The sequence below is a fragment of the Comamonas sp. SY3 genome (assembly GCF_041730275.1).
GTDB classification, from domain to species: domain Bacteria; phylum Pseudomonadota; class Gammaproteobacteria; order Burkholderiales; family Burkholderiaceae_C; genus Comamonas; species Comamonas sediminis.
Genome location: NZ_JBGTYN010000004.1, coordinates 56,724 through 113,628 on the forward strand (window position 1 = coordinate 56,724; position 56,905 = coordinate 113,628).

Annotated in this window: 49 protein-coding genes (2 of these 49 only partly in view); 29 read left to right on the forward strand and 20 right to left on the reverse strand. The window is 65.6% G+C overall.

The genetic code is table 11. The features are described from left to right. Positions 1-393 carry the 5' portion of a GntR family transcriptional regulator gene (locus tag ACCQ08_RS06880; protein ID WP_230773904.1) on the reverse strand. Its footprint begins 282 nt before the window's first position, so the window shows 393 of its 675 coding nt (coding positions 1-393); its start codon is at positions 391-393; its stop codon lies off the left edge, out of view. A 315-nt stretch (positions 394-708) separates the two neighbouring features. Between ACCQ08_RS06880 and ACCQ08_RS06885 the strand changes: the two genes are divergently transcribed. From ACCQ08_RS06885 to ACCQ08_RS06915, 7 genes are all read left to right on the forward strand, one after another. After that, positions 709-1,443 (forward strand): DUF969 domain-containing protein, encoded by a 735-nt coding sequence (locus ACCQ08_RS06885; RefSeq protein WP_312414411.1) that lies wholly within the window; start codon positions 709-711, stop codon positions 1,441-1,443. Further along, a complete protein-coding gene (locus ACCQ08_RS06890; protein ID WP_239810092.1) occupies positions 1,440-2,396 on the forward strand; it encodes a DUF979 domain-containing protein in 957 nt (318 codons plus the stop codon). Before ACCQ08_RS06885 ends, ACCQ08_RS06890 begins: the two co-directional genes overlap by 4 nt. A gap of 25 nt (positions 2,397-2,421) precedes the next feature. Beyond that, entirely contained in the window at positions 2,422-3,090 is a 669-nt protein-coding gene (pcp, locus tag ACCQ08_RS06895) for a pyroglutamyl-peptidase I (protein WP_373449300.1), read from the forward strand. A gap of 22 nt (positions 3,091-3,112) precedes the next feature. Then, entirely contained in the window at positions 3,113-3,889 is a 777-nt protein-coding gene (locus ACCQ08_RS06900) for a LamB/YcsF family protein (RefSeq protein WP_230773897.1), read from the forward strand. Positions 3,890-3,903: 14 nt separating this feature from the next. Beyond that, positions 3,904-5,496 (forward strand): carboxyltransferase domain-containing protein, encoded by a 1,593-nt coding sequence (locus ACCQ08_RS06905; protein WP_373449441.1) that lies wholly within the window; start codon positions 3,904-3,906, stop codon positions 5,494-5,496. Between the two features lie 44 nt (positions 5,497-5,540). Beyond that, a complete protein-coding gene (locus ACCQ08_RS06910; RefSeq protein WP_373449301.1) occupies positions 5,541-7,265 on the forward strand; it encodes a biotin carboxylase N-terminal domain-containing protein in 1,725 nt (574 codons plus the stop codon). A 367-nt stretch (positions 7,266-7,632) separates the two neighbouring features. Then, positions 7,633-8,637 (forward strand): virulence RhuM family protein, encoded by a 1,005-nt coding sequence (locus ACCQ08_RS06915; RefSeq protein WP_373449302.1) that lies wholly within the window; start codon positions 7,633-7,635, stop codon positions 8,635-8,637. Between the two features lie 30 nt (positions 8,638-8,667). Here the strand turns inward: ACCQ08_RS06915 and ACCQ08_RS06920 are convergent, their stop codons facing one another. Both ACCQ08_RS06920 and ACCQ08_RS06925 read right to left on the reverse strand, forming a co-directional pair. Beyond that, positions 8,668-8,907, reverse strand: a complete 240-nt coding sequence (locus ACCQ08_RS06920) for a hypothetical protein (RefSeq protein WP_239810095.1) — start codon at positions 8,905-8,907, stop codon at positions 8,668-8,670. A gap of 118 nt (positions 8,908-9,025) precedes the next feature. Next, a complete protein-coding gene (locus tag ACCQ08_RS06925; protein WP_373449303.1) occupies positions 9,026-10,990 on the reverse strand; it encodes a sigma-54-dependent Fis family transcriptional regulator in 1,965 nt (654 codons plus the stop codon). A gap of 281 nt (positions 10,991-11,271) precedes the next feature. Here ACCQ08_RS06925 and ACCQ08_RS06930 point away from each other — a divergent pair, with 281 nt between their 5' ends. Together ACCQ08_RS06930 and ACCQ08_RS06935 are read left to right on the forward strand one after the other, a co-directional pair. Next, on the forward strand, positions 11,272-13,119 hold the full coding sequence (locus ACCQ08_RS06930; protein WP_373449304.1) for a flavin-containing monooxygenase: 1,848 nt from the start codon (positions 11,272-11,274) through the stop codon (positions 13,117-13,119). A gap of 110 nt (positions 13,120-13,229) precedes the next feature. After that, positions 13,230-14,210: a YihY/virulence factor BrkB family protein gene (locus tag ACCQ08_RS06935; RefSeq protein ID WP_312414394.1), complete on the forward strand. Its 981-nt coding sequence runs from the start codon at positions 13,230-13,232 to the stop codon at positions 14,208-14,210. A gap of 68 nt (positions 14,211-14,278) precedes the next feature. Here the strand turns inward: ACCQ08_RS06935 and ACCQ08_RS06940 are convergent, their stop codons facing one another. The 3 genes from ACCQ08_RS06940 to ACCQ08_RS06950 form a co-directional block, all read right to left on the reverse strand. After that, complete coding sequence (locus tag ACCQ08_RS06940; RefSeq protein WP_312453183.1) at positions 14,279-15,580, reverse strand: MFS transporter; 1,302 nt, start codon at positions 15,578-15,580, stop codon at positions 14,279-14,281. A gap of 228 nt (positions 15,581-15,808) precedes the next feature. Further along, a complete protein-coding gene (locus ACCQ08_RS06945) occupies positions 15,809-17,329 on the reverse strand; it encodes an acetyl-CoA hydrolase/transferase family protein (RefSeq protein WP_239810100.1) in 1,521 nt (506 codons plus the stop codon). A gap of 230 nt (positions 17,330-17,559) precedes the next feature. Continuing rightward, positions 17,560-18,852, reverse strand: coding sequence for a solute carrier family 23 protein (locus ACCQ08_RS06950; protein ID WP_239810101.1), 1,293 nt, complete (start codon positions 18,850-18,852; stop codon positions 17,560-17,562). 277 nt (positions 18,853-19,129) lie between these two features. Between ACCQ08_RS06950 and ACCQ08_RS06955 the strand changes: the two genes are divergently transcribed. The 6 genes from ACCQ08_RS06955 to minE all read left to right on the forward strand — a co-directional run bounded on the left by ACCQ08_RS06955 (position 19,130) and on the right by minE (position 24,354). Next, complete coding sequence (locus tag ACCQ08_RS06955; RefSeq protein ID WP_373449305.1) at positions 19,130-20,047, forward strand: zinc ribbon domain-containing protein; 918 nt, start codon at positions 19,130-19,132, stop codon at positions 20,045-20,047. 23 nt (positions 20,048-20,070) lie between these two features. After that, positions 20,071-20,706, forward strand: a complete 636-nt coding sequence (locus tag ACCQ08_RS06960) for a hypothetical protein (protein ID WP_239810103.1) — start codon at positions 20,071-20,073, stop codon at positions 20,704-20,706. Between the two features lie 87 nt (positions 20,707-20,793). Beyond that, positions 20,794-22,290 (forward strand): hypothetical protein, encoded by a 1,497-nt coding sequence (locus ACCQ08_RS06965; protein WP_373449306.1) that lies wholly within the window; start codon positions 20,794-20,796, stop codon positions 22,288-22,290. 189 nt (positions 22,291-22,479) lie between these two features. Beyond that, on the forward strand, positions 22,480-23,211 hold the full coding sequence (gene minC / locus ACCQ08_RS06970) for a septum site-determining protein MinC (RefSeq protein WP_373449307.1): 732 nt from the start codon (positions 22,480-22,482) through the stop codon (positions 23,209-23,211). Positions 23,212-23,278: 67 nt separating this feature from the next. Beyond that, positions 23,279-24,091 carry a septum site-determining protein MinD gene (minD, locus tag ACCQ08_RS06975; protein ID WP_239810105.1) on the forward strand — a complete coding sequence of 271 codons (813 nt, stop codon included), beginning with the start codon at positions 23,279-23,281 and terminating at the stop codon, positions 24,089-24,091. A gap of 5 nt (positions 24,092-24,096) precedes the next feature. Next, complete coding sequence (gene minE, locus ACCQ08_RS06980; RefSeq protein WP_021027472.1) at positions 24,097-24,354, forward strand: cell division topological specificity factor MinE; 258 nt, start codon at positions 24,097-24,099, stop codon at positions 24,352-24,354. 548 nt (positions 24,355-24,902) lie between these two features. Here the strand turns inward: minE and ACCQ08_RS06985 are convergent. From ACCQ08_RS06985 to ACCQ08_RS07000, 4 genes are read right to left on the reverse strand one after another with little or no spacing between them, the layout of a single operon-like run. Next, positions 24,903-25,361, reverse strand: a complete 459-nt coding sequence (locus tag ACCQ08_RS06985) for a PaaI family thioesterase (protein ID WP_021027471.1) — start codon at positions 25,359-25,361, stop codon at positions 24,903-24,905. Then, positions 25,358-26,518 (reverse strand): acyl-CoA dehydrogenase family protein, encoded by a 1,161-nt coding sequence (locus ACCQ08_RS06990; protein WP_239810107.1) that lies wholly within the window; start codon positions 26,516-26,518, stop codon positions 25,358-25,360. Before ACCQ08_RS06990 ends, ACCQ08_RS06985 begins: the two co-directional genes overlap by 4 nt. 25 nt (positions 26,519-26,543) lie before the next feature. Continuing rightward, a complete protein-coding gene (locus ACCQ08_RS06995; RefSeq protein WP_373449308.1) occupies positions 26,544-27,737 on the reverse strand; it encodes a thiolase in 1,194 nt (397 codons plus the stop codon). Positions 27,738-27,752: 15 nt separating this feature from the next. Beyond that, positions 27,753-28,118 (reverse strand): Zn-ribbon domain-containing OB-fold protein, encoded by a 366-nt coding sequence (locus ACCQ08_RS07000; RefSeq protein WP_133856704.1) that lies wholly within the window; start codon positions 28,116-28,118, stop codon positions 27,753-27,755. 255 nt (positions 28,119-28,373) lie between these two features. On the opposite strand from ACCQ08_RS07000, the gene ACCQ08_RS07005 reads away from it, so the two are divergent. From ACCQ08_RS07005 to rraA, 7 genes are all read left to right on the forward strand, one after another. Next, complete coding sequence (locus ACCQ08_RS07005) at positions 28,374-29,582, forward strand: ABC transporter substrate-binding protein (RefSeq protein ID WP_312414344.1); 1,209 nt, start codon at positions 28,374-28,376, stop codon at positions 29,580-29,582. An 82-nt stretch (positions 29,583-29,664) separates the two neighbouring features. Then, entirely contained in the window at positions 29,665-31,104 is a 1,440-nt protein-coding gene (locus tag ACCQ08_RS07010; RefSeq protein ID WP_373449309.1) for an NAD-dependent succinate-semialdehyde dehydrogenase, read from the forward strand. Positions 31,105-31,237: 133 nt separating this feature from the next. Next, entirely contained in the window at positions 31,238-32,059 is an 822-nt protein-coding gene (locus ACCQ08_RS07015) for a prolipoprotein diacylglyceryl transferase family protein (RefSeq protein ID WP_373449310.1), read from the forward strand. 101 nt (positions 32,060-32,160) lie between these two features. Further along, entirely contained in the window at positions 32,161-33,087 is a 927-nt protein-coding gene (locus ACCQ08_RS07020) for a LysR substrate-binding domain-containing protein (RefSeq protein WP_373449311.1), read from the forward strand. 79 nt (positions 33,088-33,166) lie between these two features. After that, entirely contained in the window at positions 33,167-35,167 is a 2,001-nt protein-coding gene (locus tag ACCQ08_RS07025) for an aconitase family protein (RefSeq protein WP_373449312.1), read from the forward strand. 25 nt (positions 35,168-35,192) lie between these two features. Then, positions 35,193-36,191, forward strand: coding sequence for a Bug family tripartite tricarboxylate transporter substrate binding protein (locus ACCQ08_RS07030; RefSeq protein WP_373449313.1), 999 nt, complete (start codon positions 35,193-35,195; stop codon positions 36,189-36,191). After that, positions 36,191-36,706, forward strand: a complete 516-nt coding sequence (gene rraA, locus ACCQ08_RS07035; RefSeq protein ID WP_373449314.1) for a ribonuclease E activity regulator RraA — start codon at positions 36,191-36,193, stop codon at positions 36,704-36,706. Before ACCQ08_RS07030 ends, rraA begins: the two co-directional genes overlap by 1 nt. On the opposite strand, the gene ACCQ08_RS07040 is transcribed toward rraA, so the two are convergent. The 6 genes from ACCQ08_RS07040 to ACCQ08_RS07065 all read right to left on the reverse strand — a co-directional run bounded on the left by ACCQ08_RS07040 (position 36,697) and on the right by ACCQ08_RS07065 (position 43,861). Continuing rightward, positions 36,697-38,214 carry a class I adenylate-forming enzyme family protein gene (locus ACCQ08_RS07040; RefSeq protein WP_373449315.1) on the reverse strand — a complete coding sequence of 506 codons (1,518 nt, stop codon included), beginning with the start codon at positions 38,212-38,214 and terminating at the stop codon, positions 36,697-36,699. The genes rraA and ACCQ08_RS07040 overlap by 10 nt on opposite strands. 11 nt (positions 38,215-38,225) lie before the next feature. Beyond that, positions 38,226-39,215 carry a tripartite tricarboxylate transporter substrate binding protein gene (locus tag ACCQ08_RS07045; RefSeq protein WP_312414324.1) on the reverse strand — a complete coding sequence of 330 codons (990 nt, stop codon included), beginning with the start codon at positions 39,213-39,215 and terminating at the stop codon, positions 38,226-38,228. A gap of 43 nt (positions 39,216-39,258) precedes the next feature. Further along, on the reverse strand, positions 39,259-40,455 hold the full coding sequence (locus tag ACCQ08_RS07050; protein ID WP_230773848.1) for an acetyl-CoA C-acetyltransferase: 1,197 nt from the start codon (positions 40,453-40,455) through the stop codon (positions 39,259-39,261). A 25-nt stretch (positions 40,456-40,480) separates the two neighbouring features. After that, entirely contained in the window at positions 40,481-41,749 is a 1,269-nt protein-coding gene (locus ACCQ08_RS07055; RefSeq protein ID WP_373449316.1) for an acetyl-CoA hydrolase/transferase family protein, read from the reverse strand. Continuing rightward, positions 41,746-42,639 (reverse strand): MaoC/PaaZ C-terminal domain-containing protein, encoded by an 894-nt coding sequence (locus ACCQ08_RS07060; protein ID WP_373449317.1) that lies wholly within the window; start codon positions 42,637-42,639, stop codon positions 41,746-41,748. Before ACCQ08_RS07060 ends, ACCQ08_RS07055 begins: the two co-directional genes overlap by 4 nt. Positions 42,640-42,955: 316 nt before the next feature. Beyond that, complete coding sequence (locus ACCQ08_RS07065) at positions 42,956-43,861, reverse strand: SDR family NAD(P)-dependent oxidoreductase (protein WP_373449442.1); 906 nt, start codon at positions 43,859-43,861, stop codon at positions 42,956-42,958. A gap of 221 nt (positions 43,862-44,082) precedes the next feature. On the opposite strand from ACCQ08_RS07065, the gene ACCQ08_RS07070 reads away from it, so the two are divergent. The 7 genes from ACCQ08_RS07070 to ACCQ08_RS07100 all read left to right on the forward strand — a co-directional run bounded on the left by ACCQ08_RS07070 (position 44,083) and on the right by ACCQ08_RS07100 (position 51,911). Further along, on the forward strand, positions 44,083-44,979 hold the full coding sequence (locus ACCQ08_RS07070; protein ID WP_239810115.1) for a MaoC family dehydratase N-terminal domain-containing protein: 897 nt from the start codon (positions 44,083-44,085) through the stop codon (positions 44,977-44,979). 88 nt (positions 44,980-45,067) lie between these two features. Continuing rightward, complete coding sequence (locus ACCQ08_RS07075; RefSeq protein ID WP_312414308.1) at positions 45,068-46,234, forward strand: acyl-CoA dehydrogenase family protein; 1,167 nt, start codon at positions 45,068-45,070, stop codon at positions 46,232-46,234. A 40-nt stretch (positions 46,235-46,274) separates the two neighbouring features. Further along, the gene (locus ACCQ08_RS07080; RefSeq protein ID WP_312414305.1) at positions 46,275-47,456 is read left to right on the forward strand and encodes a CaiB/BaiF CoA-transferase family protein; all 1,182 of its coding nucleotides are present in this window, start codon (positions 46,275-46,277) and stop codon (positions 47,454-47,456) included. 25 nt (positions 47,457-47,481) lie between these two features. Beyond that, on the forward strand, positions 47,482-48,861 hold the full coding sequence (locus ACCQ08_RS07085) for an MmgE/PrpD family protein (RefSeq protein WP_312462498.1): 1,380 nt from the start codon (positions 47,482-47,484) through the stop codon (positions 48,859-48,861). 108 nt (positions 48,862-48,969) lie between these two features. Continuing rightward, complete coding sequence (locus ACCQ08_RS07090) at positions 48,970-49,965, forward strand: tripartite tricarboxylate transporter substrate-binding protein (RefSeq protein ID WP_239810118.1); 996 nt, start codon at positions 48,970-48,972, stop codon at positions 49,963-49,965. Between the two features lie 70 nt (positions 49,966-50,035). Continuing rightward, on the forward strand, positions 50,036-50,917 hold the full coding sequence (locus ACCQ08_RS07095; RefSeq protein WP_373449318.1) for a CoA ester lyase: 882 nt from the start codon (positions 50,036-50,038) through the stop codon (positions 50,915-50,917). 118 nt (positions 50,918-51,035) lie between these two features. Next, entirely contained in the window at positions 51,036-51,911 is an 876-nt protein-coding gene (locus ACCQ08_RS07100; RefSeq protein ID WP_373449319.1) for a hypothetical protein, read from the forward strand. A gap of 67 nt (positions 51,912-51,978) precedes the next feature. On the opposite strand, the gene ACCQ08_RS07105 is transcribed toward ACCQ08_RS07100, so the two are convergent. The 4 genes from ACCQ08_RS07105 to ACCQ08_RS07120 form a co-directional block, all read right to left on the reverse strand. Beyond that, entirely contained in the window at positions 51,979-52,983 is a 1,005-nt protein-coding gene (locus ACCQ08_RS07105; RefSeq protein WP_312526205.1) for a tripartite tricarboxylate transporter substrate binding protein, read from the reverse strand. Between the two features lie 44 nt (positions 52,984-53,027). Next, positions 53,028-54,614: a class I adenylate-forming enzyme family protein gene (locus tag ACCQ08_RS07110; protein ID WP_373449320.1), complete on the reverse strand. Its 1,587-nt coding sequence runs from the start codon at positions 54,612-54,614 to the stop codon at positions 53,028-53,030. Between the two features lie 23 nt (positions 54,615-54,637). Then, a complete protein-coding gene (locus ACCQ08_RS07115; protein ID WP_373449321.1) occupies positions 54,638-55,591 on the reverse strand; it encodes a Bug family tripartite tricarboxylate transporter substrate binding protein in 954 nt (317 codons plus the stop codon). Positions 55,592-55,779: 188 nt separating this feature from the next. Next, positions 55,780-56,905: the 3' portion of a Glu/Leu/Phe/Val dehydrogenase gene (locus tag ACCQ08_RS07120; protein ID WP_239812810.1), read on the reverse strand. The gene runs 179 nt beyond the window's last position; the window shows 1,126 of its 1,305 coding nt (coding positions 180-1,305); the start codon falls outside the window, past its right edge; its stop codon occupies positions 55,780-55,782.

Consider the following 56,905-nt stretch of genomic DNA (forward strand, 5'->3'; position numbering starts at 1 on the left):
ATTGCCGGTGCCCACCTCCACCCAGCGGCCGGCCTCGCGCAGCTGCTTCTGCGCAGCGACGGCTTCGCGCATCTCCTTGCGCGCCGGGTGCTGCGGTATGGCCTGCTGCAGCGCCTGGCACTCAATCATGCGGCGCACGCGGTAGATATCCATGATGGAAGCCATCGACGGGATCGCGACAAACACGCCCCGGTTGGGCAGATGGCGCAGCAGCCCTTCCTTGGTCAGCAGCCGGAACACCTCGCGCAAGGTGTTGCGCGAGATCTCCAGGCTTTCGCTCAGTGCTACTTCGGACAGGCGTGATCCGGGCTGGAATTCCCCACGCACGATGCGCTCGCGAATCTGCTCGGCCACGCGGTCATTGAGCGAGAGGGTAGGCAGTGCAACATTCATGGCGATCGCAGGTAGTCAGAGATTGATACACATGATAGCGGTGGCCTGCCGCCCGGCCCAGCGCATTGCCCCGCGCCGGTGAAACGGCCATTGTGGCGATTTGCTTCGCCATAAAGACGGGTATTTCGCCTACATCGCTATTTGAAAGCAGATGTGTACGGGTTTTCCCGGTGAGAAAGCTGATTTTGTTTGGCTAAACTTTTGTATTGTTCAACAAACTGTCATTCACCATTGGTGAAACACATAGGTTGTTGAACAAAAACTATGCGGTGCCCAGTCCCTGGGGGCCGTGCCTATAACAAACCTTGTATTGTCATGGACAGCTCAATCGTCAACCTCTGGCCCCTCCTCGGGGTGGCTGTAATCATCGTGGGATTCGTCCTGCGTTTCAATCCCTTTGTGGTGGTGGTGGTGACGGCGATCGTCACCGCTGCACTGGCGGGCTTCCCGGTCCAAAAGGTACTGGCCGAACTGGGCACGGGCTTTGTCAAAACCCGCAATCTGCCGCTCATCCTGGTGCTGCCGCTGGCCGTGATCGGCCTGCTGGAGCGCCATGGTCTGCGTCAGCATGCGCAAAACTGGATTGGCCAGATCAAGTCGGCCACCACCGGCCGCCTGCTGATCGTCTACCTGGCCGCGCGCCAGCTGACCGCTGCCATCGGCCTGACGAGCCTGGGTGGCCACCCCCAGATGGTGCGTCCGCTGCTGGCCCCCATGGCTGAAGGCGCGACCGAAACCCGCTACGGCAAGCTGCCCGAAGCACTGCGCAACCGCTTGCGTGCCTTCAGCGCCGCGACCGACAACGTCGGCCTGTTCTTTGGCGAAGATATTTTTGTGGCCTTTGGCGCGATCGTGCTGATGACCACCTTCCTGCATGAGGCGGGTATTGACGTCGAGCCGATCCATGTGGCTGTGTGGGGTATCCCCACTGCCATCTGCGCGTTCCTGATCCATGCCTACCGCCTGCGCCGTCTGGACCAGTACATCGCCAAGGAAATGGCCAACGCGCCTGCCCCAGCATCGACCACCCGTGAAGGAGGTGCAGCATGATTTTCAGCATCACCCAAGTCTATTGGCTGGCCGGCCTGGTCATGGCGGCCGTGGCCGTCTTCAACCTGCTCGATGCCAGCAACCCCAAGCGCTGGACCACCGGCCTGTTCTGGGGCCTGTATGCGGTCATGTTCCTGCTGGGCGACAAGATGCCGCCTGAAGTGGTGGGTGCCGGCGTGGTCGTGCTGGCGCTGATCGTGCTCGTCAAGGGCGTGGGCGGTGGCAAGCCGCAAGTGCGCAGCGATGCCGAGAACAAGGAAAGCGCACTGCGCCTGAAGAACAAGCTGTTTGTGCCGGCGCTGGCGATCCCGGTGGTCACCGTGATCGGCAGCGTGCTGCTCAAGGACTTCAAGATCGGCGGCAACTTCCTGATCGACCCCAAGAACGCCACCCTGGTGAGCCTGGCACTGGGCTGCATCATTGGTGCGGCCATGGCCTGCAAGATGACCCGCGAATCGCCAGTGCAATCGCTGCGCGAATCGCGCCGCCTGGTCGATGCGATGGGCTGGGCCATGGTGCTGCCGCAGATGCTGGGCATGCTCGGTCTGGTGTTCTCCGATGCGGGTGTTGGCAAGGCCGTGGCCCATGTGACCACCACCTACATCAACATGGACCTGCGCTTTGTGGCGGTGGTGGTCTATGTGGTCGGTATGGCGCTGTTCACCGTCATCATGGGCAATGGCTTTGCGGCCTTCCCGGTGATGACCGGCGGCGTCGGCGTGCCCGTGCTGATCAATGTGTACCACGGTGATCCAGCGATCATGGCCGCGGTGGGCATGCTCTCGGGCTACTGCGGCACCTTGCTGACACCGATGGCGGCCAACTTCAACATCGTGCCGGCGGCGCTGCTGGAGCTGCCGGACCGCAATGCCGTTATCAAGGCGCAGGTGCCTACGGCGCTGGGCATCCTGGTCTGCAACGTGTTTTTGCTGTACTTTTTGATGAACCACTGACCGCCGCCACCCACAGGACCTCTGCATGACTGACACAACCGTACTGGTGCTGGGCTTTGAGCCCTTTGACAAAGCCCCCCTCAACCCCGCGTGGGAAGTGGCCCGCAGGCTCGATGGCAAGACCATTGACGGTGCGCGCGTGGCTGGCGTGCAGCTGCCCTGTGTGTTTGGCAAGGCGCTGGATGCGCTGGACGCAGCCCTGCAGCAGCACCAGCCCAGCCTGGTGATTGCGCTGGGCCTGGCCGGCGGCCGCACGGCCCTGTCGATCGAGCGCGTGGCCATCAATGTCGACGATGCCCGCATTGCCGACAACGCCGGCCAGCAGCCCATCGATGTGGCCGTCACCCCCGATGGCCCTGCGGCCTATTTTGCGCGCCTGCCCATCAAGCAGGCCGTGACTGCCATGCGCGCAGCCGGTGTGCCCGCCGAGGTGAGCAACACCGCCGGCACTTTTGTCTGCAACCATGTCTTCTACGGCCTGATGCACCGCCTGAACACGGTGCCTGCCTGGGCACAGACGCGCGGCGGCTTTGTGCATGTGCCCTACCTGCCCGAGATGGCAGCGGCGCTGCCGGGCGCCCCCAGCATGGCGGTGGAGACGCAGTGCAAGGGTATTGAAGCGCTGATTGCGGCCGTGCTGCGGCATGATCCCCAGCAGCAGGATCTGCAGCTGAGCGCAGGCCAACTCCACTGAAATTCATAAGAAAGGTAGCACCATGTCCCTCACCATGGATTTGAACAGCGACCTGGGCGAGAGCCTGGGTGCATGGACCATGGGCGACGATGCGTCCATGCTGTCCATCGTCAGCAGCGCCAACGTGGCCTGCGGTTTTCATGCAGGCGATCCGGCTGGCATTCTCGATACCTTGAAAAAAGCCAAGGCCAACAACGTCGTGGTCGGTGCCCATGTGGCCTACCGCGACCTGGTCGGTTTTGGCCGCCGCAACATGGATGTGGCCCATGCCGACCTGGTGAGCGATGTGATCTACCAGATTGGCGCACTGCAAGGCCTGGCCGCTGCGGCTGGCACCACGGTGCGCTATGTCAAACCCCATGGCGCGCTGTACAACACCATCGCCCAGGACCGCCGCCAGGCCGCTGCCGTGATCGAGGCCATGCAGGCCGTTGGCGGCCAGCTGGCACTGGTGGTGCTGGCCGGCTCGCCACTGATGCAATGGGCGCGTGAAGCGGGCCTTACGGTGATTGCCGAGGCCTTTGCCGACCGGGGCTACACCCCGCAAGGCACCTTGGTATCGCGCCGCGAGCCAGGCGCTGTGCTGCACGACCCGGAGATGGTCGCCCAGCGTATGCTGCAGCTGGTGCAGCAAGGCACGGTGCAGGCCAATGATGGCTCCGTGGTCGAGGTGCAGGCCGATTCCATCTGCGTGCATGGCGACAGCCCCGGCGCGGTGGCCATGGCCAAGGCGGTGCGCGAGCACCTGCAGGCCGCAGGTGTGCAGATCCGCTCCTTCATGGACAAGGCGGGCGCATGAGCGACGACCGCACGATGCGCTTTCTGCCCGTGAGCGACCAGAGCATGCTGGTGGAGCTGCAGGACCTGGAGCACACCTTGGACCTGCTGGCCGCACTGCAGGCCGAGCTGCCCGCTGGCGTGCAGGAGCTGGTGCCCGCTGCGCGCACCATCCTGGTCTCGTTCGACCGCTGGCAGACCAGTGCTGCCGACCTGCAGCGCCATATGGCTGCGTTGCACCTGGGCCGCCAGGCCCGCAGCGCTGGCCAGCGTGTCGAGATTGCCGTGCACTACGACGGCGAGGACCTGGCCGATGTGGCGCAGATCCTGGGCATTGATGTGCCCGAGCTGATTCGCCGCCACAGTGGTAGCGATTACAGCGTGGCCTTTTGCGGCTTTGCGCCCGGCTTTGCCTACCTGACCGGTGGCGACCCAAGCCTGAACGTGCCGCGCCGCAGCACGCCGCGCACCAAGGTGCCTGCGGGCTCGGTGGCGATTGCCGGCACCTTCAGTGCCGTCTATCCGAATGACACCCCCGGCGGCTGGCAGCTGCTGGGCCGCACCGAGGTGCCCATGTGGGACCTGCTGCGCAACCCGCCTGCCTTGCTGCAGCCGGGCATGCTGGTGCGTTTTGTCGATGCCAGCACCGCGGCTGGCCAGGCGCTGCTCCAGCAGCAATCTGCGGCGCAGGCCCAGGCCCCCGCAGCGGCCGAGCATACCGGCGCCGGCATGCGTGTGCGTGCCACCGGCTTGCAGACCCTGGTGCAGGACGCCGGCCGCGCCGGCCAGGCGGGCCAGGGCGTATCGGCCGCCGGTGCGCTGGACCAGGGCGCGATGCGCCGTGCCAACCGCCTGGTGGGCAACGATGCGCGCCAATCGGTGCTGGAGTCCGTCGCCGCAGGCCTGCAACTGCAAAGCCTGGGGGCCACCGTGGTAGCCGTTACTGGCGCCACCGGCCCCCTGACCGTGCGCAGCGCCAGCGGCGCTGCCTGGCAGGCCGAACGCAATGCGGCCATTGCCTTGAATGATGGCGATGTGATCCAGCTGGGCGAGCCCGACAGCGGCGTGCGCAGCTATGTGGCGGTACGCGGCGGCTGGCTGGTGGAGCCCGTGCTGGGCAGCACCAGCACCGACACCCTGGCCCGCATCGGCCCTGCCGCCTTGACCACCGGCCAAACGCTGGCCGTCGGCGATGCACGCGATGCCGCTGCGGTTCAAGACCCTGATCTGAACCCGCCTGCACTGCCCAAGGCCGGTGAGACGGTGGTGCTCGATGTCGTCATGGGCCCGCGTACCGATTGGTTCACCCCCGAGGCAGTGGCCCTGTTTGCCGCGCAGCGCTGGCAGGTCACCCCCCAGTCCAACCGCGTGGGCTTGCGCCTGGGCGGTGAAGAGGCACTGGTGCGCAGCCAAACCCAGGAGCTGCCCAGCGAGGGCACGGCCCTGGGCGCCATCCAGGTGCCCGCCAGTGGCCAGCCCGTGCTGTTCCTGGCTGACCACCCCTTGACCGGTGGTTACCCGGTCATCGCCTGCATTGCCTCCTACCACCTGGACCTGGCCGCGCAAGTGCCCGTCGGTGGCTGGCTGCAATTCCGCCCCCTGGCGCCCTTCGCGGACCTGGTGGGCTGAGTGTTGAACAGGGCGTGCGCGCCCGTTCTTGAATGGATATAGCTATGAAAAAAGTTCTGATTGCTAATAGAGGCGAGATCGCCGTCCGAATCATCCGTGCCTGCACGGACCACGGCCTCAAGAGCGTGGCGGTGTATGCCGATGCCGATATCGACGCGCTGCATGTGCGCATGGCCGATGAGGCCTATGCGCTTGAAGGCCAACGCCCGGCAGAGACCTATCTGGACATCGCCAAGCTGATTGCAGTGGCGCAAAAGAGCGGCGCAGATGCGGTGCACCCAGGCTACGGTTTCCTGTCCGAAAACGCCGCCTTTGCCCGCGCCGTGATCGGTGCCGGCCTGACCTGGGTGGGCCCACCGCCTTCGGCCATCGAGCAATTGGGCGACAAGGTGCAGGCGCGCAAGCTGGCGCTGAGCGTGGGTGCGCCGCTGGTGGCAGGCACGCCCGAGCCGGTCAAGGATGTCTCCGAGGTGCATGCCTTTGCGCGTGACCATGGCCTGCCGATTGCGGTCAAGGCCGCGTTCGGCGGTGGTGGCCGTGGCATCAAGGTGATCTGGAAGGCCGAGGACATCGACGAGCTGTATGGCGCGGCGGTGCGCGAGGCCGTGACCGCCTTTGGCCGCGGCGAGTGCTTTGTCGAGCAGTTCCTGGACAAGCCGCGCCACATCGAAGCCCAGGTGATGGCCGACCAGCACGGCAATGTGCGGGTGCTGGGCACGCGTGACTGCTCCTTGCAGCGCCGCAACCAGAAGCTGGTCGAAGAAGCACCAGCGCCTTTCCTGACCGACGCGCAGCGCGAACGCATCCACCAATCGGCCCGCGAGATCTGCCAGGCCGCTGGCTATGTGGGCGCTGGCACGGTGGAATACCTGCTGAGCCAGGGCGGCGCGATCTCGTTCCTGGAGGTCAACACCCGCTTGCAGGTGGAGCACCCTGTGACCGAGGAGACCACCGGTACCGACCTGGTGCGCCTGCAGTTCCGCGTGGCCGAAGGCGAAGTGCTGGCCGACACCACGGTGCCTGCCCCCCACGGCCATGCGTTTGAGTTCCGCATCAACGCCGAAGACGTGGGCCGTGGCTTCCTGCCCGCCCCCGGTCTGGTGACCCGCTTCGAGGCCCCATCGGGCCCCGGCGTGCGCGTCGACAGCGGTGTCGAATCGGGCTCGCAGGTGGCGGGCCAGTTCGATTCGATGCTGGCCAAGCTGATCGTCTGGGGCCCCAGCCGCGAGGTGGCCGTGCAACGCGCACGCCGCGCGCTCAAGGAGTTCAAGATCGAAGGCGTGCCGACCGTGCTGCCGTTCCATGAAGCGGTGATGGCGCATGCCGACTTCATCAACGGCCAGCACTTTGGTGTGCACACCCGCTGGATCGAAACCGAGCTGATGCCCCAGTGGGATGCCCAGCCCGAAACCCGTCCCCAGCCTGCCGCCACCGCTGGCCTGCAGCGCGTGGCCATCGAGCTCGACGGCCGCCGCGTGATGCTGGGCCTGCCCGCCTCCCTGCTGTCCGGCCTGTCGGCCCCTGGCGCTGCCCCAGCGCCTGCGGAAGCAGCCGTGGACGAGAAGGCCGTCACGGCCGCCTCCGCCGGCACCCTCACCACCTGGAAGGTCGCTGACGGCGCCACCGTGCAAGAGGGTGAGCTGATCGCCGTGATGGAAGCCATGAAGATGGAAATGCAGATCAACGCCCCCCGCGCTGGCCGCATCAGCCTGAAGGTGGAAGCGGGCAGCTACCAGGCCGCTGGCGCAGTGATTGCGCGCATCGACTAAGCCGTCTTTTGGACGGCGGCCAAGCGCCGCGCAGCCTTTGGGTTGCGCGGCTTTTTTGTTGCTAGGGCGCTGCGTATGTTTCAGCGCAGGATGCAAAGTTACCCGGACAGAACGTATCATTCCAGAACCGTGGCTAGTAGCCAACTTGCGGACTGGAGTGGCCTGTCACAATCTAGCGGATTCGCCCGCTTCGTTGATTTGCGTCCATGCCTTCATCTTTCTCCTTCCACGATATGCCTTGTGCAATCCTAAGTCTGGTCGTCGAAAAAAAGCACATCGAATACAGCTGTATGGGCAGGCTGACCTATGAAGACAGCCTTGACTGCATGCGTAGTTGGCGGCTATTTCCATCCCAGAAGGAGGCAGCATGAGCGACTTCATTCTCTACACTACAGAAGACGGTCGCAGCCAGATCAAGCTGCGGACCAAAGGCCAAACGGTCTGGCTCACACAGCGTGAAATGGCCCAGCTATTTGACGTGAGTACCGACAATATTGGGCTGCATCTCAAGAACATCTTTGCTGACGAGGAAATCGAGGCGTCTTCAGTTACCGAGGAATCCTCGGTAACTGCCTCCGACGGCAAAAACTACCTTACCAAGCTCTATAACCTCGAAGCCATTCTGGCGGTCGGCTACCGCGTGCGCTCGCCACGCGGGGTGCAGTTTCGCCGCTGGGCGTCCACCATTCTGAAGGAGTATCTGACCAAGGGCTTTGTGATGGATGACGAGCGGCTGAAGAACCCGGATGGTCGCCCAGATTACTTTGACGAAATGCTGGCCCGTATCCGCGACATTCGGGCCTCGGAAAAGCGCTTCTACCAAAAGGTGAGAGATCTCTTCGCGCTGTCCAGCGACTACGACAAAACGGACAAGGCAACGCAGGTGTTTTTTGCGACAGTGCAGAACCTGTTGATCTTTGCTGTGACCGACAAGACCGCTGCCGAGCTGATCATGGCTCGGGCAGATTCGGCGGATCCGCATTTCGGCCTGTTGACTTGGAAGGGCGACAAAGTCCGCAAAGCAGACATTGTTGTGGCCAAGAACTACCTGAGCGAAGATGAAGTTGACACCTTGAACCGGTTGGTGGTCATCTTCCTGGAAACCGCTGAACTTCGGGCCAAGAGCAAGCGTGAGACGCCGATGGCTTTCTGGAAGCAGAACGTCGATCAGATCATTACCTCCAATGGCTTTCCCTTGCTCAACCACGCTGGCACGATCACCCACGACCAGATGGAAGCGCGCACCGATGCGCTATACCAGCAGTTCGACCAAGACCGCAGAATGCGTGAAGCAATTCAGGCCGACCAGCAGGATGAGGCCGATCTCCAAGCTTTGATGAGCAAACTCAAACAACGCCAGAAAAAGGGCTGAGGCCCATCAGGCAGCCGCCTATGTACCGCGCTAGACCCCTTTGGAACCTGGAACAGAAATCTCCACCACATCCCCCCGGCTGCCCGCCGCCAGCTCATGGTAGATATCGTAGAGGTACTGCCCCAGATCGCTCGCGGGCAGATCGGCGGGCACCGCCAGTTGGACCGGAGCGCGTTTGCCATCCTGGCCGACGGCATAGCAGCGCCAGCCGCTGGGGCAGGGCTCCAGATCGAGGATGCGGCCAAAGACGTTAAAGCGGTGTCGGGGCATGGGCAAGCAACGCGATAGGGTGGTGGTGGCACCAGCCTAACCGAGGACGCGCAGGCGCTGGTCACTACGGGGGGTCTTGCTGCCCAGGCCCGGGTGCCACATCACGCGACAAGAACTCTTAGGGTCGCTCGCCGTCCTGCCTGGCAAACACCCGGCTGAGCTGTTGCCGCTGGATGCGGCGGTGGATGGTCGAGCGGTTCACGCTCAGCAGGCGGGCGGCTTCGGAGACATTGCCTTGGCACTGGGCGAGCACCTGTTCCAGCGTGGGGGCATGCAGGGCATGGCCGCCGCATGCGGCGCCTGCCAAGCTTGCTTCGCTGAGCGCGTCCTGCCCCTGCGCCACTGCCGGGCTGCACTGCAGCGCATCGGGCAGGTGCTCCAGGTCGATCTGCTGCTCGGCCAGCGCGGCGGCGTAGCGCAGCGCATTGTGCAGCTCGCGCAGATTGCCGGGCCAGCGGTGGGCGCGCAGGGCGGCCTGTGCGGGCGCGCTCAGGCGCAGGCTGCAGCCTATGGCGGCGAGCATGTGCTCGGCCAGGGCCAGCAGGTCGCTGCGCTCGCGCAAGGCGGGCAGCTGCAGCTCGGCGGCGTTCAGGCGGTAGAGCAGGTCGGCGCGGAACTGGCCACTGCGCACCAGCTCGGCCAGCGGCCGGTGCGATGCGGAGATGACCCGGATATCCACCTTTTGCGGCGCACGCGCGCCCAAGGGCGTGATCTCCGACTCGGACAGCACACGCAGCAGCTTGGCCTGCAGCGCCAGCGGCATGTCGCCGATTTCATCGAGGAAGAGGCTGCCCTGGTGCGCGGCCTCGACCAGGCCGGCGCGTCCTTTGTGCGCGCCCCCCGTCCAGGTGCCGGGCAGGTAGCCAAACAGCTCGCTCTCCAGCAGCGCCTCGGGGATGGCAGCGCAGTTGATGGCGACAAAGGCACCGCTGCGGCCGCTGGCGGCATGCAGCGCGCGGGCCAGAAATTCCTTGCCGCTGCCGGTCTCGCCCTGCAGCAGCACCGGCAGGTCTTGCGGCGCCAGCCGGGCGGCCTTGTGCAGCACCTGGCCCATCGCAGCGTCGCCGGTGTTGAGCGCCTGCAGCGGCGCGGGCAGGCTGGGGCGCGGGCTGGCCTGCGCGCTGCTGCGCGGCTGGGGTGGCAGCGCATGGGCAAACCAGATGCTGCCATCACGGGCGCGCAGAATGCGCTCTTGCGCCGGGCGGTTGCGCATCAGCTGCGGCAGGGCCTGCAGGTCGGTGTCAAAAAAGCGGCCCAGCGGCTGGCCGGTCAGCAGCGGTTGCTGGCGCCAGTTCAGCCCGGCGATGGAGGCCAGCATGCGGCTGGCGGCATGGGTCATGGCGCGGATGCGGCCGCGCGCATCGACGCTGAGCGCCGCATCGGCATCGACATCGAGAAAATCCGGCGACTGCGCCAGGCGCAGCACCCAGTCGCTGCCCGATTGGGCCATCAAATTGGCCAGCTCTACCCGGCGCACGGCGGCGGTGACCAGGTGCAGCGCCATCTGCTGGCTGGCGCGGGCGGCGGGCGAGCGCAGCAGCGACAGGTCCAGCACCGCAGCGAGCTGGCCTTGCAGATCGTAGATGGGCGCGGCGGTGCACGACAGGCGCGTATGGGTGAAGTCGAAATGGTCGCTCTGGTGCACCGTCAGCGCTTCGCCGGTGGCCAGGCACGTGCCCACGGCCGAGGTGCCGGCAACATCCTCGCGCCACTGCGCGCCCAGGTAGAGGCCGGCGCTGCGCAGGTCGCTGGCATCGCTGTCATGGCCGAGAAAATCCACCGCCACGCCATGGCGGTCGGCCAGCAGCAATACATAGTCCAGGCCCTTGAGCTGCTGGTATAGGCGCTCCAGCCCGCTGCGGGCAATGCGGATCAGCGGTTCGGACTCTTCGCGGTGGGCGCGCAGCTGGCCGGCGGGCACGATATGGGCTTCGCTGGTGCGGCTCGGGTCGAGCCGGTGCTGGTCAATGCAGCGGCGCCAGCTGCCCAGCACAGCCCGGTCGCGCGCCTCTCCGTGCAGCGGGTAGCCCATGCCAAAGGCTTCGAGCTCCTGGACATGGGCGGTATAGCTGTGGATGGGCATGGCGGGTCTCCTGCAATCACCGGGCTGATTCTGTGCCTGTACCCTGGCGCTGCCAATCAGGCTTACCCGCAACAGATGCTGCAGTGCAAAAGGGCGCTTGCAACAGGTGTTGCATCGGCTGCCGCAGTGCCTGCGCCAGCGCGCTGCAGGCAAACCCGCAGCGTGCCGCCCTGGCCCAAGGAGGTTGCAGTGCAGCATGGCCGCCTGGCATGGGGCTTGCAAAAACGCTGACGCTGCGGCCGCAGAGCCGCTGCGATATTGCCCAAAAAAGGAGACAAGCCATGACAACCGCTACCCCGGCCACCCCGGATGCCACCCCCACGGCTGCAGACGCACCTGCCGCCCGCGCCCAGGCCCTGCTGGACCAGCTCAACCAGGCGCTGGCCGCCCGCGATTTTGCGGCGGCCAGCCAGTTGTTTGCCCAAGACTGCTTCTGGCGCGACCTGGTGCTGCTGACCTGGAACCTCAAGACCTGCGAAGGCCCGGCACAGGTGGCCGACATGCTGGCCGCGCAGCTGGACGCCGCCGCGCCGTTGCTGCTGCAGCTGGACCCGAACGAAGAGGTGACGGAGGCCGATGGCGTGCTGAGCGCCTGGCTGGTGGTGGATGCGCGCCATGCACGGGGCCTGGGCCATCTGCGCATCCGCGATGGCCGCATCTGGACCTTGCTGACCACCATCCAGGAGCTCAAGGGCTTTGAAGAAGCGCAGGGGATGCGCCGCCCGATGGGCGCCGAGCATGGCATACGCCGGGGCCGCAAGACCTGGCTGGACCGCCAGCAGGAAGAGGCCGAGACCCTGGGCGAGAGCCGCCAGCCTTATGTGCTGGTGATTGGCGGCGGCCAGGGCGGTATTGCGCTGGGTGCGCGGTTGCGCCAGCTGGGCGTATCGCACATCGTCATCGACCGGCAACCGCGCCCGGGGGACCAATGGCGCAACCGCTACAAATCGCTGTGCCTGCACGATCCGGTCTGGTATGACCACCTGCCCTACATTCCGTTTCCCGAGCACTGGCCGGTGTTTGCGCCCAAGGACAAGATTGGCGATTGGCTGGAGATGTACACCCGGGTGATGGAGGTGAACTACTGGTCGTCCACCCAATGCCTGGGCGCGCGCTACGACGAGGCTGCCCAGGAGTGGGAAGTGACGGTGGAGCGCGAGGGCCGCACGATGGTATTGCGCCCTAAGCAGCTGGTGTTTGCCACCGGTATGTCGGGCAAGGCCAACATCCCCCGCATCGAAGGCCAGGAGCGCTTCCGGGGCGAGCAGCAGCACTCGTCGCAGCATTCGGGGCCCGAGGCCTATGCCGGCAAGAAGGTGGTGGTGATCGGGGCCAACAACTCGGCCCACGACATCTGCGCCGCACTCTGGGAGCATGGCGCCGATGTGACGATGGTGCAGCGCTCGTCCACGCACATCGTGCGCTCCGATTCGCTGATGGACATTGGCCTGGGCGATCTGTACTCCGAGCGCGCCGTGGCCAGCGGCATGACCACGAAGAAGGCAGACCTGGTCTTTGCGTCACTGCCCTACCGCATCATGGCCGACTTCCAGGTGCCGCTGTACGACCGCATCCGCGAGCGCGATGCGGAGTTCTACCGCAAGCTGGAAGCGGCGGGCTTCATGCTCGATTTCGGCGATGACGGATCGGGCCTGTTCATGAAGTACCTGCGCCGCGCCTCGGGCTACTACATCGATGTGGGGGCCTGCGACCTGGTGATCGACGGCAGCATCAAGTTGCAGGCGGGCAAGAACAAGGGCATCAGCCACCTCACTGAAAACGCCGTAGTGCTGAGCGATGGCACCGAGCTGCCGGCCGACCTGGTGGTCTATGCCACCGGCTATGGCTCGATGAACGGCTGGGTGGCCGACCTCATCAGCCAGGAGGTGGCCGACAGGGTGGGCAAGGTCTGGGGCCTGGGATCGGACACCACCAAGGACCCAGGCCCCTGGGAGGGCGAGCAGCGCAATATGTGGAAGCCCACCCAGCAGCCGCAGCTGTGGTTCCACGGGGGCAATCTGCACCAGTCGCGCCACTATTCGCTGTACCTGGCGCTGCAGCTCAAGGCGCGGCAAGAGGGGCTGCCTACCCCGGTCTACGGCCTGCAGCAGGTGCACCACCGGCATTGAGCGCAGCGCAGGGCCAGCGCGCCGCTGCGGAATGTCAACATTGCACAGGGCGGCCAGCTATGGCCGATGGCTGACACCGGCCTGCCGCCCTTCAATGCCAGAATCAGGCGATGGTGAACCAAGACTCCACGCTCGCCCAGCGGGTGCAGCACAAGCTCAACCCTTTCCGCCCTTTCTACGATGCCGCCCAGCAATGGCTGGCGGCCGACGGTCTGCGCATGAGTGCGGCCATGTCCTTCTACGGCATGCTGAGCCTGGCACCGTTGCTGCTGCTCCTGGTGGGCGTGCTGGGCTGGTGGCTGGACCGCTCCTACATCGAGAGCAACCTGATCCACCAGGTCGAGGACATCATGGGCGCGCAGGTGGCCGATGTGGTGCGTGGCGCGCTGTCGAGCGCGCAAACCAAATCACAGGGCCTGATTGCCTCGGCCATTGGTTTTGTGATGCTGCTGTCCGGGGCCACCGGGGTGTTCGTGGAACTGCAGACTTCGCTGGAGCGGCTGTGGAACCATGGCGAGGCGGTTGACAAGAGCGATACCCCGTGGTGGTATTCGCTGGTGCAGCGTGTGCGGGGCCTGGGCTATATCCTGGTGCTGGGCTTCTTGATGCTGATCTCGCTGGTCATCACGACGATGCTGAGCATGACCACGCGCTGGGCCGGCGCCGTGTTGCATGTGGAGGCCCCCGGCATGCTGCTGGGCGTCATCAATGAGACGGTGTCCTTCCTCATCACCGTGACCTTGTTCGTCGGCATGATGCGCATCGGCACCGGCACCAAGCCCCGGCTGCGCTTTCTGATTGCCGGCGCTGCGATCGGCGCCTTCCTCTTCACCATCGGCAAGCAGGTGCTGGCCTGGTATCTGTCCACTGCAGCCGTCGTATCGGCCTATGGCGCTGCCGGCTCGCTGGTGGTGCTGCTGATGTGGATCTATTTCTCGTCCGCGATCCTGCTGTTTGCAGCGAGCTGTGCACGCTCGCTCAACGGTGCCGATATTGCGCTGCATGGCAAGGGAGGCGGCGCAGCGGAGGCGGACAGCGCACGCCTGCGGCCTGCGGCGGGCGAGGCGGCGACGGTGGATTTTCAGATCTAGAAGACCATCGCACCAACAACAATGCGCCCGAGGGCGCATTGTTTTTTGGGGGAAGGCGGGCCCGCTCTTCAGTGGGCCGGAGCCTTCACATCAAAGCCTTCGGCGCGGGTGTCATGGCGCATGAAGAACACCAGCGCAAACGCGACAACGGCCAGCGATGCCAGGAACATCACGGCGTAGACATCGTTGCCCATCTTGTCCTTGAGCGTGCCAAAGATCGTGGGGCCGATGTAGCCACCCAGGTTGCCGATGGAGTTGATCCAGGCGATGCCCGCTGCCGCAGCGGTGCCGCTCAGGAAGGCGGTGGGCAAGGTCCAGAACGTGGGCAGCGCGCTGAAGATGCCAAACGCAGCCAGGGTCACCGCCGCCATCTTGGGCACCGGTGCGGCGGTGTTGGCAGCGATCAGCAGGCCGGCAACGATGCAGGCCAGCGGAATCAGCACAAACCATTTGCGCTCCTTCATGCGGTCGGAGCCGCGTGTCCAGAAGATCATCGCGATGGCGCCGACCAGATAGGGGAAGGCGTTGATGAAGCCGACCTGCACATTGGACAGGCCGCCAAAGCCCTTGATGATCTGCGGCAGGAAGAAGCCCAGGCCGTAGAGCGGCACGGTGATGCCCATGTAGACAAAGCCCAGCGCGATCACCTTGGGGTTGAGCAGGGTCTGCTTCCAGGAGATCTTGTGGATGGATTCGCGGTTCTGGCGTTCGGCCGCCAGGGTCTGGGCGAGCCAGGCGCGTTCTTCGTCGGTCAGCCACTTGGCGTCCTGTGGGCCATCGGGCAGGTAGAACAGCACGACGAAGGTCAGGAAGATCGCCGGCAGCGCCTCCAGGATGAACAGCCACTGCCAGCCATGCATGCCGCCCATGCCGTCCATGTCGAGGATGAAGCCGGAGATGGGCGCGCCGATCACCGTGGAGATCGGAATGGCGAACATGAACCAGCCGACGATGCGCGCGCGGTAGGCGGCCGGGAACCACAAGGTGATGTAGAAAATGACGCCGGGGAAGAAGCCCGCCTCGGCAATGCCCAGCAGAAAGCGCACCACGTTGAAGCTGGTGGCGCTGTCCACCCAGGCCTGGCCGGCCGACAGCACGCCCCAGCTGAACATGATGCGGGCGATCCACTTGCGGGCGCCGAACTTCTCCAGCGCCAGGTTGCTCGGCACTTCACAGAGAAAGTACGAGAGAAAGAAGATGCCGGCCGCACTGCCGAAGACGGCGGCGGAGAAGCCCAGGTCCTTGGACATGCTGGCCCCGGCAAAGCCGATGTTGACGCGGTCGAGGTAGGCGATGAAGTAGCAGACCATCAGCAGCGGCAAGAGCCGCCAGCTGATCTTGGAGATGGTGCGCTGTTCCAGGGTGTCCATGTTGGTCTCCGATGCTGTTATGGGTAGGACGTGCGGTAGAGGTGCTTCACTTTTGATAGCTGTATGTTCAGTTATTTCAAAAGCTGGTGCGGCTTTTCGATAGCGGCTGCCATCGGGTCGCCGCTATTGTGCGCTGCAGCGCCCGCTGCCGCAATTGCGTCGGAGACAGATGCAAAACGCCCCGCGCAGCGCAGGCTGGCGGGGCGTCCGGGTGATCGGGTGGGTGGATCAGGCGGTCTTCATCGAGCCGGTATCCAGGTAGCGCTGGTGCCAGGACAGCGCCTCGGTCAGGATGTGCGGCGTATGCAGGCCGGCCGACTGCTGCATCGCACGGTCCACATAGTCCTGCAGCATCGGGCGGAAGTCGGGGTGCGCGCAGCGCTCGATGATGACCTTGGCGCGCTGCTTGGGCGAGAGGCCGCGCAGATCGGCCAGGCCTTGTTCGGTGACGATGATCTGTGTGTCGTGCTCGGTGTGGTCCACATGCGAGCACATGGGCACGATGCAGGAGATGTGGCCGTTCTTGGCCACCGAGGGCGTGACGAAGAAGGACAGAAAGCCGTTGCGGGCAAAGTCGCCACTGCCGCCGATCCCGTTCATCATGCTCGAGCCCATCACATGGGTGGAGTTGATGTTGCCGTAGATGTCGGCCTCGATCATCGAGTTCATCGCGATCACGCCCAGGCGGCGTACCAGCTCGGGGTGGTTCGAGATCTCCTGCGGGCGCAGGATGATGCGGTCGCGGTAGAAGTCGATGTTCTCCTCGAAATCGCGGTAGGCGGCAGACGACAGCGAGATGGCGGTGGCCGAGGCGCGCGCCATCTTGCCGCTGCGCAGCAGGTCAAGCATGCCGTCCTGCAGCACTTCGGTGAAGCCCAGCAGGTTGTCGAAGGGGCCGGTCAGCAGGCCGGCCAATACCGCATTGGCCACATTGCCCACGCCCGACTGGATCGGCAGCATCTGCTGGGGCAGGCGGCCCATCTTCATCTCGTGCGAGAGAAAGTCGATGATCGAGGCGGCAATGGTGTTGGAGTTGGCATCCGGCGCGGCAAACACATTGTCGCGGTCGCCCTTGTGGGTCTCGACCACGGCTACCACCTTGTCCAGGTCCACCTTCAGGTAGCCCTCGCCGATGCGGTCGTCGGCATGCGTCATGCGGATGGGCACGCGGCGCGGCGGGATCGCCGTGCCGTAGTAGATGTCGTGCATGCCTTCCATCCTGGCGGGCGGCTTGGTGTTCACCTCGAGGATCACCTTGTCCGCAATCTCCAGCCAGGTCTTGTTGTTGCCCACGGCGGTCGACGGGATCAGCAGGCCATCGGCGGTGATGCCCAGCACTTCGACCACAGCCACATGCATGGGGCCCAGAAAGCCGAACCAGGCGTGCTGGGCCACATGCGAGAGGTGCATGTCGATGAAGTCGATGTCACCGGCATTGATCGCCTTGCGCGCGATCGGGTCGGTGTTGAACGGCAGCCGCTGGCCAATGGCCCCGGCCTCGGCCATCACACCATCGCATTCGGCGGCGGTGGACGCGCCTGTCCAGACATTGAGCTTGTAGGGGCGGCCGGCCGCATGCTCGGACTTGGCATGGGCGGCGATGGCCTGTGGCAGCGCCTTGGGATAGCCGGCGCCGGTGAAGCCGCTCATGCCCACATTGGCGCCAGCGGGGATCAGGGCAGCCGCGTCGGCAGCGGACATGATGCGGGAGTGCAGCGCGCTGCAGCGCACGCGGTCATTCAACGACATGGGGAAGACTCCGGGAGGGTGTTTTCGTTATTGTCTACAGATGCAGCCCAGCGGCAATGGCCGGGCGGCGAGGCGGGCAAATCTTAGCAGTCGTTGCACGCGAAACCATTTGGGATCCGGGAATACCCGATTGTGGATAAGTGCTACTGCAATGCCCATTTATTGTTGCGCTGCAACAATTTAGCGCAAGAAAAAAGCCCGGGACAACCGGGCTTGAGGAGATGTGCCGCTCAGCGCTTGTCGCTGCGGTTGAGCAGTTGGTAGAGGATGATGGCGCCGAAGGTCGCGGTCCCGATGCCGCCCAGCGCAAAGCTGCCGAATTTCAATGTGAAGTCACCGGTGCCGATGATCAAGGTGATGGCGGCGACGATCAGGTTCTTGTTCTGCGAGAAATCCACTTTGTTCTCCACCCAGATCTTGGCGCCGGCCACCGCAATCAGGCCAAACACCACAATGGACACACCGCCCATGACAGGCAGCGGAATCGCCTGGATCAGCGCGCCGAACTTGGGCGAAAAACCCAGCAGCAGCGCAATGAGGCCGGCCACCATGAAGACAGCGGTCGAGTAGATGCGCGTTGCGGCCATCACGCCGATGTTTTCTGCATAGGTGGTCACACCCGTGCCGCCCACGCCGCCGCTGACCATCGTGGCCACGCCGTCACCGATGAAGGCCCGGCCCATGTACTGGTCCAGGTTGCGGCCGGTCATCGCGGTCACCGCCTTGATGTGGCCCAGGTTTTCGGCGACGAGGATGATCACGATCGGCGCGATCAGCACCATCGCTTGCGGGCTGAACTGGGGGGCCGAGAAGTTGGGCATGCCGATCCAGGCGGCCGAGGCCAGGCCCGACAGATCCACCGGCTTGCCCAGACCCATGCCATTGGTGAGGATGGCGTAGATGATGGACGCTGCCATCAGGCCCACCAGGATCAGCAGGCGCTGCACCATGCCCCGGGTGAGCACGGCCACCATGCCGACGCAGACAAAGGTCATCGCCTGCATCCAGCTCTCGAAGTTGTTGCTGGCCATGTTCTTGACGGGAACGCTGGCGAGGTTCAGGCCGATCACCGCGACGATCGCGCCCGTCACCACCGGTGGCATGAAGCGCTCGATCCACCCGGTACCCACCACCTGCACGATGAAGCCGATCAAGGTGTAGAGCAGGCCGCAGGCAATGATGCCGCCCAGCGCCATGCCGATGTTGGCATTGGGCCCGGAGCCGGCATAGCCGGTGGCGGCAATCACCACGCCGATGAACGCAAAGCTCGATCCCAGATAACTGGGCACCCGGCCGCCGGTGATCAAAAAGAAGATCAAAGTGCCGACACCACTCATCAAAATGGCGACATTCGGGTCAAAACCCATCAGAATGGGCGCCAGAATGGTCGAGCCAAACATGGCGATGACATGCTGCACCCCCATGATCGAGGTTTGTGGCCAGGGCAGGCGCTCGTCAGGCGCGACGACATCGTCAGCGCCCGGGCGCACTTCACGCCAGCGGGGAAGGAAGGATTCAGACATGGTATGGGCAGGCCGCGTGCAGGGCTGCGCCGGTGGGCGCAATTGCAGGCGGGCGAGAGAAAAGGTGCTGCATCATAGTGAATTTGCCAATCCTTGTAGAGAGAGGGAAACTCTCTAACCAGGAACCCATGCAGTGCGGCCGGGACGGCGATGCTGCACGGTGTGGCGCCATGGCACTGGCCCAATGGGTCAATGCAATAGATAATCACAATGATATTCAGAACAAATACGGTAGGTTGCTTTCGGCAGCCTGTACGTCCAGGGAGAGAGGGTTTCGATGAACTGTGTGCAATGTGGCGAGGCATTGGCCGCCAACGCCAAATTCTGTCGGAAATGCGGCTGCAAGGTGCAGTCGGAGCCGCTGTCCGAGGCGCTGGCCAGCCCCCGCAGCCTGCCGGCAGCGCCGGTGGCCGCCTATGCAACCTGCCCCGACTGCGGCGCGCTGTGCAAAGGGCAGGCATTGTTTTGCAAGCAATGCGGCTGCCGCTTTGAGGAAAGCCCCGGGTTTCAGGACACCGCGCCCGACTGGGACGCCCCGCTGAGCCCGGCCGAAGAGAAGGCCATTCTGGTCTTTGGCAATGTGCAGGACAGCTCCGAGCCCGCGTCCACGCTGCCCGGTGAGCGCATCCAGACCAGCGCCGCGATGGTGATCGGTGGTGCGGCGGCCAGCTCGGCAGCGGCCGTGCCGGCGCCTGCCTTGCGCGAACCCGACGTGCCGCTGTGGCAGACCGATGCCGCTGCCAGGCGTGCCCCTTCCACCGCCCCGGACCCCAGCCTGCGCCCGCGTGCCGGCGCGCAGGTGCGCAACCCCATGCCCGAAGCCCCGGTGCCCTCCAGCGGCCACGGGCTGCGTATTATGTTGGCACTGTTGGGCCTGGTGGTAGTGGCCGCAGGCGGTGCCTGGTGGTGGAAGAGCCAGCAGGGGCGCCCTGCAGCGGGCAGCGTGGCGGCGCCCAGCGTCTCCGCCCCTGCCGCCGTCGCTGCGCCGGTAGAGGCGGCTGCGCCGGCGATGGTCGAGACCAATGCTGCGCTCGCCCCCAATGAATCGCTGGTAGCCCCGGCAACTGCCGAGGAGGCCGTGGCCGCTGCGGTGCCCATCGAAGAAGCGGCTGCCCCTGCGCCCGCACCGGCGCCGGCCCGGCCAGCCGTGCGCAAGCCGGCGCGCCCCCAAACCCTGGATGATTTGCTGAATTGAAGGAGAGCATTGTGAAGCTGTTGATGAAAATGTCCGCCCTGGTGTCGGTGCTCGCGCTGGCGGGCTGCGTGGCGCCCCCGCCAGAACCCGCACCTGCGCCCGCGCCAGCGGTGCCGGTCCAGGTGGAGTGCGGGGTTGCGTCGCCCCCCGGCTGCCGTGAGCCTGCCGTGCCACCTGCACTGGTGACCTGGGAGCAGAAGATCAAGGGCGAGATCGACCAGGCCGAGGCGCTGCGCGTCCGCGCGGTCGAGGCGATGTCGGCGCTGCCGGTCAAGCAGCGCATCTCGGGCAGCAAGACCACCACCACCGAGCAGGTCTTCAGCTCCAGCCAGTCGCCTGCGACGCGCGGCATGCCGGTGCTCGATGCGGTATCGCTCGATCTGCCCTGGGCCGCCAAGTCGCGCCAGGAGCACAAGGATGCGATGGTTGCCATCAAGGACATCGCCACGATGATGGCCGACAACCGGGGCGGCGCCACGATCTTTGTCACCGTCTCGCCGCGCGATCTGCGTGCCAAGAAGGTCAATACCAATTCCGGCACCGCACCCACCGAGGCCGGCAACCCGGTCGAGGTCAAGAAATCGGCCGACAAGAATGTCCCACCGGGTATCGAGCACTTCGTGATCCAGGCCAAACCCTGGCCCAGCCGCATCGATTGAAGCCACCACCCGCGCCTGTAGCAGCCATGCGCGCCCCTGCGGGGCCGCTGGCCCCACCCAACGATAACCACGACGAAGGAATCGCTGATGTCTTCTCCCAAATCGATGCTGAAGTCCATTGACTTTGGCCAACTGATGCGAGCGGCCGAGGGCCTGACCCAATGGCGTGTGCTCGGCCTGTCGTTCCTGACCTGGCTGGCCGGCGGCCTGGTGATGGTGGGCGGCCAGATGCTGGCCACCCGCGCGGGCAGCATGCTGCTGGCGCTGCTGTTCCTGGTCATCGCCTCGGTGGTGTTCTCGGCCGGCATGTCGGCAGTCGGCATCCTGCTGCAGGACAAGGCCAAGGATGTGGAGCAGCGCAGCGTGGCTGCCGCCATCCGGGCGGGCCTGCTGTGTGTCCCGCGCTTCATCCTGTTTGGCCTGCTGGTACTGGCCGTGGTGCTGGGCCTGTGCCTGGTGGCGGCCATTGTCTATTTCGTCTGCAAGATTCCGTTCATCGGCCCGATCCTGCTGTTCTTTGCCCATCCGGTGATGGTGATTGCCGCGTCGGTGTTCTTCATCGCGCTGTACTGGGTGGCGGCGCCGCTGCTGGCCCCCGCGATCTGGGACGGCCGTTCGCTGCGCCGCGCGGTCTCGCTGGTGCTGGCAGTGGTGCGCACGCGCCTGGTGCCGCTGGTGCTGATGCTGCTGGCGCTCTACATCGTCATCACCGTCATCACCTTGGTGGTGTTCACCGGCTTCATCCCCGGCTTTGCCTACATGACGGCGATTGCCAGCGGCGTGATCGGCCCGAGCATGATGGCGTCGATGGGCGGCATGGGCAACTCTGCCGCCTTTGGCGCGATGGCCGGCAGCGGCCATATGCTGGCCGGCACCCTGTCGACCGTGATCCTGTTTGCCGTGCTGATGGCGCTGACCATGCAGGTGATGATCATGGGCGTGAACATCATCTACCTGATGGTCACCGATGGCCTCGATGAGCAAGGTACCGAAGAGAGCCTGCAGGCCGGCATTGACCTGGCGCGCGAGAAGGCCCGCCAGGCCCAGGGCATGGCCCGCGAGGCGGCCGACAAGGTGCGCCATGCTGCGCATATGGATGGCCATGGCCACCACGGCGGCACGGCGCGTGGCCCGGCTGCACCCGTGGCTCCGGCAGCACCAGCAACGCCTGCTGCACCGGTAGCGCCGCTGAATGACATCTTTGCGCCGGCACCTGCGCCGGTCGCTCCCGTGGCTCCGGTGCCCCCGGTGACGTCGGCTCCTGCACCGGCATCGGTCGTCGCTCCGGTGCCAGCCCCAGCACCCGCAGCCCCCACACCCTCTGCTCCGGTAGCGCCAGCCCCTGTGGCGCCGGCTTCCGTGGTGCCCCCTGCGCCCGTGCAGCCGCCGGTGGCGCCAACGCCCACCACTGGCCTGGGCGCTGCAGCAGTCGTTGGCGGTGCGGCCGCATCGGCTTTGCCGCCCACGGCAGCGCCAGCGGCACCGGTGGCCTCCGAGCCCTTGCTGCGCTGCCGCAGTTGCTTTGAGGTGGTGGCGGCTGACGATGTGTTCTGCGGCCATTGCGGCTTCCAGCTCAAGCCCTGACCGGCTGAGGCATTCCCCAGGGCGCATGAGCGCCCTTTTTCATGGCACTCTGCAAGCCCCGGCCCGCATGGCCTCATTGGTAAAAGAGTGTTGTCAATCCGGGCAAAACGGCAGACCGGCTGCGGCGGTTCACGTCAAGCAGGTTACACTTTGCCGATTCATGTCCAATAAGTAGATCGGCTTATAACCATGTCAGGTGAAACAACCCAGCGCAGCGGTTTCGATATGAAAAGCGCCCAGTTGCCGGTGGTTGCGTTCGCATTGCGTTCGGCCGACCTGGAGCAATTGTCCCAGGAGTTTGCCGAGCGTTTTGGCAGCGACTCCGCGTTCTTCGACCATGACCCGGTGCTGGTCGATCTCGCGCAACTGCGCGAGAGCGGGGAGGACATCGACTTTGCGGCGCTCGTGGCGTTGCTGCGCCAGTACCGCACCACGCCAGTGGCCGTGCGCGGCGGCAGCGAGGCGCAGATGGCCAGTGCCTACGCAGCAGGCCTCATCGCCGCGCCCGAAGCGCCGCCAGCGCGCAAGGCGGCGGAACCCGAGGTGCGCGAGGTTGAGGTCGAGGTGATCAAGGAAGTGCAGCTGCCGCCCAAGACCACCCTGCGGGTCGACAAACCCATGCGTTCGGGCCAGCAGGTCTATGCGTCGGGCAGCGATGTGATCGTCAACGCCATCGTCAGCTTTGGCGCCGAGGTGATTGCCGATGGCAACGTCCATGTCTACGGTCCGCTGCGGGGCCGGGCCGTGGCCGGCGCCCGTGGGGACAAGAGCGCGCGTATTTATTGCACCTGTTTCGAGCCGCAGCTCGTGTCGATTGCGGGCATCTACCGCACGGTCGAGTCGGATTGGCCCGCCGAGCTGTCGGGCAAGGCTGCCGTGGTGCGGCTTGAAGGTGAGAAACTGCTGATTGAACCGCTGTGACAGGCACCAAGGGACAGCCCGGACAGGGCTTTGGACATTTGAGGACGTAAAGGGATCGGATCGAAAGATGGCAAAAATCGTCGTTGTAACTTCCGGCAAGGGCGGAGTTGGAAAAACTACCACCAGTGCAAGCTTTGCGGCCGGATTGGCGCTGAGCGGCAACAAGACTGCGGTGATCGACTTTGACGTCGGCCTGCGCAATCTGGACCTGATCATGGGCTGCGAGCGCCGTGTGGTCTATGACCTGATCAATGTGATCCAGGGAGAGGCCAACCTCAACCAGGCGCTGATCAAGGACAAGCAATTGGAGAACCTCTACATCCTGGCCGCCTCGCAAACGCGCGACAAGGATGCGCTGACGCAGGACGGGGTCGAGAAGATCCTCAAGGACCTGGCGGCGATGGACTTTGACTACATCGTCTGCGACTCGCCCGCCGGTATCGAGAGCGGCGCGCTGATGGCGATGCACTTTGCCGACGAGGCACTGGTGGTCACCAACCCCGAGGTGTCGTCCGTGCGTGACTCGGACCGCATCCTGGGCATGCTCAGCTCCAAGACCAAGCGTGCCGTCGATGGCGGCGATCCTATCAAGGAACACCTGCTGATCACGCGCTACAACCCCAACCGGGTGCAGGACGGCCAGATGCTGTCGCTGGAAGACATCCAGGACATTCTGCGCATTCCGCTGATCGGTGTGATTCCCGAGTCGGAATCGGTGCTGCAGGCCTCCAACCAGGGCACCCCTGCGATCAATCTGAGCCAGACCGATGTGTCCGAAGCCTACAAGGATGTGGTGGCGCGCTTTTTGGGTGAAGACAAGCCGATGCGCTTTACCGATGCGCAGAAGCCTGGTTTCTTCAAACGTATTTTCGGGAGGTAAGTCTGATGTCCTTGCTGTCCCTGTTCTTGGGTGAAAAGAAGAAGACCGCGTCGGTCGCCAAGGAGCGGCTGCAGATTATTTTGGCGCGTGAGCGCACGGGCCGCAGCAATAACCAGCCCGACTATCTGCCGGCCCTGCAAAAGGAGCTGATGGCTGTGATTGCCAAGTACGTCTCCATCAATCCCGATGATGTACGCGTCAATCTGGAGCGACAAGACAACCTGGAAGTCCTCGAAGTAAAAATCGAGCTGCCAGATAAGTAAGTTGCTTGGATTTTTTTCCGTGGTGCATGTGTGCTGCGGCGGATGCTGGTGATTTTTGGGGCTTTGGCAGGTTTCGTTTTTTGGTGGCGATATGGGCCCGCATGCGTTGTTGTGGCGCCTTGCCATACCGAATTGTGGGTTCTTGATTCTTGGGTGTTTGGGCGCTGTGACGGCGTCTAGCGGCTGAGGGGCGTTGACAGTTTTCGTTTTGGGGTGGCGATATGGGCCCGCATGCGTTGTTGTGGCGCCTTGCCATACCGAAGTATTGTCTGCGGCGCCACGCCTAGCCTGCGGGCCCATCTCGCCATTGGGGTGGGTGGCTCGGGCGCTCTGTGCGCTGCTGGGTTTCGTTGTTGAATACCGGAATTACCATCCTGGCATCTGGGTGCCGTTTTACTGCAGCGTTCTTGTCATTGCTTCCTCCAAAAACAAACGCGACCTTCGGGTCGCGTTTTCGTTGGGGGTAAGTCGGTGGATTTCTGGCGGGTCGTGGATAAGTGGCTGGTTTATCCACAAAACAGTGCACATGTCTGTGCTTTTCCCCTCAGTTATGCACTGGGTTCGGCCGTGTTGTCGTAGGCGTGGGCTTTCCAGTATTTGAAGGTACCTTGGGCGGTGGCCAGGATGCGGCGGTTGGCGTCATAGATGTTGGCCTGGCAGGTGCACAGCGAGCGGCCCTGGTTGATGACCCAGCCTTCGGCAACCAGCGGGCCGCGGCCAGGGTAGATGAAGCGCGAGGACATCTCTACCGTGACGGCGGTGCTCGACGGTGCGCCGGGGGCGAGCACGGCGGCGCGCGACATCGCCACATCAAGCAGGGTCATCAGAATGCCGCCGTGCGCGGCGGGCAGCTGGTTGCACAGCTCCTCGCGCAGGTCGGGCAGGTGCACGCGCACGATGCCGTCTTCAAAGTTCGGATCCTGGCGGGCGCCGATGAGGCGCAGAAACGGCACGCGGGTGTTGAGGTCCTCGATGCTCAGCTGCTGGCGGGGCGGGGTGGTGCTCATGCGGCGGCCTTGGCTTCGCGCACCATGTTGCGCGCAATGATGATCTGCTGGATCTGCGTCGTGCCCTCGTAGAGGCGGAACAGCCGCACATCGCGGTAGAAGCGCTCGATGCCGTACTCGGCCATATAGCCCGAGCCGCCGAGGATCTGCACTGCACGGTCGGCCACGCGGCCGCACATCTCGGTGGCAAACATCTTGGCACTCGATGCCTCGGTCGAGACGTTCTGGCCCGCATCGCGGCGGCGTGCGGCGTCGATGGTCATGCACTCGGCGGCGTAGAGCTCGGCCTGGCTGTCGGCCAGCATCGCCTGCACCAGCTGGAAGTCGCAGATCGCCTGGCCAAACTGCTTGCGCTCCAGCGCGTACTGCAGTGCATCGCGCAGGATGCGTTTGGCACAACCCACGGCCACGGCGGCGATGTGGATGCGGCCTTTTTCCAGCACCTTCATCGCGGTCTTGAAGCCCCGCCCCTCCTGCAGGCCGATCAGGTTGGCAGCGGGCACCTTGACGTTGTCAAAGATCACATCGCAGGTGTGGGCGCCGCGCTGGCCCATCTTCTTGTCGTACTTGCCAAAGCTGATGCCCGGGCTCTTGGCATCGACGATGAAGGAGGACACGCCGCCGGCGCCCTTGTCGGCCGGGTTGGTACGTGCCATCAACGTGAACATGCCGGCATGGGGCGCATTGGTGATGAAGCGCTTGGTGCCGTTGACGATGTAGTGGTCGCCCTGCCTGACGGCGGTGGTGCGCAACGATGCGGCGTCCGAGCCGGCTTCGGGCTCGGTCAGCGCGAACGAGGCGATCACCTCGCCGGTGGCCAGGCGCGGCAGCCATTCGGCCTTCTGGGCATCGGTGCCATCCATCAGGATGCCTTGCGAGCCGATGCCCACCGTGGTGCCGATCACCGAGCGGAAGGCGGGCGAGGTCTGGCACAGCTCCAGCAGCACATGCACTTCCTCTTCCATCGTCAGCTCCAGGCCGCCGAATGCTTCCGGGATGGTCAGGCCGAACAGGCCCAGCTCGCGCATCTCCTGCACGATGGCTTCGGGGATCTCGTCGGTTTCGGCGACTTCGTTCTCGGCGGGCACCAGGCGCTCGCGCACAAAGCGGCGCACGCTGTCGAGCAGTGCGTCCAGGGTTTCTTGGTCTCGGATCATCGAATGTTCTCTCTCTTGAGGGCTTTTAGAGCGTTGCCGCCGTGCCCAAAATCGCCGTAGCCTGGCTCGACAGGGTGCCGCCATTGCCATGGGCCAGTGCCAGCTGGGCGCCCGCCACCTGGCGCTCGCCGCAGTGGCCGCGCAGCTGGCGCACCGCCTCGATCAGCGCAAAGATGCCGTACATGCCCGGGTGCACGCAGGACAGGCCACCGCCATTGGTGTTGACTGGCAGACTGCCGCCCGGCGCAATCGCACCGCTGGCGACAAAGGCACCGGCCTCGCCCTTGTTGACAAAGCCCAGGTCTTCCAGGAAGAGCAGGGTGTTGATGGTGAAGGCGTCGTAGAGCTCGACCACATCCATGTCTTGCGCCGTCAGGCCCGCCATCGCAAAGGCCAGCGCCCCCGACTGGCTCGCAGCGGTGACGGTGAGGTCGGGCATCGACGAGATCTGGCGGTTCCAGCAGGCCGTGGCATTGCCCAACACATAGATGGGCGCGTTCGGGCCGCGCTGGGCATCGTCTGCGCGGCTCAGCACAAAGGCGCCGCCGCCATCGGTCACCAGGCAGCAATCGCGCACGGTGAAGGGATCGGCCACCATGCGGGCGCCCAGCACCTGCTCGATGGTCAGCGGGTCGCGCATGAAGGCCTCGGGGTTCTTCTGTGCCCATTGGCGGGCCGAGACGGCCACGGCGGCGAGCTGCTCGCGCGTGGTGCCGTACTGGTGCATGTGGCGGGCCGCTGCCATCGCATAGGCGGCGACCGGCATCGTGGGCTCGAAGGGATGCTCAAAAGGCTGCGGGTCCATGAACTTGCGCGCAGCGGTGGACTCCTTGCGGCCAAAGGCGGCCGAGCGTTGGGCGCTGCCGTAGCAGACCAGCACATGCTTGCACTGGCCAGCCTCCAACGCCATGACCGACGGCAGCAGGTGGGCGATAAAGCTGGAGCCGCCCACCATGGTGCCGTTGATGTAGTTCGGGTTGATGCCCAGGTGCTCGATCACCGGCATCGGCCACATCGTGGCGTTGACGCTGCAGGTGGCCAGGCCGTCGATGTCCTGCATCGTCAGGCCCGCATCGGCGACGGCTGCATGGGCAGCGCGTGCGAGCAGCAGCATGTCGTCCGAGCCCGGGGCCTCGCCGCAGCCATAGGTGGCCACGCCGGTGATGGCGGCCTTGCCGCGCAGCGCGCGCAGGCCGCTGCTGGTATGTACTTGTGCCATGTCTTATCCCTCTTGTTATGCGGCTTTGAACACCACCAGGCCCTTGCCGTTGTGCTCGATCACCTCGGCCTGCACGGCCATGCCGATCTTCACATCGGCGGGCGCCATGCCTTCGACGCGGCTCATCATGCGCGGGCCTTCTGCCAGGTCCACCAGCGCGACGTTGTAGTCGCCACCGGCCTCGGCCTTGCGGCGGATCACCGTGGTCGAGTAAACCGTGCCTTTGCCACTGGGTTGCTCCCAGGCCAGCGCATCGCTGCCGCAATGCGGGCACAGCTCACGGGGATAGAAGATGGCCTGGGCGCAGGCCTTGCAGCGCTGAATCTGGAAGCTGCCCGTATCCAATGCAGCCTGGTACTGGCTTGACATCGAGGGTGTCATTGCGGAGTCTTTCTGAGGAGATAGCGGATGGTCAAGCATGGGCCTAATGCCTGCTGCACGCAATTATTGGTTGCCGAAGAGGGGGTTTGGCCGCGCTTGACGAACCTGGGTGACAGCAGTTTGGTATAGAAAACCATCAGGGTTTTCTAGGCTTTGGCACAGCCTAAGGTGCTGCTTCGCAAATGCAGAAACCAGGGGGCCAGAAATCTCTAGCATCGTCTGTCAAACGCTTTCTATAAAACCGGAGACAAGACCATGAAAATGACCGCGCTGGCTTTGGCGATGGCCGCATGCTGCACCACGGGCGCGCAAGCGCAGGGCATCTCTGACGACGTCGTCAAGATTGCCGTGCTCAGCGACATGTCCGGCCCCTATGCCGACACCGCAGGACGCGGCTCGGTGGAAGCCGCCCGTATGGCGGTGGAGGACTTCGGCGGCAAGGTCGGGGGCAAGAAGATCGAGGTGGTGTTTGCCGACCACCAAGGCAAGGCCGACGTCGGTGCCAGCCGCGCACGCACCTGGTTCGATACCGATGGCGTGGACGTGGTGGTCGACCTGAACAACTCGGCCGTGGCGATGGCCGTCTACAACCTGGCCAAGGAGCGCAACAAGCTGGTGCTGACCTCGGGCGGCGCATCGGACGCGCTGACCAGCGAGGCCTGCATGCCCACCGGCATCCACTACACCTATGACACCTATGCGATGGCCAGTGGCGTGGCCCATGCGATGCTGGAAAAAGGCAAGAAGGACTGGTACATCATGGCGGTGGACTATGCGTTCGGCAAGGCCGGCGCCGAGACGGTGACCAATATCGTCACCAAGGGCGGCGGCAAGGTCGTGGGCCGCACCAACTTCCCGCTCAATGCCAGCGATTTCTCGTCCTTTGTGCTGCAGGCGCAGGAGTCCAAGGCCTCGGTGGTCACGTTGGTGAGCGCGGGCAATGACACCATCAATGCGATCAAGTCGGCCAAGCAGTTCGGCCTGATGCAAAAGCAGACGGTGGCGCCCCAGTTCATGTTCATCCAGGACGTGCATTCGCTGGGCCTCAAGACCGCGCAAGGCCTGACCTTTGCGACCGCCTTCTACTGGGACCGCACGCCGGAGACGCGCGCCTTCTCGCAGCGCTTTTTTGAGCGCATGGGCAAGAAGACCATGCCCTCGATGGTGCACGCCGGCACCTACTCGGCCGTCACCCAGTACCTGAAGGCCGTGGCCGCCACCCAGACCGACGACGGCCCAGCGGTGACCAAGTACCTCAAGTCCAACAAGATCGAGGATTTCTTCAGCCAGAACGGCCATGTGCGTGAGGACGGCCGCATGGTGCACGACCTCTACCTGGTGCAGGTCAAGTCCCCCGAGGAATCGAAAGGACCCTGGGACTATTACAAGGTGCTGGCCACCATTGCGGGGGACCAGGCGTTCCGCCCCATGGCCGATGGCAAGTGTGCTTTTGTGAAGAAATAAACACAGTCTTATCCACAAGCCACGCGGTCTTCTTTTCAGAAAGACCGCGTTATGCATTCCAAACCCCTGGCAGGAGCCACCGATGTCCCAAGCTTATCCACAGTTGCAGCTGTTTATCAACGGCCAATGGCTGTCCGCCGACGGCCGCAAGAGCGAGCCCGTCATCAACCCGCTGGACGAGTCCACACTGGGCCAGCTGCCCCATGCCAGCCCAGCCGATCTGCAGGCCGCCCTGCAGGCCGCCAACGCCGCGTTTGAAGGCTGGAAGCGCACCTCACCGCTGGCCCGCTCGGACATCCTGCGCAAGGCCGCCAGCCTGATCCGCGAACGTGCCGACCACATCGCCCGCTGCATGACCCTGGAGCAGGGCAAGCCCGTGCGCGAAGCCAGGCTGGAAGTGCTGGCCGCTGCCGACACCTACGACTGGTATGCCGAGGAGGGCCGCCGCAACTATGGCCGGCTGGTGCCGGGCAAGACCCCGACGCAGCGCATTGCCGTGCACCATGAACCGGTTGGCGTCTGCGCCGCGTTTGCGCCCTGGAACTTCCCCGCCATCACCCCGGCACGCAAGATTGCCGGCGCCCTCGCTGCGGGCTGCACGCTGGTGCTCAAGCCCGCCGAGGAAACCCCCGCCACCGCCCAGGAGCTGGTGCGCGTGCTGCACGATGCCGGCCTGCCCGCTGGCGTGCTGAACATGGTGTTCGGCGTGCCTGCCGAGGTATCGGGCTACCTGCTCGACCAGCCCGAGGTGGCCAAGTTCTCGTTCACCGGCTCCACCGCCGTGGGCAAGATGCTGGCCTCGCATGCCGCCAAGAGCATGAAGCGCGCCACCCTGGAGCTGGGCGGCCATGCGCCGGTGATCGTCTGGAAGGATGCAGACATCGAGAAAGCCGCCGACGCCCTGGTCGCCGGCAAGTTCCGCAACGCCGGCCAGGTCTGCATCTCGCCCACACGCTTTTATGTGCACCGCGATGTGTTCGACCGCTTTGTGAGCGCCTTTGTCGAGCGCACCAAGAAGCTCAAGGTCGGCAATGGCCTGGACGAAAGCAGCCAGATGGGCCCGCTGGCCAATCCGCGCCGCATCGAGGCGCTGACCCGCCTGATCGCCGATGCGCAAGACAAGGGCGCCACCTTGCACACCGGCGGCAAGCGCATGCCCGGCAAGGGCTTCTTCTGGGAGCCCACCGTCATCAGCAACCTGCCCGAAGACGCCGGTCTGATGAACGAGGAGCCCTTTGGCCCCGTCGCGCTGATCAATCCCATCGCCGACATGGACGAAGCGCTGCAACGCGCCAACCGCCTGCAATACGGCCTGGCCGCCTATGCCTTCACGCAGGACAGCGCCGTGCGCCAGCAGCTCTCCAACGGCGTGCAGACCGGCATGCTGGGCATCAACACCTTGAACATCTCGATGGCCGAGGCGCCCTTTGGCGGCGTCAAGGAAAGCGGCTGGGGCTCGGAGTGCGGTATTGAAGGGCTGCAGGCTTACTGCAATATCAAGCTGGTGAGCGAGGACCACTAATACCCACCGGCCCATGGCTGGCTCCTGCTGCGGGGCCAGCGATGGAACCAAACAGCGCGCCAGGTATTCAGACAGCAGATTCGCCGCTGGTGTGCCTTCACACCAGCGCCTTCTGTTTTTAAAAAATACAACGATGAGCGCAAGTTTGCAGATCGGGCCGTTTTCGCTGCCCTGGGGTTTGGTCATTTTGATGCTGGCATGGCTGCTGGCCGATGTGCTGCTGGCGCGCTGGGCGCGACAGCGGGGACTGTCCACGACGCCACATGCCTGGCTGCTGCCGCTGTTGGCGCTGGTCGCAGCGCGGCTGGGCTTTGTGGCGCGTTATGCCGATGACTACCTGGCGCAGCCACTGGCGCTGTTCAATGTGCGCGATGGGGGCTGGGAGCCCTGGGCGGCGCTGGCGGTAGCCGTTGTTTACGTTTGGTGGCTGTGGCTGCGCAAAAAGGCGGTGTTCCAGCCGCTGGCGGGTGCGGCGGCGCTGTTTGCAGTGCTGTGGCTGGGCAGCAATGCGCTGGTCCATCACTTCTCCTCCAGCGCCAAGGCCTTGCCGCAGCTGTCACTGGTGGCGCTGGATGCCCAAACCCATGCGCTCGACCAGTTCAAGGGCAAGCCCGTGGTGATCAACCTCTGGGCCAGCTGGTGCACCCCTTGCGTACGCGAGATGCCGGCGCTGCTGGAGGCGCAAAAGCGCTACCCGCAGGCACAGTTTCTGTGGGTGAACCAGCAGGAAGCACCCGAAGTGGTGCTCAAGGCCGCACGCGGCTTTGGCCTGCCCGATGGCCAGGTGCTGCTGGACCCGCGCAACAGCATGGGCGAGGTGGCGGGCAGCCGTGCGCTGCCTACCACCCTGTTCTATGACGCGAACGGCCAGCTGCAGGGCCAGAGGGTGGGCGAGCTGTCGGGAGCCAGCCTGAACGACTTCATGCAGAAGATCGTGCCGGCCGCAGGCAGCTAGGCCGATCGCTTGCGGCGACAGGGCGGGGCGCGCTCGGGTATCGTACGGCAGTCCGCCTCCGGGCGCTATCCTTGTCGGCTCACCATCTCGCTCGTCCCACCATGACCTCCCAGCGCCCGCCCGTCAGACGCCTCGATACCTACAGCCTGCGGCTGTTCATCGCCGTGGTGCATGCCGGCTCGATCGCCCGCGCGGCAGAGAGCGAGCACATTGCATCATCGGCGCTCAGCCGGCGCCTGTCCGACCTGGAGCATGCGTTTGGCACGGCCTTGCTGGTGCGCTCCCCTCGCGGCGTGGTGCTGACCGAAGCCGGTCGCCGGGTGTTCGAGCGGGGCATGCAGATTGATGAGGAACTGCAAGGCCTCGTGCGCGAGGTGCAGGAGCAGGGCGACGAGGTGCGCGGCACCGTGCGGCTCTACGCGAATATGTCGGCGGTGGTGGGCTTTCTGCCCGAGAAGCTGTCGCAGTTCCGCGCGCGCTATCCGCATGTGCGCATCTCCTTGCATGAGGCCGATACCCGCGAGGTGCTGCGCGCCTGTCTGGATGACCGCGCCGATGTCGGTGTCGGTGTGGCCGTGCCACCGGCCTCGGGGCTGGATGCCTGGTACTTTGCCAGCGATCCGCTGCAGGTCGTGGTTCCGCCGGGGCATGCGCTGGCCGCGCACGGCGACGTTGATTTTGCGCAGGTGCTGGCCCACCCCTTGATCGGCGTGCACCAGGGCGGCGCGCTGGACCGCATGCTGCACGAGCGCGCCGAGGCGCTGCAGCAGCGCTTCAACCCCGAGGTCTCGCTCAGCAGTTTTGATGCGGTCTGCCGCATGGTCGAAGCGGGCCTGGGCATTGCCGTCGTTCCCCAAAGCGCCGTGGCTGCTTATGCCGGCTCGGCCGGCTTTATGCTGCGGCCGCTGGCCGAGCCCTGGGCGCAGCGCGAGCTGCACCTGTATGCGCTGCGCCGCCAGCCCCAGCTGCGTACCACGCAGGCCCTGCTGCAGGTGCTGCAAGGCGGCGCGGAGCAGCTCCCCGGGTAATCCCGGTAATCGATTTTTGCGCTATCCCCTGTGCTGTCTTAGCGCTTCCTGCGGCGCGGCGCCATCGCGATGATGGGGCATGCAAAGCAACCGCCCCACGGCACTCCATTTTTCTCCGCGCATCCTGTACCTGAGCCAGAACCCCGTCTGCGTGCAGCAGGTGCTGGCTGGCGCACAGCTATCCCTGGCGGCGGCGCAGCCGCTGCGCGACGATGTCTCCACCGACGAGATTACGCCGATCGCGATCCTCACGCACTTTGACGATGCGCTGGGCCACTACCCCTACAGCGGCTTCCAGGCCGGCGGTGTGTTCCCGATTGCAGCCGGTGCGATACGGGGCAGCGGCATCGAGGTCGTTGTCGCGGGCAAGCGCTATGGCAAGGGTTCCTCGCGCGAGCACAGCCCCATGGCCGAAAAGCTGGCCGGCGTGCGCCTGGTGATTGCCGAGAGCTTTGAGCGCATCTACCGCCAGAACGCCGACAACATCGGCCTGATCACCTCGACCGACCTGAGCCTGGTCCCGCGCATTGCCGCGGGTGAGGCGATTGCCTGGCAGGAGCTGCTGGCCGGGCGCGATGCACTGGCCGCAGCCATCCTGGTGCAGGGCGGCCTGCTGGCCTTTGGCCGCACGCATCTGGCGAATGGGGCGGACCTGGCCAGCGCAGCACAGTCCGCACCAACACCCACTACCCAGCCGCGCACGCTGTTCGAGAAAATCGTCGCCCGGCATGCACTGGCCACGGCCGTCACCCCGGCCCGGCCGGTCGCTGGCGATGGCGCCTTTGTGCGGGCCGATTGGCGCTTTATCCACGAGTACTACACGGGCATGGCTGCGCACATGCTGCATGCCAGCCTGGGCCGCCCGCTGCCGCTCAACGACCCGGCCTCGATCCTGGTGTTTGAGGACCACACCTCCTATGTGCAGGAGAGCCCTGCCCATGTGCAGGGCGGCCTGGTGCCCAACGTGCAGCGGATGGTGCAGGCCCAGCGCAGCTTTGCCGCCGATTATGGCCTGCACAGCTACCGCACGCTGACGGAAGACGAGGCCTTGCGCGATGACGGCAGCAATGTGGCGGGCATCTCGCACGCGATGATGACCGAGCGCCATGCGCTGCCCGGCCAGCTGGTGGTGGGCACCGATTCGCACACCACCCACAGCGGTGCGCTGGGCTGCGTGGCCTTTGGCGTGGGCACCACCGACATGGCCAATGCCTTTGTCACCGGTGCCGTGCGCCTGACCCTGCCGCAAAGCCTGCGCATTGTGCTCGATGGTGCGCTGGCGCCCGGTGTGGCCGCCAAGGATGTGGTGCTGCACCTGCTGGCGCAGCCCTTTATCCGCGCCGGTGGTGGCGTCGGCAAGGTGTTTGAGTTCTGCGGCACGGTCATTGCCCGGATGGGCACCGACGAGCGCGCCACGTTGACCAATATGACGGCCGAGCTGGGTGGCTTTTGCGGCATCGTCGCGCCCGATGCCGAAACCGTTCGCTTTTTGCGCGAGCGGCGCGGCATCGAGGTGGTGCTGGAGGACTGGATGCACAGCGACCCGGGCGCCGACTATGCGCAGACCATCCGCATCGACTGCGCTGCCGTGCCCGCGATGGTGGCCAGCCCGGGCGACCCGGGCAATGGCCGGCCATTGGCATCGATCACTGCGCCACTGCGCATCGACATTGCCTACGGCGGCTCCTGCACCGCTGGCAAGCGCGAGGATTTTGTGCACTACCACCAGGTGCTGCACTGGGCTGCCGAGCACGGCCTGAAGGTGGCGCCCGGCGTGCAGCTGTTCCTGCAGTTTGGCACCACTGCCGTGCGCGACCACTGCGCCGCTGCCGGCTACCTCGACGCCTTCGAGCGCGTGGGCGCACGCCTGCTGCAGCCCTCGTGCGGGGCCTGCGGCAACTGCGGCCCGGGCGGCTCGGAGCGTGCCGACCAGGTCACCGTCAGCGCCATCAACCGCAATTTTCCCGGCCGTGGCGGGCCGGGCAGCGTCTGGCTGGCTAGCCCCGCCACCGTGGCGGCCAGCGCCATCGCCGGTGAGCTCATATCGTTTGAGGAGTTGAGACGCCGCTTTTCCCACTGAGAAAAAAAGAGACCAGGAGACAACGATGAAAAGAAACAGTCAACCCAGCAAGCGCCGCTTGCTCGCCCTGCTGCCGCTGCTGGCCGCTGCGCTGTGGCTCCCCACGGGCCCGGCCAGTGCGCAGCCCGCTGCATCGGACAAGCCCATCCGCATGGTGGTGCCGCTGGCCGCAGGATCGACGGTCGATGCCGTGGCCCGCGCGCTGGCCCCCGGCCTGGGCCGCCTCACCGGGCACCCGGTGGTGGTCGAGAACATTGCCGGGGCCGGCGGCATCCCCGGCACCGCCCAGGTGGTGCGGGCGCACAAGGATGGGCTGACCCTGGGCATGATCTCGTCCAACCATGTGATCAACCCCGGCATCTACCAGACGATTCCCTACGACAGCCTGCGCGACATCACGCCGATTGCGGTGCTGGCCACCGTGCCGCTGGTGCTGGTCGCCAACGCCAAGCTGCCGGTGACGGACCTGGCCCAGCTGCAGGCCCATGCCAAGGCGCACCCGGGCACGCTCAACTACGGATCGGCTGGCAATGGCAGCACCTTGCACCTGGCCAGCGAGCTGCTGATTGCCGAGACCGGCATCGACATCAAGCATGTGCCCTACCGGGGCACCGGGCCGCTGATCACCGACCTGTTGGGCGGCCAGGTGCAGCTGGCCTTTGTGTCGGTATCGCAGGCGCTGCCGCAGATCAAGGCCGGCACTTTGCGTGCCCTTGGGCTGTCCACCACGCAGCGCTCGGCTGCGCTGCCCGATGTGCCTACCTTGGCCGAAGCGGGCGTGCCCGGCTACCGCTTTGATGCCTGGATCGCGCTGGTGGGCCCGGCCGGCCTGCCCAAGCCCATCGTCGACCAGTACGCTGCGGCCATGAAGACCGCACTGGCCTCGCCCGAGGCGCAGACCGCCATCGCCGGCCAGGGCCTGATGGTGCTGGACAAGGGACCGGCGCAGGCGCCTGCATTTTTCCAGGAGGAGCTGGCCAAGCACCAGAAGCTGGTCAAGCTCTCGGGCGCGAGGATCGACTGATGGCGATGGCAACGGCCTCTGCAGCCGACGCGCCACCGTCGCTGCCCACCCGCAGTTCCGATCTCTGCGACCATCTGGGCAGCTCGGTACAGCTGTGCCAGGCGCCCTGGCAATCCTATGGCGGGCGCGCATCCGCCGGCGGCCGTATCCAGACCTTGCGCTGCCACGAAGATGCAGGCCTGCTGCGCCAGACCTTGGGAACTGCGGGTGCAGGTCGTTTGCTGGTGGTCGATGCCGGGGCCTCGCTGCGGGTCGCGGTGCTGGGCGACCGCATGGCGCGCATCGCTCTGGACAACGGCTGGGCGGGATTGCTGATTTATGGCGCGGTGCGCGACACGGATGTGTTGGCCAGCATGGACCTGGCGGTGTTTGCACTGGGCCGCACGCCGCTGCGGGGTAGCGGCAACGGCGGCGGTGCGCTGGGGCTGGCGCTGCAGCTGGGCGGCGCCAAGTTGCAACCGGGGGACTACCTGGTGATGGACCCCGATGGCGTAGTGGTGGCCCCTCAGGCCTGAGCCTGCTCCGCCTCCAGCCGGGCCTGCAGCTCGCGCTTCATCACCTTGCCATTGGCATTCACCGGCAGCTCATCGATGGCGATGATGCGTGCCGGCCGCTTGTAGGGTGCCAGGTGTTCGCGCAAATGCGCTTGCAAGGCATCCAGGTCCGGTGGATGGCGGGCATCCTGCACCACAAAGGCGACCACGGCCTCATTGCCATCGGCCTCCTTCTGGCCCACGACGGCGGCGCGCTGGATGCCGGGGAAGCTGCCCAGCGCATGCTCGACCTCGCTGGGGTAGACGTTGAAGCCCGAGCGGATGATCATCTCCTTGAGGCGGCCGACGACGAACAATGCGCCATCGGCATGCAGCTCGCCCAGGTCGCCAGTGGCATACCAGCCGCCTTCGCGCAAGGCCGCGGCGGTGGCCTCGGGGTCACGGAAGTAGCCCGGCATCAAGCCCGTGCCACGCACCCATATCTCACCCCGCTCGCCGGTCGGCAGCGGCCGGCCGCTGTGCGGATCGACGATCTGCAATTCCGCGCCATCGATGCAGTAGCCCGCGCTGGTGTCGCTGCGGGCTTCGTCGATGCGCGTCAGGTGCAGAGAGCCGGCGTATTCGCTCATCGCATAGCCGTGGTGCAGGGTCTGGCCAAACAGCGCCTCGACCTTGGTTTTCAGCGCCAGATCCAGCGGGCCGGCGCCGGTGTAGAGGTAGCGCAGATGCGGTGCCGCCGGTTGGCGGATGCCATGCTGCTCGCAGTACTGCAGCAGGCGCGCAAACAAGGTGGGGGGGCCTTGCAGCTGGGTGATGCCATGGTGGGCCAGCGCGTCCAGCAGGTCAGCGGGCTCGAACTGGCTGCGCATCTCCAGCGCAGCGCCGGCCGACAGCGAGGCCAGCAGCACGGTGCCCAGACCGAAGATATGGGTCATAGGCACAAAGGCATAGACCTTGTCAGCAGGCCCCAGCCGGCGCGACTGGGCCGAGACCCGGGCGAAGTGCGCCACACCGCGCTGGCTCATCAGCACGCCCTTGGGGGTGCCGGTGGTGCCGGAAGTGAAGATGATGGCGGCCACCGGATTGCCATCCGGCTCGGGCTCGGCGCGCGCATCGGCACGCACGGCCGTGTGGGCCAGGCCCGGCACGCAGGACGGGCGGGTGCCATAGCGCTCGGCGTGCGCTGCCGCGGCCTTGGAGACGCGGTCGGTGAAGTACACCACCCGCGCGTCGGCCTTGTCGGCAAAGCCGCGCACCTCGCCGGGCGCCATGCGGGCATTGACGCCGCAGGCCCAGGCGCCGACGCGGCTGCAGGCCAGCAGCAGCGCTGCATGCTCGGGGCAGTTCTCGGCGACCACCAGCACGCGGTCGCCGCTGCGCACCTGCAGCGCGCGCAGCTCCGCCTCCAGCGCATCGACCAGGCGGCCCAGGTCGGCATAGCTCAGGGTGCGATCGGGCAGGTAGATAAAGGGCCGGTCCGGGGCCTCCTGCAGCCAGCGGTCCAGAAACTGGTGAATGCGAAATTCCATCTTGGGTCCTGTCAGTCCACCACAATGCCCTGGGTCACGGTGGACCACATCTGGCGTTCCTTCGCGGCGCGTTCGACGAGGGTCTGGGGGCTGCCCGTCCATTCGTCGTAGCCCAGCTCCTTGTACTTGGCCTTCAGCTCGGGCTGGGCCAGCGCGGCATTGATGGCCTTGTTCAGCCGCATCTGCAGCTCGGGCGCCATGCCCTTGGGACCGTAGACGGCATACCAGCCGCCCACATCAAAGCCCTTGAGGCCGTCGATGCCGCTTTCGGCAAAGGTCGGCACATCGGGCAGCGCCGGGTTGCGCTGGGGCGAGGTCACGGCAATCGGGGTCACCTTCTTGCTGTGGATGTAGGTGCCCGCCGTGCTGATGATGTCCATCATCATGTTGATCTGGCCGCCCATCACATCGGTCATCGCCGGTGCATTGCCCCGGTAGGGCACATGGTTCAGCTCGATGCCGCTGCGCTTGGCAAACAGCAAGGTGCCCAGATGGTTGGAGCCGCCCACGCCGGCCGATGCATAGCTGAGCTTGCCCGGGTTGGCCTTGGCATAGTCCACCAGCGCCTTCGTGGTCTTGAAAGGCTCGTTGTTGTTCGCCACCAGCACGTTGTAGTAGCTCAGTACCGGTGCGATCGGGGTCAGGTCCTTGGCCGGGTCGAACTGCATCTTGCGCATCACATTGGGGCTGATGGTGATCGTGGGGCTGGCGGCAAACCACAGGGTCAGACCATCGGGGTTGGCACGCGAGGTCTCGTTGCCCGCCAAGGTGGCGTTGGCACCGGTCTTGTTGTCGACCACGACGTTGCTGCCCAGCTCCTTGGACAGCGCGATGGACAGCAGGCGTGCGCCCTGGTCCACAGGGCCGCCTGCCGAGTAGCCGACGATGAGGCGCACCGGTGCGCCTGAACCCAGGCCCCCCTGGGCATGGACAGAGGCGCAGAGGCTAAGGGCGGCAGCGGCCGTGGCAGCCAGCAGGCGGCGGCGGTGGATGAGGGTCATGTCTTGTCTCCTGGTTTTTGTAAGCGGTGGGGAGGGCGGGCGCTCAGTAGCGCTCGAACACGGCGGCAATGCCCTGGCCGCCGCCGATGCACATGGTCTCCAGCCCGTAGCGGCCCTTGCGGCGTTCCAACTCATGCAGCAAGGTGGCCAGAATGCGCACGCCGGTGGCACCAATCGGGTGGCCCAGCGAGATGCCCGAGCCGTTCACATTCAGGCGCTCGGCATCGTTCCATTCCAGGCCCTGCAGGACAGCAAGCACCTGGCAGGCAAAGGCCTCGTTGATCTCGACCAGGTCCATGTCGTTCATCGTCAGGCCCAGCTTGCCCAGCAGCTTCTTGACGGCCGGCACCGGGCCAATGCCCATGCGCGAGGGCTCGCAGCCGGCGGCGGCCCAGCCGACCAGGCTGGCCATCGGCGTCAGGCCCAGCTCCTGGAGCTTGTCTTCGGCCACGATCAGGCAGGCGGCCGAGGCATCGTTTTGCTGGCTGGCATTGCCGGCGCTGACGGTGCCACCCTTCATCAACGCGCGCAGCTTGCCCAGCGAATCCATCGTGGCATCGGCGCGGAAGCCTTCGTCGCGGCTGAACAGGGTCGCCTCGCCCTTTTTCTGCGGCACGCTGACGGGCACCACCTCGGCATCAAAGCGGCCGGCCTGCCAGGCGGCAGCAGCGCGCTGGTGGCTGCGCAGCGCAAAGGCGTCGGCCTCTTCGCGGCTGATGCCGTAGTCACGCGCCAGGTTCTCGGCGGTCTCGATCATGCCGGAGATGACGCCAAAGCGTTCCACCGGTTGCGAGCGCTCGCGGCCCCGGTCCAGGCGGTCATACATGGTGACGCTGCCGGCCCGCTTGCCCCAGCGCATATCGGTGGTGTAGTACTCGATATTGCTCATGCTCTCCACACCGCCGGCGATCACCACGTCGGCGGCGCCGCTTTGCACCATCATGCAGGCGGTGACCACGGCCTGCAGGCCGCCACCGCAGCGGCGGTCGAGCTGCATGCCCGGCACCTCCACCGGCAGGCCGGCCTGCAGCGCAGCCCAGCGGCCCACGCAAGGCGTTTCGCTGCTGGCATAGGACTGGGCAAACACCACATCGTCGATGCGGCTGGGGTCGATGCCGCTGCGCTCGACCACGGCACGCACGGTGGTGGCGGCCAGGTCTTCGACCGAGACGGGGCGCAGGCTGCCTCCGTAGGTGCCCACCGGGGTTCGCAAAGGGGTGACGATGGCAGCTTTACGCATGGCTTTCTCTCCAGAAAAAAAGGGGTCAATTCAGGTGCTGGCGCGCTTGGGCCGCCAGCAGGTCTCGGTGTTCAGGTGCGGCGATGGCCAGCATCGCGCGCAGGCGCTGGCCCAGGCTCAGGCCGCGCAGGTCGGCAATGCCGTGTTCGGTGACGATCAGGCCGGCATCGGCGCGCGGCGTGGAGACCGGGCCGGACAGCTGCGCGACGATGCGCGACTGGCCCCGTGCGGTGGAGGGCAGCGCGACAATCGGCAGGCCGCCATCGCAGGCGGCAGCGGCACGCAGGAAATCCATCGCGCCACCGACGGCGCCCAGGTATTGGCCTGCCACCACATCGGCATTGATCTGGCCCGTCAGGTCCACCTCGATCGCCGAGTTGATCGCGGTGAGCCGGTGGGTCCGGCCCAGCACCTGGGCGTTGTGGGTGTAGTCGGTGCCGGCAATGCGCAACGCAGGGTTGTTATGCGCCCAGCGCCGCGTGCGGGCACTGCCCATCAGCAGGCCGGTGACGCTGGTGCCCGCATCGATGCCTTTGCGTGCATTGGTGATGACACCGGCGTCGACCAGGTCGGCCACGCGGTCGCCGATGGTGCCGCTGTGCACGCCCAGGTCGCGGTGGCCTTGCAGCGCCTGCAGCACCGCATCGGGCAGGTTGCCAATGCCCAGCTGCAAGGTGGCGCCGTCTTCCACGCGGCTGGCGATCAGCTGCGCAATCGCCTCTTCAGCGGGGCCAATCTTGCCGGCGGGCACATCGACGACGGCCTGGTCGCTCTGCACCCAGGCATCGACATCGGCCAGGCGCAGGCTGGCGCCCGCGACCCAGGGCACATCGGCGTTCACCTCGGCGATCACGCAGCGCGCATGGCGCATCGCGGTGACCAGGTAGTCATGGGCCAGGCCCAGGCTGCAGTCGCCATCGGCATTGGGCGGTGATACCTGGACGAACACCACATCGACAGGGATGCGGCGGCTGGCGATCAGCTGCGGAATCTGCGAGTAATGGCAGGGAATCGGATCGAGCACACCGGCCATGCCCAGGGCGCGGTGCGCGCCACCGGCGGCATAGCCGCGCATATCGATGGCATCGGCATGCGCGGGCTGCAGGGTGTTGGCGCCACCGATGCCCAGAAAGACGCTGGTGCGCGCAAAGCGCTGGCGCTGGGCCACATAGGCCTGGATCAGCGACAGCGGCTCGGCAGCGGACTGGCCCCAGACGATGCTGTCGCCAGCGCGGATGAACTGCGCCAGGTCCAGATCCGCCAGCGCCATCTGCCGGCCTTGGGCCATGCTCATGGCTGTGCGGGGGCCAGGCTGGCATTGCCATGGCTGAGCACGACAATGCCGCGCTCGACCACCAGCGCGCGGAACTGCAGCGCATCGCCTGTCTGCCAGACCTCGGTGCGCAAGGTCTCGCCCGGAAAGACCGGCGACGAAAAGCGTGCATGCATGCTGCGCAGCAGGCTGGCATCGCCATTGCAGGCCGTCATCACCAGCGCATGGCAGACCATGCCGTAGGTGGCCAGGCCGTGCAGGATGGGCTTGTCAAAGCCTGCGGCTTGCGCCACCTGGGGATCGGCATGCAGGGGGTTGTAGTCGCCCATCAGGCGGTAGAGCAGGGCGGCCTCGGGGCGGATGGTGTGGGTATAGGTCCAGCGCGGTGCCGTATCGGGCGTGGGCGCCAGTGCCGGCAGCGAGTCATCGCTGGGCTGGCCGCCCAGCGCTTCGCTGTAGCCGCCATCGCCCCGGCAGAACGTCACCTGCTCCAAGGTGGCATAGCGCGTGCCGTCCTCGCCTTCCAGGCTGCGTTCGCTCACCACAATCGCGCCCTTGCCTGCGCCCTTGTCGATCACCCGCGTGACCTTTGTCTTGCCCACCACCTTGGCCCCCACCGGCAGCGGCTGGTGGATGGTGGTGCGCTGCTCGCCATGCACCAGCTTGACCCAGTCAATCCCCGTGTCCGCCTCCTTGGCCCAGAAGCCCGGATAGCCCAGCACCGAGCTCATTGTCGGCAGCGCCTGCAGCGGCTGCGCCATGCCCTCGTAGACCAGCGGCAGATTGCGCGTATCGAGCGGATCATTGCCCACCCCCAGACTGAGCGCATACAGCATCGTGTCGCGCTGCGAATAATCCTGGTGCACCGGCGCAAACGGCCGGGCCTTGAGTTGCTGGTAGTTGATCGTCATGGTTGTTGTCTCTGGGGTTGTTGTGGTGCGAAGGCGGAAGGGAAACGGAACTTCGGTATCGGCTCTGGATATGCGCAGGAGGCTGTTCTGGAGGTTTTGCAACGCCACCGAAGGGCATCTATGAAACGGTCAGAGCACACCTATAGGGCCGCGTTGTTAGATAACTGCTCGACCTACCGTACGCCACGCCAAAAACTGGCAGAGCCGATCAACCAGGCACCGACGAAGGGCCGCCCCGCCCGGAGGGTGCCGTCCCCCTTCCCACGCGAAGCGTGAGAGAAGGGGGAAGCCGCAAAGCGGCTCAGGGGGATGCCTCTTAAACCGGATCCCAACTAAACACCTCCCCCGACCGCTCCATCGGCACAAACGAAGATTTGAGCGCCGGCATCGCATGCGAGGCAATGTCCTCGGGGGTCCAGCCTTCGCCCTGGTGCACCGAGCGCAGCGGGCGCGGCTGGCTCATCAGGAAGATCTCGTTATTGCGCACCGCAAACACCTGGGCATTCACATCCTTGGCCTGCTCGCTGAGCAGGTAGACGGCCAGTGGCGCAATCTTGTTGGGGGTCATCTGCTTGAGCTTGTCCACACGGGCCTGCTGCTCGGGCGTGTCGGTCGGGATGGAGCCGATCATGCGGCTCCAGGCAAACGGCGAGATGCAGTTGCTGCGCACATGGAACTTGCCCATGTCCAGCGCAATGCTCTTGGACAGCGCGACGATGCCCAGCTTGGCGGCCGAGTAGTTGGCCTGGCCAAAGTTGCCGATCAGGCCGGAGGTGCTGGTCATGTGGACCATGGCGCCGCTTTCCTGCTCCTTGAAGTGGTTGGCCGCAGCGCGTGCCACGTAGTAGCTGCCGTAGAGGTGGACCTTGATGACGGCGTCCCACTCATCGACGCTCATCTTGTGGAAGAAGCGGTCACGCAGGATGCCGGCGTTATTGACGATGCCGTCGAGCTTGCCAAAGCTGTCGAGCGCGCACTGCACAATCTTGGCGGCGGCATTGGCATCCGAGACGCTGTCGGTATTGGCGACGGCTTCACCGCCGGCAGCCTTGATCTCGTTGACGACCTTTTGCGCGGGGCCGTCGTCATGGCCTTCACCGGTGGTGGAGGTGCCGATGTCGTTGACGACGACCTTGGCGCCTTCCTTGGCCATGGCCAGTGCCATATCACGGCCGATGCCACCGCCAGAACCGGTGACGATAACGACTTTGCCTTCGAGCATGGTGGACATGTCTGTTTTTCCTTGGAGCTGTGTGTAGATGAATATCGCCAGCATGCCGTCCATGAAGCGCATTGCCAATTCGCAAATACGTAGGCAGGGCTTTGGCAAACTGAAACGGCTGGCTCACTAATGCGCGTTAACCCGCTGTCTTCACCGCTGCCAAAGGAGAGGTTCCAATCTCTGCGATTGCGCTGGCGAGCGCAGCCTGCGACAGTGCCACCATGTCGCACACCCCTGAACCTTCTGCCGCCTCGCTCTCTGCCGAGCAGGTCGCCCATTTGCAAAGCTGGATCAACAAGACCGAGACCACGCAGGACCTGGTGGCCCGCACGGCCGTGACCGGTCTGTCGGCCACCTTGGACCGCGATGACCTCCCGGCCCAGGACGGTGACAGCCTGCCGCCGCTGTGGCACTGGATGAACTTTGTGCCGATGGCGCGGCAAAGCCTGCTGGGGCCCGATGGCCACCCGGCGCGTGGCGGCTTTCTGCCGCCGGTGCCGCTGCCCCGGCGCATGTGGGCCGGTGGCCGCCTGCAGTGGCAGGCGGACAACCCGCTGCGCATTGGCGAGCGCGTGGAGCGGGTCTCGCGCATCGCCTCGGTGGACCACAAGGTCGGCCGCTCGGGCGAGCTGTTGTTTGTGCTGGTACAGCACAGCTACAGCAATGCAGACGGCCTGGCGCTGACCGAGGAGCATGACATCGTCTACCGCGCCGCCGCCCAGCCCGGCGACCCGGTGCCCCCGCCCACTGCCGCCGACACGCAGGCCGCCTGGAAGCGCGAGATCAACGCCGACCCGGTGATGCTGTTCCGCTATTCGGCGCTCACCTTCAACGGCCACCGCATCCACTACGACCGCAGCTATGTCACGCAGGAAGAGGGCTATCCCGGCCTGATCGTGCATGGCCCGCTGATTGCGACCTTGCTGGTCGATCTGCTGCGCCGCAATGCCCCCGATGCAGTGCTGACCGACTTCTCGTTCAAGGCCATCCGCCCGACCTTTGATCTGCATCCATTCACCGTGCTGGGCCAGCCCCAGGACGATGGCAAGACCATCAAGCTCTGGGCGCATGACCACGAAGGCTGGCTCACGATGCAGGCCACCGCCAAGATCCGCTGAGCGCCGCAGACCACCACGCTTTTCCCAACACCCGGGGGGTGGCGCATGCGCTGTCAGCGCCGCCAGCCCCAACGCCCGACCCAGAACCATGATCGAACATACCGGCTCCAACAACTTCCCCGAAATCCGCGATGCCATCCGCGCGCTCTGCGCCGAGTTCCCCGACGAGTATTTCCGCAAGGTCGATGAGGCGCGTGCCTACCCCGAGACCTTTGTCGACGCGCTGACCAAGGCCGGCTGGCTGGCGGCGCTGATTCCGCAGGAGTACGGCGGCTCGGGCCTGGGCCTGACCGAGGCCTCGGTCATCATGGAAGAGATCAACCGCTGCGGCGGCAACTCCGGCGCCTGCCACGGCCAGATGTACAACATGGGCACCTTGCTGCGCCATGGATCGGCCGCGCAGAAGGAAAAGTACCTGCCCAAGATCGCCAGCGGCGAATGGCGCCTGCAATCGATGGGTGTGACCGAGCCCACCACAGGCACCGACACGACCAAGATCAAGACCACGGCCGTGAAGAAGGGCGACAAGTACGTCATCAACGGCCAGAAGGTCTGGATCAGCCGCATCCAGCACAGCGATTTCATGATCCTGCTGGCGCGCACCACGCCGCTGGCCGAGGTCAAGAAGAAGAGCGAAGGCATGTCGATCTTCATGGTCGACCTGCGCGAGGCCGAGAAAAAGGGCCTGACCGTGCGCCCCATCCTGAACATGGTGAACCACGAGACCAATGAGCTGTTCTTCGAGAACCTGGAGATCCCCGAAGAGAACCTGATCGGCGAAGAGGGCAAGGGCTTCAAGTACATCCTCGACGGCCTCAACGCCGAGCGCACGCTGATCGCGGCCGAGTGCATTGGCGACGGCTACTGGTTCCTGGACCGCGTGACCAACTATGTGCGCGACCGCGAAGTGTTTGGCCGCCCGATTGGCCAGAACCAGGGTGTGCAGTTCCCGATTGCCGATGCCTTCATCGAGGTGGAAGCGGCCAACCTGATGCGCTGGAAAGCCTGCGAGCTGTTTGACAAGCACGAGCCCATGGGTGCCCAGGCCAATATGGCCAAGTACCTGGCGGCCAAGGCGAGCTGGGAGGCGGCCAACGCCTGCCTGCAGTTCCACGGCGGCTTTGGCTTTGCCTGCGAATACGACGTGGAGCGCAAGTTCCGTGAGACGCGCCTGTACCAGGTGGCACCGATCTCGACCAACCTGATCTATTCCTACGTGGCCGAGCACATCCTGGGCCTGCCGCGCTCGTTCTGATGGCGCCGCGCAGCGAGAAAAACAGAGAACCGGAGTCTTCATGACCAGACCATTGGACGGGATTACCGTCGTATCGCTGGAGCACGCCGTGGCGGCGCCTTTTTGCGCACGCCAGCTGGCCGATCTGGGGGCGCGCGTCATCAAGGTGGAGCGGCCGGGCAGCGGCGATTTTGCGCGCGGCTATGACAGCCGCGTGCGCGGCCAGTCCTCGCACTTCACCTGGCTCAACCGCAACAAGGAAAGCCTCGCGCTGGACCTGAAGGACCCTGCATCCCTGGAGGCGCTCAAGCAGCTGCTGGGCACGGCCGATGTGCTGCTGCAGAACCTGGCGCCGGGCGCTGCGGCGCGCATGGGCCTGTCGTACGAGGCCCTGCACGCCGCCTTTCCGCGCCTCATCGTCTGCGACATCAGCGGCTATGGCGACAACGGCCCCTACCGCGACAAGAAGGCCTATGACCTGCTGATCCAGAGCGAGGCGGGCTTTCTGTCGGTGACCGGCACGCCCGAGACGCCGAGCAAATCGGGCATCTCGGTGGCCGATATTGCGGCGGGCATGTATGCCTACACCAATATCCTCTCGGCCCTGCTGCTGCGCGGCAAGACGGGCGAGGGCAGCCATATCGATGTGTCCATGCTCGAAGCGCTGGGCGAGTGGATGGGCTACCCGATGTACTACGCATTTGAAGGCGCTGCGCCGCCACCGCGCACCGGCGCATCGCATGCCAGCATCTACCCCTATGGCCCCTTTGTGGCCGGCGATGGCGGCACGGTGATGCTGGGCCTGCAAAACGAGCGCGAGTGGAAGGTCTTCTGCGACCAGGTGCTGCTGGCACCGGCGCTGGCCACCGATGCGCGCTTTGACAGCAATGCCAAGCGCAATGCCAACCGTGCCGAGCTGCAGGCCGAGATCCTGCGCATCTTTGGCTCGCTCAATGCCAGCGATGTGGTGCAGCGCCTGGACGAGGCCGGCATTGCCAACGCCCATGTCAATGACATGGCGGGCCTGTGGGCGCACCCGCAGCTGCTGGCACGCCAGCGCTTTGCGCAGGTGGACACGCCGGTGGGCGCAGTGCCCGCGCTGCTGCCGCCCGGCCGCAACAACCAGTACGACTACCGCATGGACGCGGTGCCTGCGGTGGGCGAGCACACGGCCGCCATCCTAGACGCGCTGCAGTTGCCGGCCGATGCGCTGGCAGCGGTGCGCAAGGCCTCCGGCCTTTGATGCTTTCTGTTGGAGAAAAAAGAACATGACCACAGCAACCACATCCCCCACGCCAGCGGCCCAGCTGGCCCGCTTTGCGGCCGAGCTGCAATACAGCGACATTCCCGAGTCCGTGCTGCAGAAGACCGAAGACCTCTGGGTCGACTGGTTTGGCTCGGTGGTGGCCGGCCACAATGCCCGCCCCGTGGCCAGCATCACCCGCTTTGCGCTGGGCCAGGGCCCGGCCCAGGGCCCGGCCGAGGTGATCGGCCCCGAAGGCCGCAGCAGCAGCCCCTACCTGGCGGCCATGGCCAATGCCGCCGCCTCGCACGTCGCCGAGCAGGACGATGTGCACAACGGCTCGGTGTTCCACCCGGCGGCCGTCGTCTTCCCCCCGGCCGTGGCCGTGGCGCAGGCGCTGGGCAAGTCCGGCAAGGAGCTGCTGACCGCCTGCATCGCCGGCTATGAAGTGGGCATCCGTGTGGGCGAATTCCTGGGCCGCTCGCACTACAAGATCTTCCACACCACCGGCACGGCCGGCACCTTGGCCGCAGCGGCCGCTGTGGGCCATCTGCTGGGCCTCAATGCGCAGCAGATGCTGCATGCCTTTGGCTCGGCCGGCACGCAGTCTGCGGGCCTGTGGGAGTTTTTGCGCACCGCTGCCGACAGCAAGCAGCTGCACACCGCGCACGCCGCCGGTGCCGGCCTGATGGCCGCCTACCTGGCCAACGATGGTTTCACTGGCGCGGCCGATATCTTCTGCGGCGCGCAGGGCATGGCCGCCGGCATGTCCAGCGACAGCGATCCGGCCCGCCTGGTCGATGGCCTGGGTACGCGCTGGGCCACGCCGGAGACCTCGTTCAAATGGCATGCCTCCTGCCGCCACACGCACCCGGCCGCCGATGCGCTGCTGCAGGTGGTACGCGCGCACCAGCTCAAGGTGTCCGACATTGCCGAAGTGGTGACCCATGTGCACCAGGCGGCGATCGATGTGCTGGGCCCCGTCGTGGACCCGAGCACCGTGCACCAGAGCAAGTTTTCGATGGGCACGGTGCTGGCGCTGGCCGCGCGCTTTGGCTTTGCCGGCCTCAATGAGTTCGACAACGAGTTCCGCGCCGAGGACACGATGGCGTTGCGCGACAAGGTGCGCATGGTGCTGGACCCCGAGGTGGACAGCGCCTACCCGCAGCGCTGGATTGGCAAGGTGACCGTGACCACCACCGATGGCCGCGTGCTGGAGGGCCGGGTGGACGAGCCCAAGGGCGACCCAGGCAACACACTGAGCCGCGAGGAGCTGACCGACAAGGCACTGCGCCTGGGCGAATTCAGCCGTGCGGTGCCCGCCGCGCAGATGCAGCAATCGGTGCAGAAACTGTGGCAAGTACGGGAATGGACCAGGGTCGAAAAGCTGTTGCTGGCCGTATAAAGAATGCAGCAGCGCCGACGCTGGGCGGCTGCGATGCGGGGGGCCCGACCCGGCCCCCTCCCCCTACCGGGATGGGCAATGTACCCCTCCCAAGACCAGGAGACAAAAATGCGCTTTCGCTTGTTGACCCCGGCAGCCGCTGCCGCCGTGTTGGCCTGTGCCGGCCTGGGCCTGCACCTCAACGCTCAGGCAGAGGACTGGCCGACCAAACCGGTGGTGATGGTGGTGCCCTACTCGGCCGGTGGCCCGACCGATGTGGTGGCGCGCATGCTGGCCATTCCGATGGGCAAATCGCTGGGCCAGACCGTGGTGGTGGAAAACACCGTGGGCGCAGGCGGCACGATTGCACCGGCGCGCGTAGCCCGCGCCAAGAACGATGGCTACACCATCCTGATCCACCACATGGGCATGGCCACGGCGCCGTCGCTCTACAAAAAGCTGCCCTATGACCCGCTGAAGGATTTCGAGTACATCGGCCAGGTGCTGGATGTGCCGATGACCCTGCTGTCGCGCAAGGACTTTCCGGCCAACAACTTCCAGGAACTGATGGCCTATGTGAAGGCCAACCAGGACAAGGTGTCGCTGGCCAATGCCGGCATTGGCGCGGTCTCGCAGCTGTGCGGCATGCTGTTTGCGTACCAGGCGGGCGTCAAGCTCACGACGGTGCCCTACAAGGGCGCCGGCCCGGCGATGAATGATTTGATGGGCGGCCAGGTCGATCTGCTGTGCGACCAGACCACGCAGACCGCACCAGTCATCAAGGACGGCAACAGGGTCAAGGTCTTTGGCGTGACCACGCCCCAGCGCCTGACCGCCATGCCGCAGATCCCGACGCTCGACGAGCAGGGCCTCAAGGGCTTTGACGTCAAGGTCTGGCACGGCATGTATGCGCCCAAGGGCACGCCAGCCGAGGTGATCAACAAGATCAACGCCGCCCTGAATGTGGCCTTGAAGGACCCTGTGGTGGTGCAGCGCATTGCCGACCTGAGCAGCGAGCTGGTGACCCCGGACCGCGCCACGCCGCAGAGCTTGAAGACCCTGCTGGAATCGGAAGTGAAGCGCTGGAATACGGTGATCAAGGCAGCCGGCGTGACCGCCGAATAAGCCTGGCGCTTGACCCGCGCAGGAGCAGGGGCCATGGGCCCCTTTTTTGATAAACGGAAGACTGATAGACATGACTCTCAACACGCATCCGCTGGCCACCGCCACCTCCTGGCTGTTTGTACCGGCCAGCCGCCCTGAGCGCATCGCCAAGGCGCTGGCCAGTGGGGCCGATGCAGTGATCGTGGACCTGGAAGATGCGGTGGCGCCGCAGGACAAGGAAGCTGCACGCAGTGCCTTGCTGGGCGCCTTTGGCCAGCTGCAGGCGGCCGGGCGCGCCCGGGTGCTGGTGCGCATCAATGCCCATGGCACGCCCTGGTTTGACGGCGATCTGCAGGCGCTGGCCCAGCTGGTCGCACAGGGCGGCGCCGGCGTGGTGCTGCCCAAGGCCGAGACGGCCGAGGCGATGGCACTGCTGCTGCCGGCGCTGGGCACGCAAGGGGTGCTGGTGCCGATCATCGAATCGGTGGCGGGCCTGCATGCCATTGATGCGATTGCGCGCGCGCCGCGTGTGCTGCGCCTGGCCTTTGGCCACTTGGATTTTCAGGTCGATGCCGGCATGGCCTGTGCGGAGGACGAGAGCGAGCTGCTGCCGGTGCGCCTGGCCGTGGTGCTGGCGGCGCGCCGCGCCCAACTGCCCGCGCCCATCGATGGCGTGACGGTCAACACCCAGGATTCGGCTGTGGTGCAGGCCGATGCGGCGCGGGCGCTGCGCGGCGGCTTTGGCGGCAAGCTCAGCATCCACCCGATGCAGGTGGCCCCTATCAATGCGGCCTTTGCGCCGACGGATGCGCAGCTGCAGCGCGCCCAGCAGGTGCTGGCGGCGGCAGAGGCGGCGCAAGGCGGGGTCTGCGTGGTCGATGGCCGGATGGTCGACGCACCGGTGATTGCGCTGGCCCACAAAACCTTGCAGCGCCACCAGCAGGCCCAGCGGCGCCTGCAAAGCGACGCGTAAAAGTGGCTTGCTCGGGTAGCCGAGCAGGACACTTTCTGACACAGCTCTGCGCAATCTCGTCTATATACTCGCTCCACTACCGCGCCGCAGCAGCGGCGCACCCCATTAGGAGAGCGACATGTTCAAACTCAAACACGCGATTGCCTGGGCCGCCGTGGCCCTTACCGGGATGGCCCATGCCTACGTGCCGCAGGGTGGCACCTGGATCGTCTCCGATGAAGTCAACGGCCGCCCCGGCCGGGGTTTTGCCATCGATGTGCAAAACGATGTGCTGGTGATGCAGGTCTATGCCTATGAAAGCAGCGGCCAGCCCACGTTCTATATGGCTACCGGCCGCCTGGATGACAACAGCGAGCTGACCACCCGATTGGGCCGCTACGAGGGCGGCCGTTTCCTGGGCAGTGGCGACCGCAGCGGTGTCGAGCGCGGCAGCCCGGGCAATGTGCGCATCCGCTTTGTCAGCGGCACCCTGGGCTATATCACCTTGCCGGGCGAGGGAGAGAAGGAAATCAAGCGCTACCAGTTTGGCTATGACAACTCGCCCGCTTCGCTGCTGGGCCTGTGGAGCCTGGTCTATGGCGACAGCAACGGCAACATCGAAACCGAGACCATGCAGCTGACCCGCATCACCGGCGGCTCGTCCTTCGGCAGCGGCATGACGGTGTCTTATGACGGCCTGTTTGCCTGCGAGCAGATCATCCGTGGCGTCGATGCCGGCAAGACCCAGTGCGTGAAGATGCGTAGCGGCACCTCGAGCGAAACGGTGCGGGGCTTCTGGTTCAACTTCAGCGTCCACCAGGCTGAGGGTGACTGGAGCAACACCCGTGGCTCGGGCACTGGCGCCCTTTATGCCAACCGCCTGATGCAGAACTCGGGCCGCATCACCGGCCTGCTGCGCAAGGTGACGCCAGATGCCGGCAGCGAGCAGAACAGCAATGACGATGCACTGCGCGCCGCACTGGAAGCCCAGGCCAGCGCGCGCCAAAGCCGCTGATCCAGGCTGACTACCCCATGAAAAATGCCCTGGCTTGCCAGGGCATTGTCGTTGGGGCCTGAGCTTTTTATTCGATGCGGGCGCCAGTGGCTTTGACGACGGTAGCCCAGCGCTCCATCTCGCGGTCGATATGGGCACCCAGCGCCTCGGGGGTGGAGCCCACTGGCTCATAGCCGCTGGCGGCCAGCTGCGATTGCAGCGAGGGGTTTTGCAGCGCGGTCGCAATCTCGCGGCTGAGCTTGCCGGTGATGTCGGCCGGGGTACCTGCTGGCGCGATCACCGCATACCAGCCATTGATGTCGAAACCTGGAAATCCCTGCTCCTGCACGGTGGGAATCTCGGGCGCCAGTGCGGAGCGCTTGGCGCTGGTGACGGCCAGCGCATGGAGCTTGCCGCTGCGCACATGCGGGATCGACGTCGAGATGCTGTCAAAGGTCAGGTCGATATCGCTGGCCAGCATCGCGTTGACGACACCGGCACTGCCCTTGTAGGGCACATGGGTCATCTTGACGCCGGCGGTGCTGGCAAACAGCGCGCCGGCGAGGTGGCCGGTATTGCCATTGCCGGCCGAGCCATAGGTGAGCTTTTCCGGGGCGGCCTGCGCGGCCTTGACCAGCTCGCCAATGTTCTTGGCCTGCAGCTTGCTGCTGCCCACGACGATCATCGGCAGGTTGGCCACCAGCGAGACCGGTGCAAAGTCCTTGCGGGTGTCGTAGGGCAGCTTGGGGTAGAGGCTGTCGTTGATCGCATGCGCGGCCAGCACCATCAGCACGGTGTAGCCGTCGGGCTTGGCCCGCGCCACATACTGCGAGGCCAGGGTGCCGCCTGCGCCGGGCTTGTACTCGAGCACCACCGGCTGGCCCAGCTGCTGCTGCAGCTGCAAGGCCAGCGGCCGGCCCAGCAGATCGGCACTGCCCCCGGGCGGGTAGGGGATGACCAACTGGATCGGCTTGCTGGGCCAGGGTGCCGCATGGGCCACGCCGGCCAGCAGGCTGCTTGCGGCAACGGCCAGGCCCGTGAGCAGGCCGGCCAGCTGCCTGCGCCGGGTGGATGAGGGGGGGCGATGGATCATGTCATGTCTCCTGGTCCTGTTCGTGGATGGGCGCCCGGGGGCGCTCAGGCCGTTGATGGGGAGGTGGGGTGGGTCTGGCTCGCATACAGCGTGCGCAGCTCGCGCTTGAGCACCTTGCCGATCTCGCTGCGGGGCAGTTGCGCATGGATGACCAGGTCAGCCACGCGCTGGGTCTTGCCCACGCGGCTGTTGAGCCACTGCTGCAGGTCAGCCGGCTGGGGGTTGCTGCCGGGCTGGGGCACCACATAGGCAACGGGGCTCTCGCCCCAGGCGTCCGAGGGCACGCCGATCACTGCGCATTCGCGCACCTCGGGGTGCTGCAGCAGCACGGCCTCGATATCGCTGGGGTAGACGTTGAAGCCGCCGGTGATGATCATGTCCTTCTTGCGGTCGCCCAGCACGATGAAGCCATCGGCATCCATCTGGCCCACATCGCCGCTGCGGATAAAGCGCTCGCCGCTGGGGCTGATCCACTCGGCCTCGCGGGTCTTGTCGGGCTGGCGGTGGTAGCCGGTCATCATGCCGGCCGAGCGGCCGACGATCTCGCCCTGCGCGCCCTTGGGCAGCTCCTTGCCCTCTTCGTCGATAAAGCGCAGATCGGCGTCAGGCCCGGCGCGGCCGACGGTGTGCAGCTTGTCGGGGAACTGGTGGCAGTGCAGCTCGCAGCGCACGCCCCCTTCGGTCATGCCGTAGTACTCGATCAGGCGGCCGGGCCAGCGGCGCAGTACCTCGGCCTTGAGCGCGGTCTTGAACGGCGCGCTGGTGCAGAACTTGTTCTGCAGCCGCGTCAGATCGGTCTGGTCAAAGGCCGGGCAGTCCAGCAGGCGCTGGTACTGCACGGGCACCAGCATCGTGTGGGTGGCGCGCTCTGCCTGGGCCAGCTGCAGGTACTGGGCCGCGTCGAACTTGCGCATCATCACCAGGGTGCCGCCCAGGGCCAACGTGGGCAGGACTGCCACCAACGTGGTGTTGGAGTACAGCGGCGTCGCGCACAGCGATACCGCATCGGGCCCATAGCCGTTGGTGACGGCGCGGATCACATGCGACCAGCGCATGCCCCAGCTTTGCACAATGCCCTTGGGTACACCGGTGGTGCCCGACGAGTAGATCAGGTTGAAAGGCCACTGCGGCGTGGGCTGCACCGGCTGGGGCGCCTGGCTGGCGGGCACCTGGGCCAGCCAGTCGCTCCAGGGCGTGCCCGCCTGCGCGGCGTCGTCCAGCGCGATGCAGGGACGCTCTGCGGTGCTGGCCAGCGGCCACTGAGCGGCGACCTCGGCATCGCGCAGCAGCAGCTTGGCCTCGGCATTGTCCAGCATGGCGCTCAGGTGCTCGGCGGTGGCCGAGGGCGCCAGCGGTGCGACCACGACACCGGCTTGCAGCGCGCCCAGGTAGGCCAGCACATAGGGCACCGAGGTGCTGGCGCAGATGGCCACCACATCACCGGCCTGCAGGCCTTGCTGCTGCAGCGCGCAGGCCACCTGGCGCATGCCCTGCGCGAGCTGGGTGTAGTTCAGGCGCGTGTCACCCAGCACCAGCGCGGTGTGGTCGGGGCGTTCCTGGGCCTGGGCCAGGACCAGAGCGGGGATGGAGCCAAAGGGCTGGGCGAGTTGGAAGGAGGAAGTGTCAGACATACCAGGGATGCAAACGAAAGGAATCAGTCGAGAGACAGGTTGGCGGCGCGGACGATCTCGGCCCAGCGCTTGCGCTCCTGCGCGATGAAGGCGTCGTGCTCGGCCGCCGTCTCGCCGCCGGGCACACCACCCAGCTCGGCAAAGGTGCGGCGGATGTCGGCGCCTTGCAGCGCCTCATGGGCCACCTGCTGCAGGCGGTTGACGATGGCATCGGGCGTGCCGGCCGGCGCGAGCAGATCGAACCAGGCGGTCACATCCATCGGCACACCGGCCTCGCGCATCGTCGGCACATCAGGCAGCTGGGCCGAGCGCTCGCGGCTGGTGATGGCCAGTGCCCGGAACTTGCCCGACTGGATGTGCGGCATCGAGCTGGGCAGGTTGTCGATCATGAAATCGACCTGCTGGCCCAGCAAGGCCGTGACGGCGGGCGCCGCGCCGCTGTGGGGCACCAGGGTCACATCCAGCCCGCTTTGCTGACGGAACAGCTCGGTGGACATGTGCGGCGACTGGCCCACGCCCGAGGTCGCAGCGGTCAGCGGCTTTTGCTTGCCCAGCGCCACGAGCTGCTGCACGTTCTGGATGGGGGAGCTGGCATGCACGACCAGGATGTTGGGCACCGAGATCACATTGGTGATGCCGCGCAGGTCATGAGGGCCGTAGGCCAGCTTCTTGTAGAGGCTGAAATTGATCGCCACCGGGCCGATGTTGCCCATCAGCAAGGTGTAGCCATCGGGCTTGGCGCGCGCCACATAGGCGGTGCCGATGCCACCGCCGCCGCCGGCCTTGTTCTCGACGATGACGCTGGTCTTGAGCGACTGGCCCATCTTCTGCGCCAGCAGGCGCGCTGCGATGTCGGTGGTGCCGCCAGCAGCGGCGGGCACGACGATGGTGATGGGGCGGGCCGGCCAGTCGGCCGCCCAGGCCAGCAGCGGGGAAAGCAGCAGGGCCGCAAGGGCGCAGCGGCGCGCAAAGCGCATGGTGGTGTCTCCGTATTTTTAGTTAGGAGTTCACCATAGGCAGTCGCGCTGGCAGGCGTGATGGGGTTTGCCTGCACCCGGGCACATTGGGCCTTCGCCGTTGCGAAAGCCATGCTTTGCGTGCGCGGAAGCAGGGCGCAAAAAAGCGGCCACGAGGGCCGCTGACAAAGCGTGGAATCGCGCTGGCTTTATGGGTACAGACCGCGTGCTTCGCGTGCGTGCAGAATGCGGCGGCAGGCGATGATGAAGGTGGCGGTACGCAGCGACACCCGGTTCTCCTGCGCCACTTGCCAGACGGCGGCAAAGGCGTCCTGCATGATGCGCACCAGGCGGGCGTTGATCTCGTCCTCGCTCCAGAAGAAGCTGGAGAAATCCTGCACCCATTCGAAGTAGCTCACCGTCACGCCGCCGGCGTTGGCGATCACGTCGGGCAGCACCAGCACACCCTTGTCATGCAGGATGTCATCGGCTTCGGTGGTGGTCGGGCCGTTGGCGCCCTCGATCACCATCTTGGCCTTGATCTTGCCGGCATTCTTGGCATTGATCTGGCCTTCCAGCGCAGCGGGGATCAGGATGTCGCAGTCGACAGCCCAGAAGTCCTCGTTGGCCATCTTGTCGGCGCCCTTGAAGCCGCCCACACCGCCGGTGTTGGCAACATGGTCGAGCACAGCGGGCACATCCAGGCCCTTGGCATTGAAGATGGTGCCGGTGTGGTCTTGCACCGCCACGACGAGGGCACCGGCTTCGGCAAACAGCTTGCCTGCCGTGCCGCCCACGTTACCAAAACCTTGCACGGCCACCTTGGCGCCTTGCAACGCCAGGCCCGACAGCTTGGCGGCCTCGACGCCCACGGTGAAAACGCCGCGGCCGGTGGCCTCGACACGGCCCAGCGAACCGCCCAGATCGATGGGCTTGCCGGTGACCACACCGGTGGAGGTGGCGCCGGTGTTCATCGAGTAGGTGTCCATCATCCAGGCCATGATCTGGCCGTTGGTGTTCACGTCGGGCGCAGGGATGTCCTTGGACGGGCCAATGAACAGACCGATTTCGCTGGTGTAGCGGCGGGTCAGGCGTTCGAGCTCACCCTTCGACAGGGTCTTGGGGTCGACGCGGATACCACCCTTGGCGCCACCGTAGGGCACGTTCACGGCGGCATTCTTGATCGACATCCAGGCCGACAGGGCCATCACTTCGGACAGGGTCACATCCTGGTGAAAGCGCACGCCGCCCTTGCCGGGGCCACGGCTCAGGTTGTGCTGCACGCGGTAGCCTTCAAAGTGGGCGATCGTGCCGTTGTCCATCTCGATGGGCACA

Bases quoted from the DNA above. Each gene is read 5' to 3' on its own strand.
- ACCQ08_RS06885 (WP_312414411.1), top strand. From the start codon at position 709: ATGGACAGCTCAATCGTCAACCTCTGGCCCCTCCTCGGGGTGGCTGTA.
- ACCQ08_RS06890 (WP_239810092.1), top strand. From the start codon at position 1,440: ATGATTTTCAGCATCACCCAAGTCTATTGGCTGGCCGGCCTGGTCATG.
- pcp (WP_373449300.1), top strand. From the start codon at position 2,422: ATGACTGACACAACCGTACTGGTGCTGGGCTTTGAGCCCTTTGACAAA.
- ACCQ08_RS06900 (WP_230773897.1), top strand. From the start codon at position 3,113: ATGTCCCTCACCATGGATTTGAACAGCGACCTGGGCGAGAGCCTGGGT.
- ACCQ08_RS06905 (WP_373449441.1), top strand. From the start codon at position 3,904: ATGCGCTTTCTGCCCGTGAGCGACCAGAGCATGCTGGTGGAGCTGCAG.
- ACCQ08_RS06910 (WP_373449301.1), top strand. From the start codon at position 5,541: ATGAAAAAAGTTCTGATTGCTAATAGAGGCGAGATCGCCGTCCGAATC.
- ACCQ08_RS06915 (WP_373449302.1), top strand. From the start codon at position 7,633: ATGAGCGACTTCATTCTCTACACTACAGAAGACGGTCGCAGCCAGATC.
- ACCQ08_RS06920 (WP_239810095.1), bottom strand. From the start codon at position 8,907: ATGCCCCGACACCGCTTTAACGTCTTTGGCCGCATCCTCGATCTGGAG.
- ACCQ08_RS06925 (WP_373449303.1), bottom strand. From the start codon at position 10,990: ATGCCCATCCACAGCTATACCGCCCATGTCCAGGAGCTCGAAGCCTTT.
- ACCQ08_RS06930 (WP_373449304.1), top strand. From the start codon at position 11,272: ATGACAACCGCTACCCCGGCCACCCCGGATGCCACCCCCACGGCTGCA.
- ACCQ08_RS06935 (WP_312414394.1), top strand. From the start codon at position 13,230: ATGGTGAACCAAGACTCCACGCTCGCCCAGCGGGTGCAGCACAAGCTC.
- ACCQ08_RS06940 (WP_312453183.1), bottom strand. From the start codon at position 15,580: ATGGACACCCTGGAACAGCGCACCATCTCCAAGATCAGCTGGCGGCTC.
- ACCQ08_RS06945 (WP_239810100.1), bottom strand. From the start codon at position 17,329: ATGTCGTTGAATGACCGCGTGCGCTGCAGCGCGCTGCACTCCCGCATC.
- ACCQ08_RS06950 (WP_239810101.1), bottom strand. From the start codon at position 18,852: ATGTCTGAATCCTTCCTTCCCCGCTGGCGTGAAGTGCGCCCGGGCGCT.
- ACCQ08_RS06955 (WP_373449305.1), top strand. From the start codon at position 19,130: ATGAACTGTGTGCAATGTGGCGAGGCATTGGCCGCCAACGCCAAATTC.
- ACCQ08_RS06960 (WP_239810103.1), top strand. From the start codon at position 20,071: ATGAAAATGTCCGCCCTGGTGTCGGTGCTCGCGCTGGCGGGCTGCGTG.
- ACCQ08_RS06965 (WP_373449306.1), top strand. From the start codon at position 20,794: ATGTCTTCTCCCAAATCGATGCTGAAGTCCATTGACTTTGGCCAACTG.
- minC (WP_373449307.1), top strand. From the start codon at position 22,480: ATGTCAGGTGAAACAACCCAGCGCAGCGGTTTCGATATGAAAAGCGCC.
- minD (WP_239810105.1), top strand. From the start codon at position 23,279: ATGGCAAAAATCGTCGTTGTAACTTCCGGCAAGGGCGGAGTTGGAAAA.
- minE (WP_021027472.1), top strand. From the start codon at position 24,097: ATGTCCTTGCTGTCCCTGTTCTTGGGTGAAAAGAAGAAGACCGCGTCG.
- ACCQ08_RS06985 (WP_021027471.1), bottom strand. From the start codon at position 25,361: ATGAGCACCACCCCGCCCCGCCAGCAGCTGAGCATCGAGGACCTCAAC.
- ACCQ08_RS06990 (WP_239810107.1), bottom strand. From the start codon at position 26,518: ATGATCCGAGACCAAGAAACCCTGGACGCACTGCTCGACAGCGTGCGC.
- ACCQ08_RS06995 (WP_373449308.1), bottom strand. From the start codon at position 27,737: ATGGCACAAGTACATACCAGCAGCGGCCTGCGCGCGCTGCGCGGCAAG.
- ACCQ08_RS07000 (WP_133856704.1), bottom strand. From the start codon at position 28,118: ATGACACCCTCGATGTCAAGCCAGTACCAGGCTGCATTGGATACGGGC.
- ACCQ08_RS07005 (WP_312414344.1), top strand. From the start codon at position 28,374: ATGAAAATGACCGCGCTGGCTTTGGCGATGGCCGCATGCTGCACCACG.
- ACCQ08_RS07010 (WP_373449309.1), top strand. From the start codon at position 29,665: ATGTCCCAAGCTTATCCACAGTTGCAGCTGTTTATCAACGGCCAATGG.
- ACCQ08_RS07015 (WP_373449310.1), top strand. From the start codon at position 31,238: ATGAGCGCAAGTTTGCAGATCGGGCCGTTTTCGCTGCCCTGGGGTTTG.
- ACCQ08_RS07020 (WP_373449311.1), top strand. From the start codon at position 32,161: ATGACCTCCCAGCGCCCGCCCGTCAGACGCCTCGATACCTACAGCCTG.
- ACCQ08_RS07025 (WP_373449312.1), top strand. From the start codon at position 33,167: ATGCAAAGCAACCGCCCCACGGCACTCCATTTTTCTCCGCGCATCCTG.
- ACCQ08_RS07030 (WP_373449313.1), top strand. From the start codon at position 35,193: ATGAAAAGAAACAGTCAACCCAGCAAGCGCCGCTTGCTCGCCCTGCTG.
- rraA (WP_373449314.1), top strand. From the start codon at position 36,191: ATGGCGATGGCAACGGCCTCTGCAGCCGACGCGCCACCGTCGCTGCCC.
- ACCQ08_RS07040 (WP_373449315.1), bottom strand. From the start codon at position 38,214: ATGGAATTTCGCATTCACCAGTTTCTGGACCGCTGGCTGCAGGAGGCC.
- ACCQ08_RS07045 (WP_312414324.1), bottom strand. From the start codon at position 39,215: ATGACCCTCATCCACCGCCGCCGCCTGCTGGCTGCCACGGCCGCTGCC.
- ACCQ08_RS07050 (WP_230773848.1), bottom strand. From the start codon at position 40,455: ATGCGTAAAGCTGCCATCGTCACCCCTTTGCGAACCCCGGTGGGCACC.
- ACCQ08_RS07055 (WP_373449316.1), bottom strand. From the start codon at position 41,749: ATGAGCATGGCCCAAGGCCGGCAGATGGCGCTGGCGGATCTGGACCTG.
- ACCQ08_RS07060 (WP_373449317.1), bottom strand. From the start codon at position 42,639: ATGACGATCAACTACCAGCAACTCAAGGCCCGGCCGTTTGCGCCGGTG.
- ACCQ08_RS07065 (WP_373449442.1), bottom strand. From the start codon at position 43,861: ATGCTCGAAGGCAAAGTCGTTATCGTCACCGGTTCTGGCGGTGGCATC.
- ACCQ08_RS07070 (WP_239810115.1), top strand. From the start codon at position 44,083: ATGTCGCACACCCCTGAACCTTCTGCCGCCTCGCTCTCTGCCGAGCAG.
- ACCQ08_RS07075 (WP_312414308.1), top strand. From the start codon at position 45,068: ATGATCGAACATACCGGCTCCAACAACTTCCCCGAAATCCGCGATGCC.
- ACCQ08_RS07080 (WP_312414305.1), top strand. From the start codon at position 46,275: ATGACCAGACCATTGGACGGGATTACCGTCGTATCGCTGGAGCACGCC.
- ACCQ08_RS07085 (WP_312462498.1), top strand. From the start codon at position 47,482: ATGACCACAGCAACCACATCCCCCACGCCAGCGGCCCAGCTGGCCCGC.
- ACCQ08_RS07090 (WP_239810118.1), top strand. From the start codon at position 48,970: ATGCGCTTTCGCTTGTTGACCCCGGCAGCCGCTGCCGCCGTGTTGGCC.
- ACCQ08_RS07095 (WP_373449318.1), top strand. From the start codon at position 50,036: ATGACTCTCAACACGCATCCGCTGGCCACCGCCACCTCCTGGCTGTTT.
- ACCQ08_RS07100 (WP_373449319.1), top strand. From the start codon at position 51,036: ATGTTCAAACTCAAACACGCGATTGCCTGGGCCGCCGTGGCCCTTACC.
- ACCQ08_RS07105 (WP_312526205.1), bottom strand. From the start codon at position 52,983: ATGATCCATCGCCCCCCCTCATCCACCCGGCGCAGGCAGCTGGCCGGC.
- ACCQ08_RS07110 (WP_373449320.1), bottom strand. From the start codon at position 54,614: ATGTCTGACACTTCCTCCTTCCAACTCGCCCAGCCCTTTGGCTCCATC.
- ACCQ08_RS07115 (WP_373449321.1), bottom strand. From the start codon at position 55,591: ATGCGCTTTGCGCGCCGCTGCGCCCTTGCGGCCCTGCTGCTTTCCCCG.